The organism is Bradyrhizobium sp. AC87j1, assembly GCF_002936975.1.
Taxonomy (GTDB): domain Bacteria; phylum Pseudomonadota; class Alphaproteobacteria; order Rhizobiales; family Xanthobacteraceae; genus Bradyrhizobium; species Bradyrhizobium shewense.
In genome coordinates, this window is record NZ_PTFE01000017.1 from 54,832 (window position 1) to 103,719 (window position 48,888).

Below are 48,888 nucleotides of genomic sequence, written 5' to 3' on the forward strand. Positions count from 1 at the left end.
CACCTCCGCTGGCCCCGGAATATGGCGGGCGAGCCGGCCGCAGACATAGCCGCCATTTCCGGAATTCGGAGGACCGCAATAGCGCTTGTCGATGATGATCGGAGCCATGGCGCACTCTACCTGATCTTGAGCACAATTCGTCCCTGAACCGTGCGATTGGCCACGGCGCGCATGGCATCGCCGGCCTCCTCTAAGGGAAGGACGCGGTCGATGTGCGGACTGATCTGCCCTTCGGCCAGCAATTGCATCAAGGTGTCATTCATGCGCGCGCCCTCTGCTGCAAATTTCTCCGCCCAGGCGCCGGCAAAGACGCCGACGATGGAGAAGTTCTTCAGCAACGGCAGGTTCATCGGGATGGACGGAATCTCGCCGCCCGTGAAGCCGATCGGCATCAGCCGTCCGCCCCATTTCATCAGCCGGGCCATCTGCTCGAAAATCGTACCGCCGACATTGTCGAAGCCGACGTCGATTCCTTCTCCTGACGTGACCGACTTGATCCGGTCGCGCAGATCCTCGCCGCGATAATTGATGACCTCGCTGGCGCCGTAGCCGCGGACCAGGGCCGCCTTGTCGTCGGAGCCGACGCCGGCGACGACGCGCAGGCCGAGATGGCGGCCGAGGTCGACGGCGGCCAGTCCAACTCCGCCGGCAGCGCCGGTGACGAACAGCGTTTCGCCGCGCTCGGCTCGTGCCCGCTCGACCAGCGCATAATAGGCCGTGCCGTAATTGTGCAGGATGGTTGCCGCCGCCTCGAACGCGACGCCGTCAGGCAGGCGCACGGTCTTCGATTCCTTCGCGATCATTCGTTCGGCGTAGCCGCCGGTCCAGCTGCTGCAGGCCACGCGATCGCCTGGCGCGAACCTTGTCACCCTGTCGCCGATTGCGACGACGGTTCCGGAGGCTTCTGTGCCGGGCACGAAGGGCGTCTGCGGCCGCATCTGGTAGAGACCCGAGACCAGCAACTGGTCCATGAAGCTGACGGAGGCCGCGTGGACGTCGATGAGGATCTCATCGCCGGCAGGCTTGGGCACATCGATCTCACCGAGGCGCAAATCGCCGGGTCCGGTGAACGAGTGGCACAGAATGGCTTTCATCGGGGCGCTCCGATGCTCCGGGCCACGTCACGGTCTTTCGTCCGGGTCCGCGCGAAAAGGCGCGGCACCAGCATCGGAACGCGGCGGCGATACTGCCGATAGGTCTCCCCGAACTCCGCGATCAGATCCCGCTCTTCGAACTGCAACGCGGCCAGGATATAGGCGGTGTTCGCGAGCGCGAACAGCAGATGGCCGGCGGTCATCTCGGGCGTGGCCCAGAATGCGAGGAGGAAGCCCAGCATGATCGGATGCCGCACGATCTTGTAGAGCAGCGGCGCCTTGAAGGAGTGACCCTGCGGCTCGGTCCCGCGCAGCGCCGACAAGGCCTGGCGCAGGCCGAACAGGTCGAAATGATCGATCATGTGGGTCGAGGCGAACGCGGTCAGCCAGCCGAGCCAATGGACGCCGGTCAGCAACCACGCCACGATTCCGGTGGTCTGCCAAATCGGCATCGGGATCGGACGCCACTGCCAGAACAGCAGGAGGAGAATGAGGCTGGAGAGCAGCACATAGGTGCTGCGCTCGCAGGCCACGGGAAGAACTTTGGTCCACCAGCGTTTGAAGGCCGGGCGCGCCATGACGCTGTGCTGGATGGCAAACAGGCTCATCAGCAGCAGGTTGACGACGATGGCCTCGGTCAAATCTAAAGAGCTGCCGACGTCGATCGACTGATCGATCGACTTGGGTACGACATAATTGCCGACGAAACCGAGCGCATAGAGGAAGGACGCCGTGAAGACGGCATAGCTCACGATTGCGTAGAGCAGGATTGCGAGGCGCGAGAACATGGTTTTTCCTATTGTGCCTGATCCAGCGGTGCCGCATGCAGAGCTAGAGGCGGTCGCCGGCCAGCGGGCTCGATCTGGGCCAATGGCTACCGCGGCGCCGTCCCCTGTGCGTCCCCTGGGGACGTCCCAAGGGGTGAGAGGGTTTCCATGACAGCTTTCTCGCTGGAGACATTCGGGTTCCCGGAGGTCCATGCTGACGGCGGCCCGATCAAGTTGAACCTGCGCAAGGGTCTTGCGCTGCTCGTCTATCTCGCGGAGGCCAAGGCTGCGGTCGCGCGCGACGTCATCGCCACGCTGCTCTGGCCTGAGACCGATCGCGAGACGGGCCTTGCGCGGTTGCGGCGGCTGCTTCATCGCGTCGAGCTCGCGCTCGGCCAGCCGGTGTTCGAGACCGACCGCACCAGCGTGCGGTTGTCTCCGGCGGTCGTACTCAAGGTCGATGCGCATTCATTCGAGAGCGCCTGCGACCGCGGCGACTTTGAAGCGGCCTGCCGGGTCTATCGCGGCGACTTCCTTGCGGGCTTCGCTCTCGACGATTGCCCTGAATTCGACGATTGGGCGTTCTTTCGCCGCGAGGCGCTGAGAGGACGGCTGATGCATGCGCTGGAGCGTCTGGTGCAGGACAAGAATGCCGCCGGCGATCATTTTCCCGCGACCGCGTACGCGGCGCGCCTGGCTGAACTCGATCCGCTCAGCGAGGTCTATGGGCGGCATCTGATCCGCAGCCTGCTGCTGGCCGGCGACCGCAGCGCGGCCGAGCGTCATCACGCGGCCCTGACACAGCGGCTGCGGGATGAGCTCGGGATTGCGCCGGAGGCCGAGACCGAGGCGCTCATGAGTCCCGCAACGGAGCTGCACGCTGTTCCGATCACGAGCTACGTGAAGGGCGCCGGCGTGCATCTGGCATATCAGACCTACGGAAGTGGTCCGCTCGATATCCTGGTGATGCCCGGCTTCGTGTCACATGTGGAGCGGGTCTGGGAGAGCCCTGCAAGCCGGACGTTCCTGGCGTCGTTGATGAAGCTTGGACGGCTGATCGTTTTCGATCGTCGCGGGATCGGGTTGTCCGACCGGGTCGGATCGGCACCTGGGATCGACGTGACTGCGGAGGACATCGGCACCGTGCTGCGGGCAGTGGATTCGCGCCGCGTCGTGCTGTTCGGCGCCTCCGAATGCGGGCCGGCCTGCGTCAAATTTGCCGTCGATGAGCCGCGCCGCGTGGCCGGGCTCATCCTGTTCGGTGCGCTCGCCAAGGGATGTTGGGCGGAGGATTATCCGTACGCGTTGCGCGCCAGCCAGTATGACGCCTGGAGCAGGCAGCTCGTCGCGCAATGGGGCGGCCCGGTCGGGATCGAGACCTTTGCGCCGAGTCTGGCTGGTGATCCCCAGGCGCGCGCCTGGTGGGCCGGGCTATTGCGTGCGGCCTCCAGTCCCGGCGGCATCTCGGCCGTGCTCGAGGCCTTTCGCGATGCCGACGTGCGGCATCTCCTCTCGCAGATCGCGGTGCCGACGCTGGTGCTGCACCGACGCGGCGACCAGGCGGTGCGGATCGCGGCCGGCCGTGATATCGCGAGCCGGATCAGCGGAGCGGAGTTCGTCGAGCTCGATGGCAACGATCACTGGTTCTTTGCGGGTGATCAGCAGCCGGTACTGGGGGCGATCAAGCGGTTTATGGAGGGGATGAGGCCGTAGGGCTCGGTCTCGTAGGGTGGGCAAAGCGAAGCGTACCCACCATTTCTTTCAACATGCGCCGAGGCAGAGATGGTAGGCACGGCGCTTCGCGCCTTTGCCCACCTACGAGATCAGTGCAAGCTCACACCGCCTCCAGCTGATCCGCCGCGCGCTTCTTCTTCGCCTTGGACTGGCCGAGCAGGGGGCCTGCCGTCAGCGCTGCCGTATCTGCCACGCCGGGATCACGCGAGATCATCGCGGCGACGATCGCACCGTCGATCAGGAGGCCGAGCTGATGCGCGAGCACGGCGGGCTCGCCCGAGCCGAGCTCGCCGGCGAGCTTCTCGATATGGCCAAGCACGATCTTCTTGTGCTTCAGCGCGATGTTGCGGAACTGCTTGGAGTCCTTGTCGTGCTCGCCGACCGCGTTGATGAAGGGGCAGCCGTAGAACCGCTCTTCGGCAAACCAGCTCTTCAGAGCCGGGAAGATGCGCGTCAGCTTGGCCTGCGCGTCGCCGCCGCCGTCTTCCATGGCGCCGATGAACCATTCGCGCCATTGCTTGCCTTCGCTCTCCAGCACCGCGTTGACGAGGTTGGTCTTGGAGCCGAACAATTTGTAAAGCGTGGTCTTCGCGGTGCCGGCTTCCTCGATGATCGCATCGATGCCGGTGGCGTTGATCCCGTTCTTGCAAAACAGATGCGAGGCGGCGCTGAGCAGGCGCCCGCGCGCGGATTCGTCATCGCCAGCGCCTGAATGCGGCGCGTTCTTCTTCGACGATATCTTGTTCAGTGAGGGCTTGTTCAGTGAAGGTTTGGCCATGGATTGCAACTTAATCGCAGCCGCGCGGTATCATCAAGCCGCATCTGCTTCGCGCTAAAAAGATTCGCATCGACGATCTCAGCTGCATCGCCTTTGAGCAGAGCGCGGCTGATCAATCCGCAGGTACCCATCGCTAAGCGGCTCCAATGCCTCGCATTTCGTTTTCGGTCTCGTCTGGCACGCTCCATGCAAGGAAACAGACCGTTCGGTATCCTGCCGTTTTCCACGGCTGCCAGGGAGAAGATGATGACTGCCGTCGTTCAAAAGACAGTGCTGACGGGGTGCCTTGCGCCCATCGACAAGAATGGCCTCGAGCAACTGATCGCGAGCGGCAAGGCCAATCCAAAGGTCGTCAAGACCTTGAAATGCAAGACGGTCGCGGAAGGCAAATTCCGCCACGCCAACTACATCCGCAATCTGCCGCCCTATATCGTCGACGAGCCGCCGGGGCTGCTCGGCGACGACACCGCGCCCAATCCGTCGGAAGCCTCGCTTGCTGCGCTCGGTTCGTGCCTCGCCGTCGGCCTGCACGCCAACGCCGTGCATCGCGGCTGGATCGTCAACAAGCTCGAGCTCGAGCTCGAAGGCGATCTCAACATCACCGCGGTCTGGGGCACCGGCGATACCTCGGACAAGCCGGTCGGCTTCACCGACGTGCGGGTCAAGGTCGACATGGCCTGCGAGGGCGTCTCGCAGGACGAGATCAACGCGCTGGTCGCCCATGTGAAGAAATGGTCGCCGGTCGCCAACACCTTCACGCGCCCGGTCAATCTCGAGGTCGGCATCTAGCTGTTAGCAAAACCAGGACAAGGTGCGGGAGACGATCATGGGGTCACTGGCTTTATCGCGGGCCGAGGTTTTGGATCAGCCCGCACCGTCCATTGCAGGGGAGGTGGCGCGGATCGCGCGCGAAGATCTCGCGCCGCTTGCCGCCGGCATCGACGACGGCTCGGTCTATCCGGCCGAGGTGCTGCGCAAGTTCGGCGCGGTCGGCGCCTGGGGCAGTCACGTGCCGCACGAAGGTCCCGCAGATCTGCGCTGCGCGATCCAGGCGATGGCTGCTATCGGCGAGGTCTGCGGCGCGACGGCCTTCATGGCCTGGTGCCAGAACACGCTGGTCTGGTACGCGGCCAACTCGACCAATCTGAAGCTCGCCAAGCGCTTCGGCGATGCCTTCTCGACCGGCCGGGTGCTCGGCGGCACCGGGCTCTCCAACCCGATGAAGAGCTTTTTCGGCATCGAGAAACTGAAGCTGAAGGGGCGCAAGGTCGAGGGCGGCTACATCGTGCGCGGCGCGCTGCCCTGGGTCTCCAATCTCGGTCCCGATCATTATTTCGGCACCATCTTCGAGCGCGAAGATGATCAGGGCATCGCAGGCGGCGAACCGGGTACTGTGATGTTCCTGGCCGATTGCTCCGATCCCGCAATCACGCTGACGCCGTGCAAGCCGTTCATGGCGATGGACGGCACCGGCACCTATGGCGTGCAGTTCCGCGATGTCTTCGTGCCGGACGATGATCCTGGCCGATCCCGCCGGCCCCTTTGTCAAGAAGATCCGCGCCGGGTTCATCCTGCTGCAGGCCGGCATGGCGCTGGGCGTGATCCGCGACTGCATCAACATCATGGACGAGGTCGGTGGTCCCCTCGGCCACATCAACCGCTATCTGCCGCAGCAGCCGGTGCACTTCCGCGATCTCGCCGCGGAGCTCGAAGCCGAGACCATGGTGCTGGCGCGCGATCCCTACAACGAGGACGAGACCTACTGGCGCAAGGTGATCGCGCTGCGCCTGCGCGCCGGCGAGGCCAGCGTCGCGGCGGCGCATGCGGCGATGCTGCATTGTGGCGCGCGCGGCTATCTTAGGAGTCACCGCGCGCAGCGACGGCTGCGCGAGGCCTATTTCGTCGCGATCGTCACGCCGGCCACCAAGCAGCTGCGCAAGATGCTCGCCGATTACTGAGCTTCACGAGTCCACCCCAGAAGACCACTTAACCTCAACGGAGAGGCTGCCAATGACGGACGTTCTGATCTCTGCCAGCGAACTTGCCGATCTCTTGAAGCTCGAACCCTGTGTCGTCATCGACACCCGCAATCCCGATGCCTATGGCGCCGGGCACTTGCCGGGCGCCGTGAACGTGCACGAGATTTTCACGTTTCTTGCGACCTCGACGCCGGAAGGCATGAGCGAGCTGAAGACCAAATTCGCCGACGCTTTCGGCGCTGCCGGTCTCTCCGGCAAGGAGACCGCCGTGATCTACGAGCAGTCGATGAATTCCGGCTTCGGCCAGTCCTGCCGCGGCTACTATCTGCTCACGATGCTCGGCTATCCCAAGGTGAAGGTGCTGCATGGCGGCTTCGATGCATGGTCGGCCGCGGGTCTTCCGGTGACGAAGGATGTCCCGGCGCCGGCGAAGGCCTCGTTCGCGGTCGTGCCGGAAGCCGGCGAGATCCTGATCGATGCGAAGACCATGCTTGCCGCGGTCGGCAAGCCCGGCATCGCCATTCTCGACGTGCGCGATGTCGACGAATGGATCGGCGACAGCTCTTCGCCCTACGGCAAGGATTTCTGCCCCCGCAAGGGCCGCATCCCCGGTGCAGTGTGGCTGGAATGGTACCGCATGATGAAGCCGACCGCGGAAGGGCCACGCTTCAAGTCCAAGGACGAGATCCTGGCCGAATGCGCCACCGTCGGCATCTCGCCGACAACGCCGGTCTATCTCTACTGCTTCAAGGGCGCGCGCGCCTCGAACACCTTCCTGGCGCTGAAGAATGCCGGCGTGAAGGACGTGCGGATGTATTTCGGCTCCTGGAACGAATGGTCGCGTGACCCCTCGCTGCCGATCGAGCAGGGGTTGCCTATTGCTGCCCAGGTAACGGGCAAGGCGGCATAGAACCTGCATGTTTCTCGTGGCCCGGCTGCGCAAGCTGTAGCCGGGCCACGATGGAATTTTGACCTGACGCGGCGGACAACGGCATCCGCCGCGCAGTGTGACAAAGGGGCGCAGCAGCATGTCCACGTTCGACGATCCGTTTGATGCCGACCGCAATCTCCGGGCGGGCTGCGTTTGCGGCCAGCACCGTTCGGCTCGGGAGCATGAGCAGGCAGCGCTGCGCTGCGAGCCGGTCGAGAGCGAGGAGAAACGCTACGAGGGCGTGGTTGCCTCCGCAGTGATGCGCGCGATGTTTCCGCAGGATGTGGCGCGGCGGGCGTTTCTGAAGTCGGTCGGGGCGTCGACAGCGCTGGCCGCGCTGTCGCAGTTCTTCCCGCTGAAGACGGCGACCGAGGTTTTCGCGCAGGCCGGTACGCCCGAGAAGAAGGACCTCAAGGTCGGGTTCATCCCGATCACTTGCGCCACGCCCATCATTATGGCGGCGCCGATGGGCTTTTATGCCAAGCACGGTCTCAACGTCGAAGTGGTCAAGACTGCCGGCTGGGCCGTGATCCGCGACAAGACCATCAACAAGGAATACGACGCCGCGCACATGCTGGCGCCGATGCCGATCGCGATCTCGCTGGGCCTCGGCGCAAACGCCATCCCGTTTGCGGTGCCCGCGATCGAGAACATCAACGGGCAGGGCATCGTGCTGGCGGCCAAGCACAAGGACAAGCGCGACCCGAAGGACTGGAAGGGCCTGAAATTCGCCATCCCCTTCGACTATTCCATGCACAATTACCTGCTGCGTTACTATCTCGCCGAGCACGGTCTCGATCCCGATACCGACGTCCAGCTGCGCTCGGTGCCGCCGCCAGAGATGGTCGCCAATCTGCGTGCCGACAACATCGACGGCTTCCTCGCGCCCGACAACATCTGCCAGCGCGCGATCTATGACGGCGTCGGCTTCATGCATCTGTTGTCGAAGGAGATCTGGGACGGTCATCCCTGCTGCAGCTTCGCCGCCAGCCGCGAGTTCATCACGTCAGCGCCAAACAGCTTTGCGGCGCTGACCCGCGCCATCGTCGATGCCACCGCCTATGCCTCGAAGGCGGAGAACCGCAAGCAGATCGCGGAAGCGATCGCGCCGGCCAACTACATCAACGCGCCGGTGACCGTGCTCGAACAGGTCCTGACCGGCACCTATGCCGACGGTCTCGGCGGCGTGAAGACCGATGCGAAGCGCGTCGATTTCGATCCGTTCCCTTGGCAGTCCTTCGCGGTGTGGATGCTGACGCAGATGAAGCGCTGGGGCCAGATCAAGGGCGACGTCGACTACAAGGCGGTGGCCGAGCAGGTGTATCTGGCGACCGACACCAAGAGGCTGATGACCGAGATGGGGCTGACGCCGCCGGCGAGTAGCTACAAGTCGTTTGCGGTGATGGGCAAGACTTTCGATCCGGCCAAGCCGGAGGACTATGTCGCGAGCTTCAAGATCAGGAAGTCGTCGTGAGAAGCCGCGTTCTCTCCCCAGCGTCGTCCCGGCGAACGCCGGGACCCATAACCACAGAGAGACGCTTGGCGAAGGCTCGCTGTTCGGTACGCCCACCGAGTGCGATCGATAGATTTCGCGGTATGGGTCCCGGCGTTCGCCGGGACGACGGGTGGAGAGGCCTTGAGCGATGAGCTCCTCCCTCCGTCTCCGCGCCGGTCTCGTCTCCATCGCGCTGCTCGCCGCCTTCCTCGGCATCTGGCATCTCGCCACGCGCTCCACAGGCCCCGTCGCCACGATGAGCCCTGAATACGCCAAGCTGATGGGGCTGACCGCGACGCAGGGCAAATCGGCGATGCCCGGACCGCTCGATGTCGGCGCCAAGCTGTGGGAGCATCTGAGACGGCCGTTCTACGACAACGGGCCCAACGACAAGGGGCTCGGCATCCAACTCGGCTATTCCATCGCGCGCGTCGGCACCGGCTATCTGCTGGCGGTGCTGGTCGCGATCCCTCTCGGATTTCTGATCGGCATGTCGCCGTTGCTCAGCAAGGCGCTCGATCCCTTCATCCAGGTGCTCAAGCCGATCTCGCCGCTGGCCTGGATGCCGCTGGCGCTCTACACCATCAAGGATTCCTCGATCTCGGCGATCTTCGTCATCTTCATCTGCTCGATCTGGCCGATGCTGCTCAACACCGTGTTCGGCGTTGCCAGCGTGCGCAAGGAATGGATCAACGTCGCGCGTACGCTCGAGGTCGGCACCGTCAGGCGGGCCTTCACCGTGGTCCTCCCCGCAGCGGCGCCGACGATCCTGACCGGCATGCGCATCTCGATCGGCATCGCCTGGCTCGTGATCGTCGCCGCCGAAATGCTCGTCGGCGGCACCGGCATCGGCTATTTCGTCTGGAACGAGTGGAATAATCTGTCAATCACCAACGTGATCATCGCGATCCTGCTGATCGGGATCGTCGGCATGCTGCTCGACCAGATCCTGGCGCGCTTCACGCGCATGGTCACGTTTCCGGAGTAGGGGCGATGACCGACAAATTCATCTCCATCGAAGCCATCGCGAAGCGCTATCCGGGCGCCGGCGGCGCCACGACCACCGTGTTCGAGAACCTGTGGCTGTCGATGGCGCGCGGCGAGTTTGCCTGCGTGATCGGGCATTCCGGCTGCGGCAAGACCACGGTGCTCAACATCCTCGCTGGCCTCGATGCGCCGAGCGAGGGCGCCGTCATCGTCGACGGGCAGGCGATTTCGGGCACCAGCCTCGACCGCGCCGTGATCTTCCAGAGCCACGCGCTGTTGCCCTGGCGAACCGTGCTCGGCAACGTCACCTATGCCGTGAGTTCGAAATGGCGCAACTGGGACCGCGCCAAGGTGAAGGCGCACGCGCAGACCTTCATCGACCTCGTTGGTCTCACCGGCTCCGAGCACAAGCGGCCGTCAGAGCTGTCCGGCGGCATGAAGCAGCGCGTCGGCATCGCACGCGCGCTCTCGATCACGCCGAAGATCATGCTGATGGACGAGCCGTTCTCGGCGTTGGACGCGCTGACGCGCGGCACGTTGCAGGACGAGGTGCGGCGCATTTGCCTCGAGACCGGGCAGACCGCGTTCATGATCAGCCATGACGTCGACGAGGCGATCTACCTCGCCGACAAGATCTTCCTGATGACCAACGGGCCCGGCGCGCTGCTCGCGGAGGTCGTCGAAAATCCGCTGCCGAGGGACCGCGGCCGCACCGATCTGCACCGCCATCCGCTCTACTACGCGCTGCGCAACCACATCATCGATTTCCTGGTGACGCGCAGCAAGACGTTTACCGCCGAGACACCCGGTCACGATCCGCGTAATGTGCCGCTGGTGCATATCGGCAAGCCCGGACTGACGATCGCGTCCAGTGGTGACGAGCAACGCCAGACCTGGATTCCCGGGACCAGTCCCGGACTGACTGCGTGAAACGGAGGCCTGACATGAAACGCGAAGACCTCACCGAGAAGCTGCTCGACATCAAGCGCGAGAAGGGCTGGAGCTGGAAGCACATCTGCGACAAGATCGGGGGATATTCCGAGGTCCTCATCGTCGGCGCCATTCTCGGCCAGATGAAATTGACAAAGCCGCAGGCTGCCAATGCCGGCGAGCTGTTCGGCCTGTCGAAGGCGGAAGTTGCGATGCTCAACGAGGTGCCGATGCGCGGCACCGGCACGCCGATGCCGCCGACCGATCCCCTGATCTATCGCTTCTACGAGATGGTGATGGTGAACGGCCCGGCCTGGAAGGCGCTGATCGAAGAAGAATTCGGCGACGGCATCATGTCGGCGATCGATTTCGACATGGGAATCGAACGCGTGGCCAACCCGAAGGGCGACCGCGTCAAGATCACCATGAGCGGCAAATTCCTGCCGTACAAATATTACGGCGCCAGCGGCAACGTGCCGGAGTACGGCTTCAAGGAGGAGTGACCGACGCGGTTAACCGCTGGTGAAGCGGCGGCCCGGTGTTTGCGGTCCAGGGTTTGTCCGATGGCAACCTCTGGAGGTTAGGTAACGGGCCTTCGCTTCAACCACAGGTACCCCTAATGAAATTTCGCTCGCGTTTTGTTTTGGCAGGCGTTGGTCTGCTCGTCGTGATTGCTCCCGCCAAGGCCCAGTCCCAGCGCGTCATAGTCGAGCAAGGCGGTGGTCTGCGGCAGGAAGGATCGGTGCGCGTGCAGACTTCGATCAACTTCTTTGTCGCCGGTCCGACCGGGGACAGCGAGGAGGCCCAGAAACTGCGCGACCGCGCGCGCCGCACGGTCTATGAGATGGCGGCGCGCGAATGTGATCTCCTGCGCGAGGTTCTCGCCCGCGATTGCCGGATGGAGTCGGTCAACACCAACATCAACCGGCAGTTCGGACCGCAACAAGCGGAGGGATTCAATATCAGCGGATCGATGGGTTTTCAGATCACGCTGAAATAGAGCCAGAAGGCGGGGCTACTTCCCCGCCTTCACCTCGGCGGCCGCCACCGCGAGCAGCTCGCTCATCTTGGCGCGAATCGCCTGCTCGGTGACGGCGACGTTCTTGGCGGTGAAATCGGCCGTGATCTTGCGCAGGACGTCGGCATCGCCGGCCTCCTCGAAGTCGGCCGCGACCACCTCCTTGGCATAGGCGGTGGCGGCATCGCCGGACATGCCGAGCTTATCGGCCGCCCACAGCCCGAGCAGCCGGTTGCGGCGGGCCTCCGCCTTGAATTTCTGCTCCTCGTCGAGGGCGTATTTCTTCTCGAAACCTTCCTGGCGCTTGTCGAACTCGCTCATGCCTTGTTCCAAATCCCCTGCTGAATGGAGCGGGAGCCTTCCGTTGCGGCGACCCGACTGCATGCCTACATAGATAGCACGAATCGGCAAAACAACGGGCCGTTAAGCCGCAGGGCAAGACGGTATAAGTTGGCGCCGGACGGCCGGATCGATTGTGCTCGGTCAGCCAATCGGATAGGTTGCCTGAAGGCTTGGTTCCCGTTCTGTTTCCAAGGGTTATAGACGGGGTTCCGGGCCGTTCACGGCAGCTCCGCTGTGGGTCGTAAATCCTAGTAACCGGAGCACACCAAATACATGGATTTCAACAAAACACGGTACATCCCCATGAGCCGTCGGCGTCGCATTTATGAAGGCAAGGCAAAGGTTCTGTATGAAGGCCCGGAGCCCGGTACCCTAATCCAGCACTTCAAGGACGACGCGACCGCGTTCAATGCGAAAAAGCATCAGGTGATCGAGGGCAAGGGTGTCCTCAACAACCGGATCTCGGAGTACCTGTTTCAGCACCTCAACGACATCGGGGTGCCGACCCACTTCATCCGCCGTCTCAACATGCGCGAGCAGTTGATTCGCGAGGTCGAGATCGTACCGCTCGAGGTGGTGGTGCGGAACGTCGCCGCCGGCTCACTGTCGCAGCGCCTCGGCATCGAGGAGGGCACCCAGCTGCCCCGTTCGATCATCGAATTCTACTACAAGAACGACCAGCTCAACGACCCCATGGTGTCGGAAGAGCACATCACGGCCTTCGGCTGGGCGACGCCCCAGGAGATCGACGACATCATGGCGCTCGCCATCCGTGTCAACGACTTCCTCACCGGCCTCTTCCTCGGCATCGGCATCCGCCTCGTCGACTTCAAGATGGAGTGCGGACGCCTGTTCGAGAACGAGATGATGCGCATCATCGTCGCCGACGAGATCTCGCCGGACAGCTGCCGTCTGTGGGACATCAAGTCGAACGAGAAGCTCGACAAGGACCGTTTCCGCAGGGATCTCGGCGGCCTGCTCGAGGCCTATACTGAAGTTGCGAAACGCCTCGGCATCCTCATGGAGAACGAGCGTCCGCAGGGCTCCGGCCCGGTGCTGGTGAAGAGCTGAGGGGATTTTCGACGTGAAGGCACGTGTCACCGTTACCTTGAAGACGGGCATCCTCGATCCGCAAGGCAAGGCCATCGAAGGCGCGCTGAAGTCGCTCGGCGTCGACGGCGTCGCCAGCGTTCGCCAGGGCAAGGTGTTCGACATCGAGCTCGCCGGCGCCGACAAGACCAAGGCGGAAGCCGCGCTGAAGGAAGCCGCCGACAAGCTGCTGGCGAATACCGTGATCGAGAATTATCGGGTCGAGCTGATCGGGTGAGGATGCGTGGCCCCATCGGGCCGCGTTTCTCCTCATCTTCGCCGTGGCGCATTCGTTGAGCACGACCAGCATCCGCAACGCGCGCTGAAGTTTCAACCGACACGGCACTAGCGCATCCCGAGGTCCCCAACTATAAGTTTTGGCTTGGGCGGCCTGATAGGCCGGGTTGCGAGAATATCGATGCAATTTCGCGTTCTCTTGTTTCCGCTGCTCGCTGTGTTCGTGCTCGCGAGCGGTGCTGCTTTCGCCGAGGTCCCGAAGTCCGAGGCGGAGCGGGGCCCGCCATTCTCGGTAGGCGGATTCCGCTACGAGCTGCGCCCCAACGACGTCCACATGTTCCTTTGCCAGCAGCCCGCCTGCGGTGCGCAGTCCAGGGTGAGTTATCGGTTTTATCCGCCGGGCAACACGCTGACGCTGGAGCAATTCCGTGAAGAGCAGACGCAAATCGTCAAGGTCCTGGAGCAGCGCACGCCGGGGCAGAAGATCTCGATTCTCGGAATTGATGGCGACAGCGGCACCAAGGTGCCACGCCTGTTCAAGGCGCGGCGACTGATGGTGAAGCCTAACGGCACGAAGGAATATCAGGTCAGCGGATACCTATTCGGCGATCGAGGCACTGCCAGCCTGATCAGTTCGGCGGCCACCGAGAAGGTCAGCTCCGACAATTATGCGCAATTTGCCATTGGGGTGATGCTGGTGCTGGCGCCAGCCAAGCGCTGAGTCACAGCCAGCCCGCTCTGCGAAACCGCCAGTACAGCGCGGTGCACGCCGTCAGCATCACGCCGAGCAGCATGTAATAGCCGTAGTCCCATTCCAGCTCCGGCATGTGCTTGAAGTTCATTCCGTAGATGCCGGCAAGCGCGGTCGGGATCGCGATGATCGCAAGCCACGAGGCGAGCTTCTTGGACACCGCCGTCTCCTGCGCCTGGCCGACCAGCAGGCTGGCCTCGAAGGCGAAGGCCAGCACCTCGCGCATGGAATCGATGCGCTCCTGGATGTTGCGGACGTGGTCGGTGACGTCGCGGAATAGCGGCTGCATGGCCTGCCGCACCATCGACAGCTCGTCATGCTCGAGACGGCGGCAGACCTCCACCAGCGGCCCGATGGCGTTGCGCAGCCGCAAGAGGTCACGGCGCAGCATATAGAGCCGCTCGATCTGTGCTTTGGTGATCGCGTGCGCGAGCACGTAGTCCTCGATCTCCTCGACCTCTTCGTGAATGCTCTCGAGCACGGGCGAGTAATTGTCGACGATGAAATCGAGGATCGCGTAGAGGATGTAGTCCTCGCCGCGGGCGAGCGCCCGCGGGCAGCTTTCGCAGCGTTCGCGCACCGGCTTGTAGGACGTCGAGGCGCCGTGGCGCACCGAGACCAGATAACCTTCGCCGACGAAGATGTGGGTTTCGCCGAAGACGATGCGGCCCTCGACCAGCTGCGCCGTCCGCGCCACGATGAACAGGGCCTCGCCATATTGCTCGATCTTCGGTCGCTGATGGGCGTGGTTGGCGTCCTCGATCGCGAGCTCGTGCAGGTCGAATTGCTTCTGCACCGCGCCGAGCAGGGCCATGTCGGGCTCGTGCAGGCCGATCCAGACGACGTGGCCGGGCTTGGCCCGCCAGCTCGAAGCCTCGCTGATGGCGATATTGGCGATGCGGCGGCCATCGACATAGGCGCCGGCGGCGACGACGCCCTCGGTGGAAACGGGCTCGGAGCGGGATGTGGGCGGCGACGGGACGTTCATGGCTTCAATCCCGGGCAAGATCGTCGGGCAAAAGTGCCTCGGCTATGGCCTGTGTACAAGGCCGTCCGGCAAGGCTAGCACTGGTAAAATTCCCGTCAAATGGCTATGTCTCTTCACGAATTGGCCCTTTGGCCAGCCCGATTCCCATCACCGTCGGAACCTCTGCCATGAAAGCCGCCATCCTCGTCTTTCCCGGAATCAACCGCGAACGCGACATGGCGCGTGCGCTGAGGATGATCTCGGGCAGCGAGCCGGCGATGGTCTGGCACGCCGAGCCGACGCTGCCTGCGGGCACAGATCTCGTGGTGGTGCCGGGCGGCTTCTCCTACGGCGACTATTTGCGCTGCGGCGCCATCGCGGCACGCGCGCCGGTGATGGACGCGGTGCGCGACTATGCGGCCAAGGGCGGCCTCGTGCTGGGCGTCTGCAACGGTTTTCAGATCCTCTGCGAATCCGGCCTGTTGCCGGGCGTGTTGATGCGCAACGAGCGGCTGAAATTCATTTGCCATGACGTGCATCTGCGGGTCGAGCGGTCCGACACGCCGTTCACCCGCGGCTACAATGCCGGACAGGTCATCCGCGTGCCGGTCGCCCATGGGGAAGGCAATTACGAGGCGGACGAAGAGACCATCAAGCGGCTCGAAGGCGAGGGGCGGGTGCTCTATCGTTATTGCTCCGCCGAGGGCGTGGTGGACGAAGCCCACAACATCAACGGCGCGGCGCATTCGATCGCCGGCATCGTCAACGACAAGGGCAACGTGCTCGGCATGATGCCGCATCCGGAAAACCACGTCGAAGACATCATGGGCTGCACCGACGGCCGCGGCCTGTTTGCCGGCCTGACCGCGCATCTGGAAAAAGCCGCGTGATCTCGTTCTCGGTGAAGCGGTCACTCGCCGCAATCGCGGCGCTGGCATTCGCGTCATTTTCGCCCGCAACTGGCGCGTTCGCGCAGGATTATCCCAAGCGTCCTGTTACCATGATCGTGCCGTTCGCGGCCGGCGGCACCTCGGACGTGATCGCACGCGCCGTGGCCGAGCAGATGGGCATCGCGCTCGGCCAGACCATCGTGATCGAGAACGTCGCCGGGGCCGGCGGCTCGACCGCGCTGGCGCGCGCCTCTCGCGCCGAGCCCGACGGCTACACCATCGCGATCGGCAATGCCGGCACCAATGCGGCGACCTACACGATCTATCCAAAACTGCCGTTCACGCCTGACTCTTTCGTGCCGATCGCCATGGTGGCGAAGACGTTCGGCATCATCGCGCTGCGCAAGGATTTTCCGGCGAAGGATTTGAAAGAGTTCATTGCCTACGCCAAGGCCAATCCCGGCAAGATCAATCTCGGCCATGCCGGCGTCGGCTCGTCGAACTATCTGATCTGCAAGAGTTTCGTGACCGCCGCCGGCATCGACGCGACGCTAGTTGGCTATCGCGGCGCCGCGCCCGCGCTGACCGATGCCGTCGGCAGCCAGATCGACGGCGTCTGCGATGCCGCCGCTTCGGTCTCGCAGTCGATCAACGAGAAGCTGGTGAAGGGGCTCGTGGTCGGCTCGACCGTGCGGCTTGCCACGCTGCCCGACCTGCCGACATCGGCAGAGGCGGGCCTGCCCGAATTCGAGGCACAGGGCTGGAACGGCCTGTTCGCGCCCAAGGGCACGCCCCCGGCCGTGATTGCCAAGCTGAACGCCGCCGCGCGCACGGCCGTCGAGACCGACGCGGTGAAGAAGCGCTTCGCTGACCTCTCGACCGTTGCGCCCGATGCAGGCGAGCATACGCCGGAGCTGCTGCAGCAGCTCGTGACGCGCGACGTCGAAAAATACCGGAAGATGCTGGCGGACGACGCCAAGTAGTAGGCCGCTCCTGCCGGCTCCCGCATTGGCGGGAGACGGCTTTGCGCGACTCAAGGAATCCGCGCGACGACCTTGATCTCGAAGTCGAACCCGGCAAGCCAATTCACGCCAACAGCCGTCCAATTCGGATAGGGCGCGTCGCCGATTTCGGTGCTACGGACAGCCATCACGGTATCGATCTGTTGGGCAGGATCGGTGTGAAACGTGGTGACATCCACCACATCGTCCAGCGTGCATCCGGCAGCTGCGAGCACCGCGCGCAAATTGGCAAACGCACGCCGGACCTGGTCCTCGAACACGGGCTCGGGTGAGCCGTCCTCGCGGCTGCCGACCTGTCCCGAGACGAACAGCAAGTCGCCGGACCGGATCGCGGCCGAATACCGATGAGCTTCATAAAGTGCGTGACGGTGAGCGGGGAAGATGGCCTCGCGCTGGAGCATGTGGCTGTGCCTTTCGAAATATCAGGGGCAGGGACCGCGAATTGCCTTGCGGCGCCGGTCGTGACATTGTTCATATACGGTTCGTATGTGAGCGTATCGCTCACATACGGGGCGTATGTCAACAGAAAATGGGTCGAGCATGATCGAGGGAAAACGTGCCGCAGCCATGGCGGAAAATCGGGCCAAGCTCATCCGCGCTGCGCGCAAGGCTTTCGCCACGCAGGGTTATGCAGAAGCGTCGATGGATGAGCTGACGGCCTCGGTCGGGCTGACGCGGGGCGCGCTCTATCACAATTTCGAAGACAAGAAGGGGCTGCTCTGGGCCGTCGTCGCGCAGATCGATGGCGAAATGGCGGAGCGACTGCGCGCGATCCGGGAGCAGGCGCCAACCTTGTGGCAGGGCCTGCTCGCAGAGGGCAGTGCCTATATCGAAATGGCGCTCGATCCTGAAATTCAGCGCATCATGCTTCTGGATGGACCTGCCGTACTCGGTGATCCATCCAAATGGCCCGGCGAGAACGCCTGCCTGGATATCACCATGCGAACGATCCGGTCACTGATCGACGAGAAGGTGGTGAAGCCTTTGGATGTTGAAGCAGCCGGGCGACTGCTGAACGGCGCCGCGCTCAGTGCCGCATTATGGGTCGCCGCAGCCGACGATCCGAAAGTCGTGCTGAACAAGGCCGTGGACGCGTTTCGAGCGCTGGCAAGCGGATTGTTGCTCAAGCCGGTTTGACTGCGCATGATGCACATGTTTGTGACCCGCCATGCGCAGCTCGCGGCGCCAGACATTAGGCGCGCTGCTGCTGTCTCATGAACCTCCATTGCGTTCAAGACGACTGACTCTCGTCGCCATCAAGGCGCATGCGTTCGATATCGTGGATTTTCGCGAGAAGCAGCAACTCAAAGTTGTTTCATTGCATGAGTTGCGATATCAGGAAGCCTGTGCTGTCGTTGTGCTTCCGGATGTCACATGCCCGTTGCTCTCGTCGTTCTGTTGCTCGATATCACGTTGATGTATCACGCCTCGCGGACCGGGCGGTTGCAGCCCTGGGCCTTCATCATCCTGATGGTGCCGCTGATCGGCGCGCTCGCTTATATCGCCGTCGAGCTCGTTCCCGAATGGTTTTCCAGCCCCGGCGCGCGTCAGGCGCGGCAGCGCGTCGCCAATCGGCTCGATCCCGAGAAACGCTATCGTGAGCTGTCCGACCACCTGGCTGGCGCCGACACCATCGCCAATCGCGCAGCGCTGGCCGAAGAGTGCGCAAATGTTGGCCGGTTCGGCGAGGCCGAGCAGCATTATGATCATATCCTGAAGCTGCCCATGGGCCACGTTCCGGCCTATGCGCTTCGCAAGGCCCAAGCGGAGTTTTCCGCCAAGCGCCCCGCAGATGCGCTCGCGACACTGGACGATCTGCAGAAGCAATGGCCAGCTTTTGACTCCGCCGACGCGCATCTGCTCTACGCCCGCGCGCTCGCGGAGGTCGGCCGGCTCGACGAGGCGCTCGAGGAATATCACGCGCTCGCCGGCTACTTCCCGGGCGCCGAAGCGCAAGTGCGCTACGGCATGCTGCTGCAAACGGTCGGCCGCAGCGCCGAGGCACGCATGGTCTTCAACGAGCTCCTGATTCAGATGCGGCGGGCGCCGAAATACCTGCGCAAGGCGCAGGCCGAATGGCTGTCGATCGCGGAGAAACAGCTTTCGGCTTGAGCGGGGAGCTTACCGCAGCTTCAGCCGCTCCGCCGGCACCGTCATCGCCGCAACACCCGCCATCACCAGCAGCAGGCCGAGCGCCAGGTTCGACGGCACGCTCTCGCCGAGCAGCAACACGGAGAGGCCAACGCCGATCGGGATGCGCAGATAGCCTTGAGCGTTCGTCGTCAGCGTGCCGAGGCGGCCGAGGCAGACATAGAACAGCATCAGGCCCAGCGCGCTCGACACGATGCCCATGACGATGGTGGCGATGATCGCGGTCGGCGTCGGCTGCAGCGTCCAGGGCTGGTCGATGATCAGCGATGGCGGCAGCAGGATGAGACCGCCGAACAATAGCGAGCCGGCCGCTACCACCATGGGGTCGTATTCGGAGAGGCGAAGGCCGAAGATCGTGGCGCAGGCGAAGGAGATGGTGGCGAGCAGGATCGCGATCTCCGCCACGATCTCGCTACCAAAACCGCGCAGCGCGTCGAGGCCCACGATGAGAATCGTGCCGGCGAGTCCCAAAATTGCGCCCGCGAGCTTGAGCAGCGTTGCCGGCTCATGCCGGGTGATCAGCGAGGTGATCAGGAACGCGAAGATCGGCGTGGTCGAGGCCAGCACCACCGTGCTCGACGCCGGCACATATTGCTGCGACCAGGTGATGATCAGGAACGGGAAGGTCGAGTTGATCAATTGCTGGGTCGCGAACAGCTTCCACGCTTTCGCGTCGGTCGGGACTTTGATGCCGCGGATCCACAGGATCGCGAACAGGAAGGCGGCCGCGATCAGCGAGCGCGCCGAGATGAAGGTGATCGGCGGGATGGTGGGAAGCGCCAGCTTGGCCAGCGGATAGGTCGAGCTCCAGCAGCAGGCGAGCGCGAGCAGCAGCGCATAGTCGCGCCAGTTGCGGGCGCCGGTGGCGGCCATGGACGGCAACGGCGATGAAACGGAGGCTGCTGAGCGCCCCGCCTCCGATGTGCTCTGCGGCACCTTATTCCTGCTCCCCGGCGCGATAGCGCTTGCCGGGAAGTCTGGGCGAGGGGGCGCGAAAAGGGAAGGCGCCGAGCTATGCGTTTGGCTGAGGTAGCGCCTTCCGCTTCATCCGCTTGATCGTGCCGGAAAAGGTGAGCAGCACCCGCGTCCCGGACATCATCTTGCCGCGCAGGAAGATCAGCGAGCCGCCGGCGCGGGTGACCTCGCCGGTGCATTCGATCAGCTCGCCCTCGCGTGCCGCGTCGAGGAATTCACAGGCAAAATTGGTCGTCACAGCCCGGCTGTCCAGGACATGGGTGGCGATCGCAAACAGGGAGTAGTCGGCAAAGGCCATGTAGCAGCCGCCGTGGACGTTCCCGGACCCGTTGAGGTGCTTTTTCTCGACCCGGAAGGCGCTGCGGACGTTGCCGTCCGCCTCGATCCGGTGCCAGAAGGGGCCGACATGGGACTCAAAACTGTCGCGAATCCAGGTCCGCCAGCCCACAAATTCACCCTCGGTGGCGACGTGGAGGTCGGGGCGGCGGGGCGGGGGCGCTTTGGTCAATTCGTGCAAGGAAATGGGCCTTCAATTGCGGGTCTTTAGCCCTTAAATCCGATCTGTCCGCGCCGTGCAATTCCTGTTCCCGCCGTCCCCGCCTGCAAAACGTGGGACAGCGGGAAAATGCGCCATAAAGGGCTTTCCGGAAGCCCTCGATGTTCCTAAGAACGGCCAAACCGCCGCCGAAAGCCTGGAATCCATGAAGAACGAACCTAAGATCACCCCCGAACTGGTTGCCGCCCACGGGCTCAAGCCCGACGAATACGAGCGCATCCTGAAGCTGATCGGGCGGGAGCCGACCTTCACCGAGCTCGGCATCTTCTCGGCGATGTGGAACGAGCACTGCTCGTACAAGTCGTCACGCATCCATCTCAAGGGCCTGCCGACCAAGGCGCCCTGGGTGATCCAGGGCCCCGGCGAGAATGCCGGCGTGATCGACATCGGCGACGGCCAGGCCGTGGTCTTCAAGATGGAGAGCCACAACCACCCGAGCTACATCGAGCCCTATCAGGGTGCGACCACCGGCGTCGGCGGCATCTTGCGCGACGTCTTCACCATGGGCGCGCGCCCGATCGCCTGCCTCAATGCGCTGAGCTTCGGTGCGCCCGAGCATGCCAGGACCCGGCATCTCGTCTCCGGCGTCGTTGCCGGTGTCGGCGGCTACGGCAATTCCTTCGGCGTGCCGACCGTGGGCGGCCAGGTGCGCTTCCACACCCGCTATGACGGCAACATCCTCGTCAACGCGATGGCTGTCGGCCTCGCCGATGCCGACAAGATTTTCTATGCGGCGGCCTCCGGCGTGAACATGCCGATCGTCTATCTCGGCTCCAAGACGGGGCGCGACGGCATCCACGGCGCCTCGATGGCCTCGGCCGAGTTCGATGACAAGTCCGAGGAGAAGCGCCCGACCGTGCAGGTCGGCGATCCCTTCGCCGAGAAGCTGCTGCTGGAAGCCTGCCTCGAGATCATGGAAAAGGGCTGCGTCATCGCGATCCAGGACATGGGCGCGGCGGGCCTGACCTGCTCGGCGGTCGAGATGGGCGCCAAGGGCGACCTCGGTGTCGATCTCGATCTCGATGCGGTGCCGACCCGCGAGACCGGGATGAGCGCCTACGAGATGATGCTCTCGGAAAGCCAGGAGCGCATGCTCATGGTGCTTAAGCCCGAGAAGGAAAAGGAAGCCGAGGCGATCTTCAAGAAGTGGGGCCTCGACTTCGCCGTGGTCGGCTACACCACGCCGAGCAAGCGTTTCGTGGTCAAGCATGGCGGTGACGTCATGGCCGATCTGCCGATCAAGGAGCTCGGCGACGAGGCGCCGCTCTACGACCGTCCGCATGTCCCCTCCGCCGCGTTGCCGGTCGTGCATGCGCGCGATGTGCCTGCGCCGATGGGCCTTGGGCCTGCGCTGGAGAAGCTGATCGGCACGCCCGACATGTGCTCCAAGCGCTGGGTCTGGGAGCAGTACGACCACGTCATTCTCGGCAACACCATGCAGCGTCCCGGCGGCGATGCCGCCGTGGTGCGCGTCGAGGACGGGCCGAAGGGGCTCGCCCTGACCGTCGACGTCACGCCGCGCTATTGCGAGGCGGATCCGTTTGAGGGTGGCAAGCAGGCGGTGGCGGAAGCCTGGCGCAACATCACCGCAGTTGGCGGCAAGCCGCTCGCGATTACCGACAATCTCAACTTCGGCAATCCCGAGCGGCCCGAGATCATGGGCCAGTTCGTCGGCTGCCTGAAGGGCATCTCGGAAGCCTGCCGCACGCTCGACTTCCCGGTCGTCTCCGGCAACGTCTCGCTCTACAACGAGACCAACGGCCGCGCGATCCTCCCCACGCCCTCGATCGGCGGCGTCGGCCTGCTCGACGATTTCACCAAATCGGCCTCGCTCGCCTTCAAGGCCGAGGGCGAAGCGATCCTCCTGGTCGGCGAGACCCATGGCTGGCTCGGCCAGTCCGTTTACTTGCGCGACATCTGCGGTCGCGAGGAGGGCGCGCCGCCGCCGGTCGATCTCGCCGCCGAGAAGCGCAATGGCGATTGCGTGCGCGGCATGATCCATGGCGGTACCGCGACCGCCGTGCACGATCTCTCCGACGGTGGCCTCCTGATCGCACTCGCCGAGATGGCGATGGCGAGCGGCATCGGGGCCAAGCTGCTGGCGGCGCCGACTTCACTGATCTCGCAGGCCTATTGGTTCGGCGAGGACCAGGCGCGCTATCTCGTCACCGTGCCGGAAACCGAAGCCGGCCGCGTGCTCGCCAAGATGCGCGGCTGCGAAGTGCCGTGCGTGCGGATCGGCACCACCGGCGGCAATGCGATCGCGATCGCGGGCGAGGCGCCTGTTACGATCGATGCGCTCCGTAAGTCGTTCGAGCGCTGGCTGCCGGAATATATGGGTGGGAAGGCGGCGTAGCGACGCCATCTCTCCGTCATTGCGAGGAGCCACCGGGTCCCGCCTTTGGCGGGCCCGATGACAGGCTCCGCGACGACGCAATCCACACTGCTGCCTGCGGTGAGATGGATTGCTTCGCTGCGCTCGCAACGACGATAGGAGGCCGGTGCCGCTTCCTCAAAGCACCTTCGTCGCGCCCGGGATCTGCCGCAACGCTCGCGTCAGCGCCCAGCTCGCCATGACTGTCAGTACAAATCCGATCGTGGCCTTGACGATCGCCGGCAGGTCATAGTCGAACAGCCAATATTGCAGCCACAGTGCGATCGGATAGTGCACCAGGAACATGCCGAACGCGTCGCTCTGCATTGGATCGAGCAGCTTGGCTGAGCCTGATTGCCTGAACCTCTGGAAAAAGGCCAGGATCAGAAACATGATGGCCACGCTGAAGACAGTGAAGCAGATGGCATAGAGCGCTTCATACCAGTCCGGCAACGGCGACGGGTTGCCCAGTATTTCGCGCTTGATAAAGATCAGCACCCACAAGAGGCAATACGGAACGATCGCCAGCACCATCCAGTCCCAGCTGACCTTTGCCATCCGGCCGTCGACAGCGAGCAGCCCGCGATCCATTTGCGCAACGCCGATGCCTGCACCGAAAAAGAAGTAGGTCGCGTAGAGCATCACGCGCCCGTGCTGGACCGAGAACGGCCCGAACTCGAACCAACTGCTTGGTCCGAAGTGAACCCTCCCGGGAATGTAGAACGCCGCGGTGACGGCAAGCATGACCGCGAAGAACACGGCGGGCCGACGGCGACCGTGGAGCGAGAGGCGATTGATCGGATCGAGCAGATTGGGCGAAAGCCGGTGCAGCAGGCAGGCAACCATGTCGAAAGCGAACAAGACCCAAAGGAACCAAATCGGCCCGCTCGGCCACGGGCCCTTCGTGACCATATTCCACCAGAATTCCGAAAAGCCGATCTCGGGATGCTGCCGCAGGGAGATCGCGTAGTAGGCGAGCGGAATGACCGTAAGGGCGCAGATCGCGAAGGGTAAGCCAAGCCGAAGCAGGCGATCTGCCAAATAGCTCCGTGCTCCCTTCCGGGCGATGCCAGACCATGCGAACAGTCCCGACAGGAAGAAGAACATCGCCATGAAGAAGCTGTCGGTGGCGAGCACGATCATGTCGAAGCCGAAGAAGTACTTCGGATCGGTATGACCGAAATAAGTATAGGGGATCACCGCGTGATGCAGCAGCACCACCAGAGTCAGGAAGGTGCGGGCGCGATCAATCGCCAAATTGCGCGCCTTGCTCTTCGGCGCGGCATGCACCTCCGCGCCGATCGTCGCTGAATCTGCCATCGTCATCTTGGTCGCCCCCGCACTCCTGCCCCGGGACCGGACTGTGCCGCCGCGAGCCGGATTCAGCAAGGCTCGTTTGCGCGGTAGTTGAGCCCCACTTGAGCCCGACTTGGGTCCTGACACCCGTAGGAACCAGTTCCGCGCGGCGAAGTTAGCGTCCGCCGAAGGGAAGGGCTGACGGCCCGCGACAAGCGGCACAATTCGGAGCTGGCAATGACGATCCTGAAATGGGCGCTGATCTTCCTACTTGTCTCGATCGTAGCCGGCGTGCTCGGTTTCACCGGCATCTCGACCGCCTCCGCCGATATCGCCCGCTTCCTGTTCTACGTCTTCGTCGTGATCTTCCTGGTGCTGCTGATATTGGGGCTCACGATCTTCAGGGCGTAGCGGGGCAGTCGGTCGAGCCGGAACGGCGCGCCGGTTCCCAAGCGCCGGCCGTCAATGGCTTGCGAACGGTCTTATGCGAGCCACCAGCTCTGCCAAGAACTGATCGGGGCGATCGAACGGAATGAAATGATCCCCGCCGCGAACCCAGACGAATTCCTTATGCGGGGCCTTGATCTGGTTGAAAAATTGCTCGGCGGGTCCTCCCGGCGTCACAGCGTCTGCATCGCCCTCGATGAAGAACATGGGTATTGAAAACTCGAACCCCATTGAGGCCGTGTCGCTCTGAAACATCGGCCCGTTCCGTCCCGTCAAATACTTTGCGGAGAAGGCGGTACCTTTCCGCCAATTGTACAGATCAAGCAGCGAGACGTCCGGCATGAAGAGCGGCGGGATAGGACCGGCGAGCTGGAAGCCGTCGGCGAGCGGCAGACCCAGCACATTGCTCCATTTGTCCGCAATCAGGCGATTTTCCGGGGTGAGGACCGGCTGCGAAGCGATCGGCGTCAATTCGGCCAGCGCCTCCTTGTTGGTGGCCGCTGCCGCAAGCCGTTGCAGACGCGCGATCGTGAGTTCAAAGGCCTTCTCGAAGGTCGCCCTGCCGACCACCTGGCCCGTGCCGACATAGGCCGAGAACAGATCCGGACGTTGCTTCGCCATCCGAATTCCCAGGAATGAGCCCCAGGAATGCCCGACCAGGACGATCTTGTCCTTGTGCAAATGCGCGCGCAGGTACTCGGCCAGTTCGATGCCGTCTTGCGTCATCCGCTCCAGTGTCATCGTGGGGGCGAGCGCGTCTCCAGCTGCGCCAAAGGTGCGGCCGGTGCCGCGCTGGTCCCATTGGACAACGGTGAAATGCTCTTCCCAGGGGCGCCAGCCCGACGAGATCGGCAGGGTGGAGCCGCCGGGGCCGCCGTGGACGAACAGGAGAACCGGGTTATCCCGATCCTCACCGCGGATTTGAATCCATTGCTTGATGCCGCCGATCTCGATGAACTCTCCCTCCTGCACGCCGGCAGGAGAGCGGATCGCGAGCGTTTGGGCAGCAAGGTGCTGACGATAGGCACGAAAACCCAGCCCGGCAGCAGCGAGCACAACGAGGATGCCGGACAATCCCAGCAACGAGACCCCAATCAGTCTTGCGGCCCGGCGCGGCATCTCGTGCCTTGTGTCGACTGGAAGGAGGCGATCCAGGATCGCCCCGGCGTCACAGCGCGTGCGCCTACCCGACTTCCTCGATCTTCACCTTATCCGGATAGAAGGCGAGATGGCCGGAAATCTCGCTCATCGCGGGAAAGGGCGTCTCGTAGGTCCAGGTCGCATTATCGAGCACCTTGCCGTCGGCCTTGACGCTGTAATAACTCGCATCCCCCTTGTAGGGGCAGTGGGTGACGCGGTCGGTGCGCGCCAGCAGGGCCATGTTGGCGTCCTCCCGCGGCACATATTGCACCGCCGGATATTTGGCCTCCTTCAGCGTCAGTGCCTTGCTGGTCTCGGCGATCACGATGTCGCCCGCGGTGACACGAACGCGGCGGGGATTTGGGGTGATGGTGATGGGATGGTCGGGCCCTGGAAGCTTCATGATTTCACGCCTTTTCGATCAATCTGCCGCGCGCGGCACTTTGTCGTGCCTTTATCCTGATGGGATCATGGATATAGTGCCGGAAAGCGTGACGCAGAAGACCGTTCACGCTAAGTTTGGCGCTGCCGGAGAGGGGACCCCGGCAGCGATTCGAGACCAGAAGGAGCGAGACCCGAATGCCCATGGACGCCCACGATATCGAGGCGATGATCAAGGCAGCGATCCCCGATGCCGAGGTGACCATCCGTGACCTCGCCGGCGACGGCGACCACTATGCCGCGACCGTGATCTCGGAATCCTTCCGCGGCAAATCCCGCGTCCAGCAGCACCAGATCGTCTATCAGTCCCTGCGCGGCCAGATGGGCGGCGTGCTGCACGCGCTGGCGCTGCAAACCGGCGTGCCGGGCGCCTGACCTGATCGCGCGACGGGAGACGACGATGGCTGCGGACAATTCTCGCGGCGCGATGTTTCGTGTCATCGTGCCGAACCAGCACAGCCGCGTCACCAATGTCGAGTTGTTCTTCGACCTCGTCTTCGTCTTCGCCGTCACGCAGGTGTCGCATACGCTGCTGCACCATTTCACGCCGCTCGGCGCGGTGCACGTCACGGTGCTGTTTCTCGCGGTGTGGTGGGTGTGGGTCTACACCGCCTGGGTCACCAACTGGCTCAATCCCGAGCTGACGCCGGTCCGCATCATGCTCTTTATGATGATGCTGGGCGGGCTGGTGCTGTCGACGACGATCCCGACCGCCTTCGAAGGGCGGGGTCTGTGGTTTGCGATCGCTTACGCGGCGATGCAAATCGGGCGCACGGCCTTCTGGCTGTTCGCGACGCCGCGGCATCGAACCGCGGTCCGCCACAACGCGATCCGCATTCTAACCTGGCTCTCGATCTCCGCGGTGTTGTGGATCGCAGGCGGCCTGTCCGAAGGCGAGACGCGGCTATGGCTGTGGATTGCGGCAGTCGCCTGGGAGTACGTCTCGCCGGCGGCACGCTTCTGGGTTCCGAAGCTCGGCTTCTCGTCGGTTGAGGCCTGGGCGGTCGAGGGCGGCCACATGGCCGAGCGTTGCTCGCTCTTCGTCATCATCGCGCTCGGCGAAGCCGTCGTCGTCAACGGCGCGACCTTTGCCGAGTTGGACTGGACTGCGGACAACATCATGGCCTTCGTCTCCGCACTGGTCGGCGCCATCGCGATGTGGTGGGTCTATTTCCACAAGGGCGCCGAGGCCGGCTCCGAGCGGATCTCGAAGTCCGCCGAATCCGGCCGGTTGGCGCGGCTCGCCTATACCTACCTGCACACACCGATCATCGCCGGCATCATCCTGACCGCGGTCTCGGACGAGCTGGTGCTGAAGCACCCGACCGGTCATTCCGATATCAGGACGGTTCTGAGCACGATCGGCGGGCCGCTGGTGTTCCTGATCGGCACCATCCTGTTCAAGCACGCGATCCGCGGCTTCCTCCAGCTCTCCCACGGCATCGGCATCATCGCGCTCGCGGTGCTGTGGTGGTTCGCCGCCGACCTCCCGCCGCTCTGGCTGTCGGTCGCATCGACGGTGATCATGATCATCGTCGCGGTGTGGGAATCGGTGTCACTGGGGGCGGACAGAGAAGAGGCCAAGGAACATTGAACTGCGGAGCGGCCTGAGCAAGCGCCTCGTCCTTCGGGACGACCGCTGCGCGGTCTCCTCAGGATGAGGCTATTTGGCGTCGGCGCTCGTTGAAACTGCCTGCCACGCACTCTGTCCTCATCCTGAGGAGTCCGCCTAAGCGGGCGTCTCGAAGGATGCGCTGCGGGGAAAGCGCTCTCGCGGATAACCGCCGGAGCGTTTACTCCGCCACCTCCAGCGCGTGCACCGAAAACATCTTGGCCGCATCCGTCCAGCTCTCGCGCACCCGCCAGCCGGCACCCTGCGCCAGCGCAGCGAAACGCTCGATGCTGTATTTGTAGCTGTTCTCGGTGTGGATGCTCTCGCCGGGGCGGAACGAGAAGCTGGTGCCGAGCAGGCGCACGGTCTGGCTCTTCTTGCTGATCAGATGCATCTCGATGCGGTGCCGCTCGCGATTGTAGATCGCGCGGTGGGTGAAGGCGGAGAGGTCGAAATTGCCGCCAAGCTCGCGGTTGATCCGCACGAGAACATTGAGGTTGAAGCGCGCGGTGACGCCGGCGGCGTCGTTATAGGCGTCGTGCAGGACCCGTTCGTCCTTCTCGAGGTCGGCGCCGATGATCATCTGCGCGCCCCGGCCCAGGATCGCGCGCGCGCTCTTGAGGAAAGATTGGGCTTCATGCGGCTCGAAATTGCCGATGGTCGAGCCGGGGAAGAAGCCGACCTTGGGCATGGATGCGACCTGCTTGGGCAGCTCGAACGGCGTGGTGAAATCGGCCGCCACCGGATAGATGCCGAGCGACGGGAAGTCGCGCTTCAGGCCGTTCGCCTGCGCCTTGAGGAAGTCACCGGAGATGTCGACGGGGACATAGGCCGCAAACCTGCAATGGTTCAGCAGCAGGCGGACCTTCGTCGTCGCGCCCGCGCCGAACTCGACCAGTGCGGCATGCTCTGGAATGATCTTCGCGATCTCGCTGCCACGATCCTTCAGGATCGAGAGCTCGGTCCGCGTCGGATAATATTCCGGCAGCTTCGTGATCGCCTCGAACAACTCCGATCCGGTCGCGTCGTAGAAATATTTCGGCGACAGGGTTTTCGGCTGCTGCGAGAGGTCCTTGATGGCCTCGCGGGCGAAGGCGGTGGTCTGCTCGTCGGGAAGATGGGCTTCGGCCAAAGCGCTGGCGTGCACATTCATGATACTCTCCTGAACGCGCTGTCCGGCGCGCATTTGTCGTCGGAAATGTTAGTCGTAATCGGCGAGCCGCAGCCCCGTGAACTGCCAGCGGTGGTACGGATAGAAGAAGTTCCGATAGGTGATACGGCTGTGGCCTTCCGGAGTTGCAAGCGAGGAGCCTCGCAGCACCAGCTGGTTGACCATGAACTTGCCGTTGTACTCGCCGAGCGCGCCTTCGATGGCGCGGTAGCCGGGATAGGGCGCGTACGAGCTGCGGGTCCACTGCCAGACGATGCCGAAGGCATCGTTGAGCTGGCCGGCGCGGGCCGCGACCTCCCACTCCATCTCGGTCGGCAGATGTTTGCCGGCCCAGCGCGCGAAGGCGTCGGCTTCGTAGTAGCTGATATGACAGGCCGGCGCGGTGGGGTCGACCGGCTTCACACCGGCCAGCGTCATCACGTGCCACTGGCCATCGATCTCGCGCCAGTGACCCGGGGCCTGCCAGTCTTCCTGGCTGGCCGCGGCAAAGCCGTCCATCAACCACAGCGTCGCACGCCGATAGCCGCCGTCCTGCATGAAGGCCAGCCATTCGGCATTGGTGACCAGATTGCGCGCGACCCTGACCGGGCCGACCAAGGCGCGATGCGCCGGCTTCTCGTTGTCGAAATGAAAGCTGTCGTCGACATGGCCGACTGTGTGGATGCCCTCGTTCAGCGTCAGCCAGTCATCGGCGGCGCGCGTCGCGGCCGGGAAGCGCCAGTCCGGGTCGTAGGCCGGATAGACCGGGTTCTGCGCGAAGGCGTGCAGGATGTCGGTGAACATCAATTCCTGGTGTTGCTGTTCGTGGTTGAGCCCGACCTCGACCAGTGGTGCGATCTCGCGAAGCTTGTCCGTGCCGGTCTCGCGGAAGAATTTGACGACGGCCGCATCGACATATTTGCGATAGGCGCCGACCTCGTTTGCGCTGGGACGGGTGATATCACCGCGATGATTGCGGGCGTGACGCGGGCCGGCGCTGACGTAATAGGAATTGAACAGGAACGCGAAATCGGGGTGGAAGGGCCGGTAGCTAGCTGCGTGCTCGCCGAGCAAAAATTGCTCCCAGAACCAGGTGGTATGGGCCCGGTGCCATTTCGTCGGACTCGCATCCGGCATGGATTGGATCTGCTGGTCCTCCGGCGACAGCGGCGCGGCCCGGCGCTCGGTCTCGTTGCGGACGGCAAGAAAGGCGTCTTCCAGCCGCTGGGCGAGGTTACCGGCAGAGGACAGTGACGAAAGCGAGGGGGCGGCCGTAGCGGAGGCTTGTTTCGTCACGTTTTTCTCCAGACAGGACAAGAGAACGTTGTTGGCGTTGCCCGGTTCCAAAACCTGGGTTCGTCCTAGATAGGGGCTCCGTTACGGTATGAAAGTCCTCCCAGGCGATGATATTGATGTCATCAGCCTATGGATCCGGCTGGGGGGCAACCCGGCCAGCGGGGGCGTGTCGCCGCCATTTTACTTTGGATGCACAACGGTTTGGGCTACATATATAGGCAGGTATCGGGTTAGATCGGCTGAGCCAGCCCGAATTGATTGGTGAGGGCTCCGCCCCAGAAGGACACGGAAATGAGCATCGAGGAATTCATCGCCAACGAAGTGAAGTCGAACGACGTGGTTCTGTTCATGAAGGGCACGCCGCAATTTCCGCAGTGCGGTTTCTCCGGCCAGGTCGTCCAGATCCTCGACCATATCGGCGTCGGCTATAAGGGCCTCAACGTTCTCGAATCCGCCGAACTGCGCAACGGCATCAAGACCTTCTCCAACTGGCCGACCATCCCGCAGCTCTATGTGAAGGGCGAGTTCGTCGGTGGCTGCGACATCGTCCGCGAGATGTTCCAGGCCGGCGAATTGCAGCAGCTTTTCACCGAGAAGGGCGTCGTCGTCGCGGCCTGATCCGTGACCCGGCTGACGCGCCGGATCGGCGGCGCCGAGCTCGAGGTCATTGTCGCAGACATCACCACACTGAGCGTTGACGCCATCGTCAACGCGGCCAACACGTCGCTCCTTGGTGGGGGCGGCGTGGATGGTGCGATCCATCAGGCCGCAGGGCCCGATCTGGTCGCCGAATGCCGCATGCTCCACGGCTGCAAGACGGGTGATGCCAAGATCACCAAAGGCTACCGGCTCAGGGCTGCCCATGTGATCCACACCGTCGGACCGGTCTGGAATGGCGGTAGCCTCGGCGAAGATGACCTGCTCGCCTCCTGTTATCGCCGCTCGATGGAGCTGTGCGGGAAGCACAAGCTGACCTCGGTGGCATTCCCCGCGATTTCGACCGGCATTTTCCGCTTTCCAGCCGACCGGGCCGCCGATATCGCCGTTCGTACCACAATCGAAGGGCTCGCTACGGCGCCGTCCGTGGCCCGCGTGGTGTTCTGCTGCTTCGCCGAGCCGAGCGCCAAGCTCCATGCCGAGGCACTTGCGCGACACGCCGGCCCTTGTGCCTGATGACGCGGTCGGTACACTCCGCCGGACCATGTTCCGGGGAGGGGATATGATTTCACAGTCTGGACTGCGTGCGCTGGTCTGCGGCGCGCTGGTGTCGCTCGGCGCGATGTCGCTGGCGCGAGCGGAAGGCATCTACGAGATTCCGGCCGGTGCGCATTTCAATCAGGACAAGCTCGGCAAGATCAGCGAATTCTTCAAGAACGAGGTTGCGACCGGCAAGATCGCCGGCGTGACCGTGCTGATCCGGCAGCATGGCAAGCCGGTCTATCACGAAGCCTTCGGCGTGCAGGACGTGGTCAGAAAGGCGCCGATTACGGACAAGACGATCTTCCGCCTGTTCTCGATGTCCAAGGCGATCACGTCGGTGGTCGCGATGCAATTGGTCGAGGACGGCAAGATCAAGTTGGATGATCCCGTCTCGAAGTACATTCCGTCCTTCGCCAACGTGAAGGTCGGCGTCGAGAAGAAGGCGGAGGACGGCACCAAGTCGCTCGAGCTGGTGCCGGCGAACCGGCCGATGACGGTGCACGATCTGATGACGCACACCTCGGGCATCACCTATGGCTTTTATGGTGACAGCCTAGTCCGCAAGGCCTATCGCGAGGCCAACATCTACGCCGGCGATTTCGACCTCGCCGAGTTCGCCGAACGCATCGCAAAACTCCCGCTGCACAACCAGCCGGGCGCGCTCTGGCAATACGGCCATTCCACCGACGTGCTGGCACGCGTGATGGAGATCGCGGCCGGCAAGCCGCTGATCGACATCATGCGCGAGAAGCTGCTCGATCCGCTCGGCATGGTCGACACCGGCTTCTTCGTCACCGCTCCCGAGAAGCAGAAGCTTCTGGCGCAGCCGGTGCCGAACGACAGCGACTTCCGCGTTGGCCGGATCAACGATCCGACCGTGGTCAAGAAGATGCAGTTCGCCAGCGGTGGCATGGTGACGACCATGGCCGATTATGAGCGGTTCGCGCAGATGCTGCTCAACGGCGGCAGCCTCGACGGCAAGACCATTCTCAAGCCCGAGACGTTCAAGCTGATGACGACCGATCAGCTCGGCCCCAAATCAGGCGTCGACCGCGACTATTTCTATTTCCCCGGCGACGGTTTCGGCTTCGGCCTCGGGCTCGCGGTGCGCACCGATCCCGGCAACGCCAAGCCGCCGCCGCCCGGCAATCTCGGCGAGTTGAAATGGGACGGCGCCTCCGGCTGCTATTTCGTGATCGATCCCAAGCAGGACATGTTCTTCGTGCTGCTGGAGCAGACCCCGACCGAGCGCCAGCGCGTGCAGCGGACATTGAAGCAGCTGGTCTATGAAGCCATGGAGAAGTGACATGAACGGGCGTCGCGCGCTGATCGCGGCGCTCGCCTTTCTGTTCGGTGTCGTGAGTGCGCAGGCGAGCTCCGAGCGCGCCGCGCGCAACTTCTCGCCCGAGGGCCTTGCAAAGGTTTCCGACTACATCCGGAACGAGATCGCCACCGGCAAGATTCCCGGCGCCATTTTGCTGCTCCAGCAGCATGGCAAGCCGGTCTATTACGAGAATTTCGGCGTTCGCGATGTCGCGACCGAGAGTTCGATGAGCGCTGACACGATCTTCCGTCTCTATTCGATGTCGAAGCCGATCACATCAGTCATGGCGATGATGCTGGTCGAGGAGGGCAAGCTCGCGCTCGACGATCCGGTCTCGAAATACATTCCTGCTTTCGCCGGCATGAAGGTCGGCGTGGAGAAGAAGGCCGAGGATAGCAAGGTCGCTCTGGCGCTGGAGCCGCTGGAGCGTCCCGTCACGATCAAGGACCTCTTGCGCCACACCTCGGGGCTGCCTTACGGCTATCATGACGGCGGCGCAGTGCGCGAGCTCTATGCCGAAGCCAATCTCTTCAACAGCAATCTCAGCAATGCCGACTTCGCCGCGAAAATCGCCACGCTGCCGCTGGTCGAGCAGCCGGGCACGGTGTGGGACTACGGTTTCTCCACCGACGTGCTCGGCCGCGTCGTCGAGGTGATCTCGGGAAAGACGCTGCTCCAGTTCGAGAGGGAACGGCTGCTCGATCCGCTCGGCATGACCGAGACGGCGTTCTTCGTCGCCGATCCCGCTAAATTCCCGCGCGTTGCCGAGCCGATGCCGGAGGATCGCAACATCAATCCGACGACGCAGGTTCGCGATATCAGGCGGCCGGTGAAGTGGGAATCGGGCGGCGGGGGGATGGTCGGCACAGTCGGCGACTACGCCCGCTTCGCGCAGATGCTGCTGAATGGTGGCAGCTATGAAGGCCGGCGCTATCTCAAGCCCGAGACCATCGCGCTGATGGCGTCGGATCACATCGGGCCGGAAACGAAGATCGCGCGCGATCAGAACTATTATCCGGGCGGCAGCTCCGGCTTCGGCCTCGGTTTTGCGGTGCGCACTTCGGTGCCCCCGGGGACGTCATGGCCGCTTGGTGAATATCGCTGGGACGGCGTCGGCGGCACCTTCTTCTTCATCGATCCCGAGGACGACCTGTTCGGGATCTTCATGGTGCAAACCCCGTCGCAACGCGGCCGGATCCAGCTGGCGTTGAAGACGCTGATCTATCAGGCGATGGGGCGCTGAGCGCAGGCGTTTCTTCGTAGCCGGGAAGGAGCGCAGCGCAATCCGGGATTCGCGCCAACGGAAAACTGCCCCGGATTTCGCTTCGCTCCATCCGGGCTACAAGAGCTACGCCCCGCGCACGATCTCTCTGACGTACCCGATCGTCTCCTCGATCTGGGCCGCATTGACGTCGAGATGGGTGCAGGCGCGGATGCGGCCGTCCATCATCGCGAGCGTCACGCCGCGCTGGCGCAGCGCCGCAACCATCTTGTCGCCGGCAATGCCGGCGCCGTCGGGCTTGAAAAATACGAGATTGGTCTCGGGCTCCTGCACCTCGACGCCGGGGATCTGCGACAGCCCGCGGGCGAGCGCGCGCGCATTGGCGTGGTCGTCGGCGAGGCGGTCGACGTGATGGTCGAGCGCGTAGATGCAGGCGGCGGCGCAGATGCCGGCCTGCCGCATCGATCCGCCGAGGCGCTGCTTCCACTGCCAGACCGCATCAATGAAGGCGCGCGAGCCCGCGAGCACGCCACCGATCGGTGCGCCCAGGCCCTTGGAGAAGTCGATCCAGGCCGAGTCCCAGCCGGCGGTCATGTCGCGCGGGGAGATGCCGCTGGCGACGGTGGCGTTGAGCAGGCGCGCGCCGTCCATGTGGGTGACGAGGCCGTGCTGTTTCGCGATCGCGACGATCTCGTCGAGCGCGGCCTTCTTCCAGATCGTGCCGCCGCCGATATTGGCGGTCTGCTCGACGCTGACGACGGTCTGCGGCGGCTGGTAGCGCGTGCGTGGATGCAGGGCTTTCCGGAATGTCTCCGGCGTGAACTGGCCGTCGGGCCCCCTGAGCTGCGTCACCTGAAAACCGCCGATCGCCGCATGCGCGCCGCCTTCGCGGGCGATGATGTGCGCGGTCTCGTGCGCCAGGATCTCGTCGCCGGGACGGCAATGCACCAGCGTCGCGGTGACGTTGCACATCGTGCCCGAGGGCATGTAGACCGCGGCTTCCTTGCCCATCAGCGCGGCGACGCGCTCGCACAGCGCATTCACGGTCGGATCGTCACCGACCTGCTCGTCGCCGACCTCAGCCCGCGCCATGGCGTCGCGCATCGCGGCCGTCGGCTTGGTCTGCGTGTCCGAGAGCAGATTGATGCGCACCGGCGGCGCCTTGGGATCAACAGGGGGAGGGGTGTAGAGCATGCGACGGCTCCTAACGCATTGCGGCCACTGAATTGTGGCTCTTAAGCAAAAAGGCCCCGGCGAACCGGGGCCTTTCGATACTCAGATATTAGCGCGAATAGAATTCGACGACCAGATGCGGCTCCATCTGCACCGGGAACGGCACGTCGGAGAGGCCGGGGATGCGCACGTATTTCGCGGTCATCTTGCCGTGGTCGACTTCGAGATAGTCCGGGGTGTCGCGCTCGGGGAGCTGGCTGGCTTCGAGCACGTGGGCGAGCTGCTTGGAGGCTTCCTTGACCTCGATCACGTCGCCGACCTTGAGCTGATAGCTCGAGATGTTGACCTTGCGGCCGTTCACCTTGATGTGGCCGTGGTTGATGAACTGGCGGGCAGCGAAGATCGTCGAGACGAACTTGGCGCGGTAGACGACCGCGTCGAGACGACGCTCCAGCAGGCCGATCAGGTTCTCGCCGGTGTCACCCTTGAGGCGGCTCGCCTCGACATAGATGCCGTGGAACTGACGCTCGGAGATGTTGGCGTAGTAGCCCTTCAGCTTCTGCTTGGCGCGCAGCTGCACGCCGAAGTCCGAGAGCTTGCCCTTGCGGCGCTGGCCATGCTGGCCGGGGCCGTACTCGCGGCGATTCACGGGGCTCTTCGGGCGGCCCCAGATGTTCTGGCCCATACGGCGATCGAGTTTGTACTTCGCCTCACTGCGCTTAGTCATCGCGTCCTCTTCAGGTACATGGTTTGAGGAAACGCGCCCTCCTGTGTGACGGGCTAGCCCGGCACTGACAGGTCCGATCCCCAAAGCTTCAAGGGAGAGGACCACGGGTCGCGAAACGCTTCGCGGGCCGAAATCGGCCCGCGAGCAGGCGGCTTTTAGGGGAGTTTGGGGTTCGCTGTCAATTGTTTAGCCCGTCATTCCGGGCGATGCGCCAGCATCAACCTGGAATTTCGAGGTTCCGGGTTCGGCTCTGTGAGCCGCCCCGGAACGACGGTGCTTATGTCCCGACCACTCTTATCGGCTTCGCGCCGGCCGCCCGCAATTCGGCAGCGATTTCAGTGTTCAGGACCTGTTCCAGCCGGGTCAGGACCCGGGCGATCGGGGCCGCGTCGGTGACCCGGTGATCCCAGCGAATCACGACATGGATGGTCTGGTCGGGCTCGACCAGGCCGTAGCTGACGATGAAGGGGCCCGGTGTGATCGGGTGGAGCTCGCCGCCGCCATAGGCGGCCACCGAGCTCACCGCAAAACTGCCGAACCAATTGCCACGCTGGCGGCCGAAATTGAGGCCGATCGCCCAGGACAGGCGCCGCAGCGGCAGCGGCAGGCGGGTTGCCCGCATGATCTTCCGGAACATCGGGACGTCTGCGATCGGCGCCGTCTTGCCGCGCCGGATCTCGGCGTCGACCGCGGCCAGCGCCATGGCCTCGGGGGCCGCGATTCGCTGCGGCATCACGCATTCCTCGCCGTCCTCGACCCGGGCGATCGCCACCGACGCCACGCTGTTCGGCAATTCGTAGAACGTCGGCCAGGGCCATTTGGCGTAGACGGTGCGCAGGATCGGCTCGTCCCTGGCGACCAAGGCGAACGCCTTGACGAAGGTCGCAGCCCAGCCTGCCGGTGCGGCGGCTCCGGCGCGTGCCTCGAGCAGGGGGCGGATATTGAGCGAACGGGAGAGCGAAACGAACGGCACGTCCATCGACGCGCGCATGAGGTCGCAAATCAGGCGGCGCGGCAGCGAAATGGGCTTTGACGTCCCCCGCATCGGTCTTCGGTTCCCACAGATGAAAAAATGTGCAGTGAGCGGGCGCCCGCTCGCCGCCTGCTCTAGCATGAACCAACCCCCTTGGGGCCGGTCGGTTCGACGAATCAGGGAGCCGGCGAAGCTAGCGGCTTGGTCTTGTCGACGACGTAAACTCCCAGCACTTTCATGGCCTTATCGCCATGAGCCTTGGCGTCGTGCACGACACCTGCCGGGATCTGGTATGAATCGCCGGCCTTCAGGGTCTTCTCCGGCTGCCCCTCGACGAGGAGATTGAGCTCGCCTTCCAGCACATAACCGGTCTCAATTCCGGGATGGGTATGGCGTCCGGCCGCGCCGCCCGCCGGGACCTCCGCAATGGCGGTGATGGTATTATAGCCCTCCGGAAATTCGACTTTCTGGAGCGGGGTGCGCTTGATGCCGGGCTGCTGGGCGAAGGCCGCGAAGGCGAGGCCAGTAAAGGTCAGAGCGAGCAAAGTCTTCTTGAGCATGGTTTTTCCTCCCGATGCGGCCGACCCTAGCAGGGCCGCAGTTCCCGGCAAGGTGGCAGTCGGCCTGCTCAGCGCCTGATGCCCTCGAACGCCGCCAGGATGCCGCGCTGGAGCAGCGACCAGTCGAAGCCGAGCGCGATGGCGCGGTAGCCGCGGTCGACCAGGGCGTTGGCCTGGTCGGCGGTGCGGGCCACGCCGCCGATCGGCACCCCGCTTCTCAGGATGCCGGCCTCGGCGCGCGCGACCAGCTCCAGCAGTTCCGGATCGTCCATCTGGCCGCGCTTGTTGATGGAGGTGGCGAGATCGCCAGGGCCGATCACCGCGACGTCGATGCCCGGCGTCGCCATGATCTCGTCGATGCGGTTGACGGCATCGACATGCTCGATGGTGATCATGCAGATCATCTCGTCGTCGGCGCTTGCCATGTAGTCCGGCATCGACTGGCCCCAGCGGAACGGGGCGTGGAACGGACCCCAGAGCCGGTCGCCGCGCGGCGGGTAGCGCACGCTGCGGACCGCCTTCTCGGCATCAGTGCGGTTCGTGATCATCGGAAAGTTGATGCCGAAGGCGCCGATGTCCATCGGCGCCTTCGCAAGCCACGGCTCATTCGCCGCGATCCGCACCAGGGGCGTGCACGGCGTGCCGGTGGTCGCGGCGATCATCGCGTGCGCTTCAGTGAGGCCGATCGGTCCATGCTCGAGATCGACGATGATCCAGTCGAGCGAGCGCGCCATGATCTGCACCATCTGCACGCTCGGGATGGTCGCGATCGCGCCGAAAGCGGGGCGGCCATCGCGCCACAATTGGCGGAGGCGGTTGAGCGGCGGGGTCTGGACCGACATGGAAAGGCCTGCGGTGAGGTGACGACGGCAAAACCTAGCAGCGCGGCGCCGATGCGCAAAGTCAGGCCAGCGCGCGGCCGCCGAAGAACGGCGTCAGCGTGGCCGAAAGGCCGTGCACGCGGTTCGAGGTGAAGATCATCTCGGCGCCGGCCTGTGCGATGCCGCCGATGCGCGGGCCGAGCAGATCCGAGACGCGGCGGGCGATCGCCGGCGCGGGATCGATCCAGTCGACCGGCCAGGGCGCCAGCCGCTTCAACCGGTCGAGCAGCAGCGGATAATGTGTGCAGGCGAGCACGACGGTGTCGGTGCGCGAGGTCGCGTCTTCGCCGACGAAGCAGGGGGCGAGTTCGGCCAGGATGTCGCCGTCGCTGACGGAAGTGCCGCTGAGCTCAGCTTCGGCCAGCGAGGCAAGCTCGGGCGAGCCGACCAGCGTCACCTCGCAGCCCTGCGCGAAATCGCGGATCAGGGCCTTGGTGTATTCGCGCTTCACCGTGCCCTTGGTGCCGAGCACCGAGACGCGGCGGGTCCTCGATTGCGCGCAGGCCGGCTTGATCGCCGGCACCGTGCCGACGAAGGGCACCGAATAAGTGGCGCGCAAGTGGGACAGGACCAGGGTGGACGCCGTGTTGCAGGCGATGACGACGATATCAGGGTCATGCGTGCCGATCAGTTCCCCCATCAGCGGCACGACGCGGGCGATGATCTCGTCCTCGCTGTGGTGGCCGTAGGGAAAGAAGGCGTCGTCGGCGACGTAGGCGAAATGGGCGTCCGGACGCGCGGCCACGACCTCGCGGAGCACCGTGAGCCCGCCAAGGCCGGAATCGAACACCAGGATCGTCGGAGAATTGGTCACGTCATTACCCTAGCCCGTCATGGTTACCATTCGGTTTTTAGGGCGATTTTGCGGCGGGGCCGTTTTGGGGGGGGACGCTGGACGCGCCGCGGACAGGAAACCCGGCTGGAAAGGCCCCAGCTCTGCAGCGCACCGCCCACGAAGGCACTGCGCTGCGTCTCCAGGGCACAAGACCGAGAGCCCGCCCTGGCAATGGCTGCTATATGCGTCATCACGACGTGCCCAACTTACTGCTGCAGGAGGAGGCCTCATGCTCACCGTCCATCATCTCGGCAAGTCTCAGTCCGAGCGCATCGTCTGGCTGTGCGAGGAGCTGGAGCTTTCCTATGAGCTGAAGCGCTATGCACGCGATCCCGTCACCATGCTGGCGCCGCCGGAGTACAAGGCGCTGCACCCGAGCGGGGCAGCGCCCGTCGTGACCGACGGCGATCTTGTGCTCGCGGAGTCCGGTGCCATCGTCGACTACTTCATCGCAAAGTACGGCAACGGCCGTCTGGTGCTCGGCCCCAATGATCCCGCCTTCCCGCAGTTCCTGTATTGGCTTCACTTCGCCAATGGCACCTTGCAACCAGGCATGGGGCGGATGATGATTCTGAACCGGCTCGATCTTGCAAAGGACAACCCGACCCTGCTTGCCATGAAGCGACGGCTCGATCGCTCCTACGATCTCCTCGACGCGCGCCTTCGCGACGCCGAATATCTGGCGGGCAACGCCTTCACCACCGCCGACATCATGATGAGCTTTTCGCTGACGACGATGCGCTACTTCCAGCCCTATGATGTCCAACGCTGCCCGAACGTGGTCAAATATCTCGGCCGCGTCAGTGCCCGCCCGGCCTACCGGCGCGCGATGGAGAAGGGCGATCCCGGCATGGCGCTGCTGCTAGGCTGAGCAGCGGCGATCACGCGATCCTGTTCGTCGTGGCCGCCCGCTCCGTGGCGAGCTGCTTCTGCAAACGATCGATGTTCTGCAGCAGGCGCTGGCTGGTCAGCACCAGGAAGTAATAGCCGAACTGCGGGTCCTGGAAATAAATCTCGAGCAGACGGTCATAGGTGATCGTCAGCACCTGTCCGTCCTCGACGCATTCGATGGTTCCGGTGCGGCGGTTGTCCGGCGTCAGGAAGCCGAGCTCGCCCATAAGAGCTCCAGGCCCGATCTCGACATTGATCTCCTTGACCAGGAACTTGCCGGTGACCGTGAGCAGCATCTCCTTGGCGGGATCGCCGAGCTTGAACAGCGTGTCGCCGTGGCGATATTTCCGTTCGGTCATGAACGGCTTCAGCCATTCGATCGACATGTCGCCTTCGGCGGCATGGCGCGCTTTCTTGACCAGCTTGAGCATCTGCCGCAGGCGCAGGGCGTTGATCGGGAGCAGCAGCAGATAGAGCAGGAACGTCGCGACGTTCGCGGAGAGCGCGCCGAAAACGGCAAAAAACGCGCAGCCGATCATGTTGGCAACGCGCAGGGGCACCATGGTCCGCATCAAGAGGGTAGCGACGAAGAAACCGGCGCCGACCGCGGCGAATAGATTGGCAAACGTGATGTTGTGGACGAAGATCTCAAGCAGCCGGTTGAAGATCGCATCATAGGTGACGTTGTTCGGGTCCAGGCCCATCTGGACCAGGATCTTCGCGATCCTGAGGTTGTCCGTTGCCGCATCGAGAATGCGGTCGAGGATCGAGGAAATGTCTGCGCTGCCGGACGGCATGGTACTAACCCCGCGTAAGGCTTTCAGTCTTGGTCGGTATGCTCGACACGTATAGCCGAAATCGAATGACGGCCGCCTGAAATGAAGCCTTTGGCCGTCACGCCGCAAGAGGCAAATTTTAGCCTGATCGGGCGTTTCGGCAATTGCCCGTTGGTTGTGCGTCCGGGCGCAACGCGGCCGTGATTCGGGGCGGGCTTCGGCGTCGCGGAGCGGCCGAATGGCCCCGGGCGGGGGCGTCTGACGATCTTCGCCTTATGGCTTGGCGGCGGGTTGGATGACCTGCTGCTCGACGGGGCCAAGACGTCCGGGCAGCGAGCCGGCGCGCAGCAACATGGCGACGCTGTTGGCCTCTTCCAGGGTGAAGTTGCCGGAAATCTGGACGGAGCCGCCCGTGATGGGCTCGCGGATCACGGGGGAGGAGATCACCTTGTCGTCGAGTGCGATGGCGAAGGGCATTCCAACGTTCTCTGCGGTGATGTGAGCGAAGCGTCGCGTACCGCGGCCGTTGAAGCGGAACGAGGCGATCGGTTCCTTCGTGTCGCTCGTGAATCCCGGTCCCGCGTAGCTGATGTCGTCACCGTCGAGCGCGCTGGCCTTGACGAGATAGGGAAGCTTGTCCTTGAAGCCGAACATCACTTCCGTGCCCGCCGGAGGCGTGCCGGATTGCGCCTGCTCCGCCGACATCGTGACATCGATCAGGCGGAAGCTGACCTTGACCTTCCTGGCGAAGATCGCGGTGATGCGCTCGGGCTCCATCATGCCCGGCAGGAAGATGCGGATGCGGTCCGTTCCCTCAGGCTGGACGCTGGCCAGTGTGACGCCGGCGTCCTTGAGGCGCTGCTCGATCATGGCGATGGAATCCTCGACGAGATCGCGCAGCCGTGCGGCGGATGCGGCATCGGTCGGCGCAAGCCTGGTCAGCCCGTCTCCGGCGTCGGTCACGGCGAGCGCGTGCGTGGGCAATCCCTCTGCCGCCGAGGCGAGCTTGCGCGTGAGCAGTTCGCGGCCCTTGGCGTCCGCGACCTTGACATCGACGCCGCCGTCACGAATCGTAAGGCCGGAGAAGGCGATCCGACCCTCGCGCAGGGTCTTGTAGACGTCGTCGCGCAGATCCGTGGTGACCGCCTCCCGCAAAGCGTCCCTGTCCACCTTGTAGATGATGCGTGATCCGCCCAGCTTCTCCATCTTGTCGGTGATGAATGCCGCGATCTTGGCGCGCATCTTGTCGAGCTGGCCGTCCGCGGCGAGCGCCGCGCGGGGCAGCGCGATCGTCGACGCGATGGCGAATGCGGCGATCAGCCGTGTGATGCGGTTCCGCAGGGGCGTCGTCATGATGACCTCAAGTCTTGCGGCAGGGCGCTGGCGAGCGAATGCAGTGCCAGTTCTTGGTCCCCGGATCAGCCGCGGAGGTTCAAGCGCCGCTCAGGTCACGTTCGATCGCCGGGGCCGTTGGCAATGGACGAACGCCAAATCATCCATCATTCTGTCCGCGCCCGGCTGGTCATCGGTCGGGGCCTCGCCGATCCAAAATGTCAAAAGACAGGGGGCGGGGACATGTATCTGAGGGAGGACGGAATTCCATGGCGGGCATCCACGCGCTCGATCGGCTCATTGGCAACGACTATCCGGATCTTTTGACCGACGAGGAGGTCCGGGCGTTCGAGCGGGTCCCCTATGCGGACCGCATCGCTGCCGAGAGCACGTTTGACGCCATCAAATTGGGCGCGGCGCGCAATCCCGACGGTGCGGCGATCCAGTTTCTACAAAACGCTGATCCTGCCGACACGCCGCTGGTGGTCACCTATCGCGATTTCATTGCGCGCGTCACGCAGGCTGCCAACATGTTTCACGCGCTCGGCGCGGAGAAAGACGACGTCATCAGCTTCATGCTGCCGCTGGTGCCGGATGCCTTCGTGACGCAGTTCGGCGCGGAGGCCGCCGGCATCGCCAATCCGGTCAATCCGCTCTTGGAGCCGCACCAGATTGCGGAGATCCTGGAAGCTGCGAACACCAAAATCCTGGTGGCGCTCGGGCCGATGCCGGGCACCGACATCTGGCAGAAGGTCGAGCAGATCCGCCCGCAACTCAAGCACCTCAAGGCGATCGTGCAAGTGTTCGGCGGCGGCGATCCGGCGAATGGCATCTTTGCTTTCAGCGACCTGATCAAGCAGCAGCCGTCGGATCGGCTTGTCAGCGGGCGCAAGATTTCGGGTGCCGACATCGCCGCCTATTTCCACACCGGCGGCACCACCGGAACGCCCAAGCTGGTGCGGCACACGCATACCAACCAGGTCTATCAGGCATGGGCGCTCAACCTGCTGCTGAGAGCGAAGCCCGGCGCCAATTTGCTGTTCGGCATGCCGCTGTTTCACGTCGGGGGATCGCTGACCCAGGTGCTGACGATGCTGTCGAGCGGCGGCTCGCTGGTCGTGCTGTCGCCGAGCGGCTGGCGCAATCCGAGTGCGGTGAAGAACATCTGGCGCCTGGTCGAGCGCTTCAAGCCGGAAGCGCTGTCGAGCGTGCCGACGGTGCTCGCCGCAACGCTCGCGGTGCCATCAGGCGATGCCGACATCTCCAGCCTCAAATATGCCGCCGGTGGCGGCTCGGCGATCCCCGTCGCGGTCGGCTCGGCGATCCAGGACAAGCTGAAGCTGCCCGTGGTCGAGGTCTACGGCATGACCGAGACCTCGAGCGTGCACACGCTGGCCTATCCATCGCGGCCGATCCGGCTCGGCTCGGTCGGCCTTCCCATGCCTTATGCGCGCGTGCGCATCGTGCAACTCGATGCCGATGGCCGCCTGATCCGCGACTGCGCGCCTGATGAGATCGGCGTCGTCATCATGGCCGGGCCCGGCGTATTCGGCGGCTATCTCAACGACGAGCACAACAAGGGCGCCTTCGTCGACGAGGTCTGGGTCAATTCCGGCGACCTCGGCCGGCTCGACGCAGACGGCTATCTCTGGATCACCGGTCGCGCCAAGGACCTCGTGATCCGTGGCGGCCATAACATCGATCCCGCGCCGGTCGAGGAGATCATGTTCCGTCACCCCGCCGTCGGCTTCGCCGCCGTGGTCGGCCAACCCGACGCGTATGCCGGCGAACTTCCCGTGGGGTATGTGCAGTTGAAGCCGGGCGCCAAGGTCGAGCCGGGCGAGCTGGAAAATTGGGTGCGCGAGCGCACGCCAGAGCGCGCGGCTGTCCCGGTGCAGGTCATTCCGATCGACCCGATGCCGGTCACAGGCGTCGGCAAGGTGTTCAAGCCGCAGCTCCGCTGGGACGCGGCCCAACGCGTATTCACCAAAGTGCTGACGCCGCTGACCGAGACGGGCGTCGATTGCAAGGTGAAGGTCGGCGCCCACGGCAGCCACGGCTCGATCGCGACGGTAACGATCGCGGACGTGCCGGAGGCCAAGCGGGCGGCCGTCGCGGAAGAGGTGCACAAGCTGCTCGCGCCGTTCGTGATGCGGCACGAGGTGGTTTTCGCCTAATCGGCATTGTCGAGCGGGTAGGGCCGATGGGGCCGCGCACAGCGTGGCTCCAGCGCTCCTCGATTAGAGAACACGTCGCCGCTACCCGCGGATCGCCGCATTGGCCCTTTCGGCTGCGCCCGTCATCGCGTCCTTCGCCGATTTCGCACCGTTGACCACTTCATTGACGCCGATCATGAAGGCGTCGAGGATCGGTCTCGATTGCGGATGGAAAAGGATTGCCTTGGCCCGGTCGACATCCGCATTCTGCAAGTTGGTCAGCGCCGCTTCGGCGGCTTGCGAGCCGAACGCCTTCTTGAAGCCCTCGCTCGACCAGGCCGACACGCGTGTCGTCGCCAGCCCCGCTGCAGCAGTCTGCAGCGAGGTCGCCTTGCTCGTCGCCCAGAGCAGGAACAGGAAAGCCGCCCGCTTGTTTCGAGATTTGGAATTGATGCACGCCTGCCAGTGCGACATGAAGGGGACGGGTCTGCGACCGGCGAGATGCGGAAAGATTGCAAATCCAGCCTGCTTGGCGACACGGCTTTTCGCTGGATTGGAGATGTCGGTAGCGAAGTTGCTGCTGTCGATTGCCATGGCCGTCCGCCCCTGCAGGAAGTCGTCCAGCACGTTGTACCATTCATAGCTGCCGACGCCGGCAGGCCCGGCCTGACTGAGCAGATGTCCGTACATCTCGACGGCCGCGATCGCCTCCGGGCTCGCGAAAACGACCCTGTTGTGCTCGACCATGGCCCCACCGTAGGAGAACACGAAGCCCATGGCCGGTGGGGAGGAATTGCCGCCCGCCTGGGCCCGCATGGCGATCCCCGACATCCCGCCGGCCTTGACCGCCTTGGCGGTGACAAGCAGCTCTTCGAAGGTCTGGGGAATCGGCTGGTCCTTGGCTGCCAGCGCATCCCTGTTGATGAACAGTGTCATCGCCTCCGAGGTAATCGGGACGGCGTAGCGTTCGCCGTCCGACCACAGCGGGAAGGCTCGGGCCGTCTTGAGCAGGTCGCTCTCGTCATACCAGGCGGGGTCGGTCAGCGACCTGTTGGAATAATAGCCGTTCAGTGGCTCCAGCCATCCGTTCGAGATGCCCTGGCCATAGGTCGTGAACATGAAGACGTCAGGCGTGCTGCTACCGCGGGCGAGCCTGATCGGCAGCGCCCCGAGATATGTGGTCTCCAGCTGGAAATCGATGGTGACGTTGATGCCGGTGAGTATGGTGAACTCCGGCAACAGCGGCGTGATCGCATTCGACCACGGATGGATCGCGCCCGAAAGCGCGATCGTCTGTCCCGCAAATTGCTTCCAGTCGATCGCGGCGTTGGCGCGGATCGCGGCATCCTGGGCAAAACTCCACCGCGGTAGCACGCCAAGGGCCGGCAGCACCGCCCCCGCCGCGCCCAATCCCTTGATGAAACTGCGCCGGCTGGCGGGCATTTGACGGTTCAGTGAGTTTTCACCCTGCGCCATGCTAATGCTCCTTCACCAAGGCAGTCATTCACGACACGTGAGCGGGGTTACACCCTGCGACATCGTGGCCCTCGCCAGTCGACTTACGGGGGCCGAAGCCGATGTAACCTAGTCAGGGTTCCCGGCTCACCCTTGCGGGCCTATCCATGCTATCATTCTAGCAATGCTCTGGCCTTGGCACCAGAAGACGCGCCGTTCACGCGAGCATGACCCTAGGCAAATATCAGCCTCTGCTCCGGCTCTGTCTTTGCGATGGTTTGCTCGTCCGCTAATCCTTGCGGTCGCAGTGCTTGTGACCCTGTTTGCCGCGACCGGCTTCCTCGGCCTGCAATATTGGCAGGAGCGGCAAGCAGCTCATCACTTCGTCGAGCATAGCCGCCAGGTACTCGAAACGCTCGATCGGCTGCGGGCGATCGTCGCGGAACTGGAGACCGAAAGGCGCGGGTATCTCATGACCCTCGACCCCGCCTATCTCAAGGCCTACGGCGTCTCTGACGAAAGTGTACGCCGGGAGGCTCAGGCGCTGCAGACGCTGGTCGCGGACGATCCGTTGCAGGGCCTTCGGGCCGGACATGTGGCATTGACCATTGCAGCAACGCTGCGCGAGATCGACGAGCTGCTGAAGACGGCCGGCACGTCCGGGCTGGCCGCGCTGGCAATGATCCGCAGCATGGACGAGATCCGCTCGCAAATCGACCAGATGGTAGATCACGAGCGCTTTCGGCTCGCCGACCGGGAGTCGCGCGCCGAAGCATTTGAGCGACGCTGGACCTGGCTGATCGCCGGCGCCGTTGTCCTCGTCGTCGCGTTGGCCGGCGCGGCGCTCGCGCTCGCGCGGCTCGAAGCGAAACGGCGGAGAAAAACGACCGAGGAGAACATCCAGCTCCAGAGTGATCTTGCCGCGCGAGATACCAAGATCCGGCGCCTGTTCGATGCCAACATCATCGGCATCATCATCTGGGAAGTCGAGGGGCGCATTTTCGAGGCCAATGATGCATTCCTGCGTATCGTGGGATACGACCGGGAGGATCTGGTCTCAGGCCGCCTGCATCGGACCGACCTCACGCCGCCGGAATGGCGCGGCCGCGACTTAGAAACCGTGGCGGAGTTGAAGCGGGTCGGGACGGCCCAGGCATTCGAGAAGGAGTATGTGCGGAAGGACGGAAGCCGCGTGCCCGTGCTGATCGGCGGGACCATGTTTGGAGAAGGCACGGACCAGGGGGTCGGCTTCGTCCTTGATCTGACGGCTCTCAAGCGGGCGGAAGCCGAATCTCGCGAACACGAGCGGCGCTACCGTGAAGCCCTAATGGAGCTCGCGCACGCCAATCGCGTTACGACGATGGGACAACTCACCGCTTCGATTGCCCATGAAGTCAACCAGCCGATCGCCGCAATAGTGGCGAACGCCGAGGCCGGGTTGAACTGGCTGGGGGCTCAACCACCCAATCTGGAGCGAGTTCGACAGACGTTCGACTGGATCACCGGCGACGGCATGCGAGCCGGCGACGTTATCGGCCGGATCCGGGCGCTTATCAGGAAGGCGCCCCCGCAAAAGGAGGACATGGAGATCAACCAGGCGGTGCTTGATGTCATCGCGTTGACCCGCAGTGAAGCGTTCAAGAACGGCGTCTCGGTGCAAACGCAACTTGCCGAAGGCTTGCCGCCCATTCAGGCAGATCGGGTTCAAATTCAGCAAGTGCTGCTCAACCTGATTGTCAACGCGGTCGAGGCGATGGCCGCTGTCGGCGAGGGGGGACGCGAGTTGCTGATCAGCACCGGTCGGGATGCATCGGACGGCGTGCTCGTCACCTTGCGGGATTCCGGTCCGGGGCTGGATCCGAAGAATGTAGAGACCCTGTTCGAAGCCTTCTACACCACCAAGCCCACAGGCATGGGGATGGGCCTCGCCATCTGCCGCTCGATCATCGAGGAGCATGGCGGGCGGATGTGGGCGGGCGCAAACGAGCCTCGCGGCGCCGTCTTTCAGTTCACCCTGCCTCTCGCGTCAGACGAGACCGCTCGCCTGCCGAAGGCGAGCAAGCCAACGGGTCTACGCTCTGCAACCCCGATGACGGGCTCCGCGTAACACGCTGCTTGCGCCCTTCGTGATGCGACACCGGGTGGTGCATGCGCAGGTAGGTTGAACCGGATCGGTTCAACCTACGCTCGCGTACTGGGGCGAGGGCGACGCTTCGCCGCATTATCCATGTCGCCGTTAGAGACCTCTATGTGATGAAAATCACATAGGAAGAATTAGCAATCGGCGACGCTAGCGAATAGTCTCAGGGAATTGCATCCGGGGGGACGCAAGTGATTCCGTTTCGACTGTTTGTCTTGTTGATATTCGCGATTGGCCTTGCCTGCGGACCGGCGCATGCCGACCGGCGGGTCGCGCTCGTGATCGGCAATTCCGCTTACAAGAGCGCGCCCAAGCTCGGCAATCCCGTGAACGACGCCACGCTGGTCGGCGGCATGTTCAAGAAGGCGGGCTTTGATTCCGTCGACGTCAGGCTGGATCTCAGTGCCAGCGAGATGCGGCGCATGCTGCGCGAGTTTGCCGGCAGGTCGCGCGATGCGGACATGGCGGTGATCTATTACGCCGGCCACGGCATCGAGCTCGATGGAGCCAACTATCTCATTCCGACCGACGCGACACTGGAGACGGATGGCGACGTTCTCGACGAGACCATTCCGGTCGAACGCGCGCTGTTCGCGGTCGAGCCGGCCAAGCAGCTGCGCCTGATCATCCTGGATGCCTGCCGCGACAACCCGTTCGCCAAGTCGATGAAACGCACGCTGGCTTCACGCGCCGTCGGGCGCGGGCTCGCCAAGGTCGAGCCGACCAGCCCGAACACGATGATTGCGTTCGCGGCCAAGGCGGGATCGACGGCGTCCGATGGCGATGCGCGAAAC

50 protein-coding genes and 1 pseudogene (1 of these 51 only partly in view) are annotated in these 48,888 nt (G+C 63.9%); 28 read left to right on the forward strand and 23 right to left on the reverse strand.

Going from position 1 to position 48,888, the window contains the following annotated elements; translation table 11 throughout:
* The 3 genes in view from CV770_RS11910 to mddA are tightly spaced (at most 8 nt apart) and all read right to left on the reverse strand, a layout consistent with a single transcriptional unit that may run on beyond the window.
* Window positions 1-108, reverse strand: the 5' end (the start) of a protein-coding gene (locus tag CV770_RS11910; RefSeq protein ID WP_104462473.1) for a hotdog fold domain-containing protein. It extends 648 nt beyond the left edge of the window; 108 of the gene's 756 nt are visible here — the first part of the coding sequence; the start codon lies at window positions 106-108; the stop codon falls past the left edge of the window.
* Window positions 109-116: 8 nt separating this feature from the next.
* Window positions 117-1,094, reverse strand: coding sequence for an NADPH:quinone oxidoreductase family protein (locus tag CV770_RS11915; RefSeq protein WP_104462474.1), 978 nt, complete (start codon window positions 1,092-1,094; stop codon window positions 117-119).
* Complete coding sequence (gene mddA, locus CV770_RS11920) at window positions 1,091-1,882, reverse strand: methanethiol S-methyltransferase (protein ID WP_104462475.1); 792 nt, start codon at window positions 1,880-1,882, stop codon at window positions 1,091-1,093. Before mddA ends, CV770_RS11915 begins: the two co-directional genes overlap by 4 nt.
* 147 nt (window positions 1,883-2,029) lie before the next feature.
* On the opposite strand from mddA, the gene CV770_RS11925 reads away from it, so the two are divergent.
* Entirely contained in the window at window positions 2,030-3,574 is a 1,545-nt protein-coding gene (locus tag CV770_RS11925) for a bifunctional AfsR/SARP family transcriptional regulator/alpha/beta hydrolase (protein ID WP_104462476.1), read from the forward strand.
* A gap of 121 nt (window positions 3,575-3,695) precedes the next feature.
* Here the strand turns inward: CV770_RS11925 and CV770_RS11930 are convergent, their stop codons facing one another.
* Entirely contained in the window at window positions 3,696-4,373 is a 678-nt protein-coding gene (locus tag CV770_RS11930; protein WP_165637738.1) for a TetR/AcrR family transcriptional regulator, read from the reverse strand.
* Between the two features lie 246 nt (window positions 4,374-4,619).
* Here CV770_RS11930 and CV770_RS11935 point away from each other — a divergent pair, with 246 nt between their 5' ends.
* The 8 genes and pseudogenes from CV770_RS11935 to CV770_RS43270 all read left to right on the forward strand — a co-directional run bounded on the left by CV770_RS11935 (window position 4,620) and on the right by CV770_RS43270 (window position 11,695).
* Entirely contained in the window at window positions 4,620-5,162 is a 543-nt protein-coding gene (locus tag CV770_RS11935; protein ID WP_091965522.1) for an OsmC family protein, read from the forward strand.
* 37 nt (window positions 5,163-5,199) lie between these two features.
* Window positions 5,200-6,331, forward strand: a pseudogene (locus tag CV770_RS11940) (acyl-CoA dehydrogenase family protein).
* Window positions 6,332-6,383: 52 nt separating this feature from the next.
* On the forward strand, window positions 6,384-7,262 hold the full coding sequence (locus CV770_RS11945) for a sulfurtransferase (RefSeq protein ID WP_104462477.1): 879 nt from the start codon (window positions 6,384-6,386) through the stop codon (window positions 7,260-7,262).
* A gap of 118 nt (window positions 7,263-7,380) precedes the next feature.
* Window positions 7,381-8,757, forward strand: coding sequence for a CmpA/NrtA family ABC transporter substrate-binding protein (locus CV770_RS11950; protein WP_104462478.1), 1,377 nt, complete (start codon window positions 7,381-7,383; stop codon window positions 8,755-8,757).
* A gap of 169 nt (window positions 8,758-8,926) precedes the next feature.
* Window positions 8,927-9,766 carry a nitrate ABC transporter permease gene (ntrB, locus tag CV770_RS11955; RefSeq protein WP_104462479.1) on the forward strand — a complete coding sequence of 280 codons (840 nt, stop codon included), beginning with the start codon at window positions 8,927-8,929 and terminating at the stop codon, window positions 9,764-9,766.
* A 5-nt stretch (window positions 9,767-9,771) separates the two neighbouring features.
* Window positions 9,772-10,695 carry an ABC transporter ATP-binding protein gene (locus CV770_RS11960; RefSeq protein WP_104462480.1) on the forward strand — a complete coding sequence of 308 codons (924 nt, stop codon included), beginning with the start codon at window positions 9,772-9,774 and terminating at the stop codon, window positions 10,693-10,695.
* 14 nt (window positions 10,696-10,709) lie between these two features.
* The gene (cynS, locus tag CV770_RS11965; protein ID WP_104462481.1) at window positions 10,710-11,198 is read left to right on the forward strand and encodes a cyanase; all 489 of its coding nucleotides are present in this window, start codon (window positions 10,710-10,712) and stop codon (window positions 11,196-11,198) included.
* 116 nt (window positions 11,199-11,314) lie between these two features.
* The gene (locus tag CV770_RS43270; protein ID WP_104462482.1) at window positions 11,315-11,695 is read left to right on the forward strand and encodes a hypothetical protein; all 381 of its coding nucleotides are present in this window, start codon (window positions 11,315-11,317) and stop codon (window positions 11,693-11,695) included.
* 15 nt (window positions 11,696-11,710) lie between these two features.
* Here CV770_RS43270 and CV770_RS11975 read toward each other — a convergent pair whose 3' ends face one another.
* Window positions 11,711-12,034: a DUF1476 domain-containing protein gene (locus tag CV770_RS11975; RefSeq protein ID WP_104462483.1), complete on the reverse strand. Its 324-nt coding sequence runs from the start codon at window positions 12,032-12,034 to the stop codon at window positions 11,711-11,713.
* Window positions 12,035-12,358: 324 nt separating this feature from the next.
* Between CV770_RS11975 and purC the strand changes: the two genes are divergently transcribed.
* The 3 genes from purC to CV770_RS11990 all read left to right on the forward strand — a co-directional run bounded on the left by purC (window position 12,359) and on the right by CV770_RS11990 (window position 14,102).
* Window positions 12,359-13,126: a phosphoribosylaminoimidazolesuccinocarboxamide synthase gene (purC, locus tag CV770_RS11980; RefSeq protein WP_173015815.1), complete on the forward strand. Its 768-nt coding sequence runs from the start codon at window positions 12,359-12,361 to the stop codon at window positions 13,124-13,126.
* Between the two features lie 13 nt (window positions 13,127-13,139).
* Window positions 13,140-13,382 carry a phosphoribosylformylglycinamidine synthase subunit PurS gene (gene purS, locus CV770_RS11985; RefSeq protein WP_104462484.1) on the forward strand — a complete coding sequence of 81 codons (243 nt, stop codon included), beginning with the start codon at window positions 13,140-13,142 and terminating at the stop codon, window positions 13,380-13,382.
* Window positions 13,383-13,580: 198 nt separating this feature from the next.
* The gene (locus CV770_RS11990; RefSeq protein ID WP_349627976.1) at window positions 13,581-14,102 is read left to right on the forward strand and encodes a hypothetical protein; all 522 of its coding nucleotides are present in this window, start codon (window positions 13,581-13,583) and stop codon (window positions 14,100-14,102) included.
* Window position 14,103: 1 nt separating this feature from the next.
* Here the strand turns inward: CV770_RS11990 and CV770_RS11995 are convergent, their stop codons facing one another.
* On the reverse strand, window positions 14,104-15,120 hold the full coding sequence (locus tag CV770_RS11995; RefSeq protein WP_104462485.1) for a magnesium and cobalt transport protein CorA: 1,017 nt from the start codon (window positions 15,118-15,120) through the stop codon (window positions 14,104-14,106).
* A gap of 167 nt (window positions 15,121-15,287) precedes the next feature.
* Between CV770_RS11995 and purQ the strand changes: the two genes are divergently transcribed.
* Window positions 15,288-15,989: a phosphoribosylformylglycinamidine synthase subunit PurQ gene (gene purQ, locus CV770_RS12000; RefSeq protein WP_104462509.1), complete on the forward strand. Its 702-nt coding sequence runs from the start codon at window positions 15,288-15,290 to the stop codon at window positions 15,987-15,989.
* Entirely contained in the window at window positions 15,986-16,972 is a 987-nt protein-coding gene (locus tag CV770_RS12005; protein WP_104462486.1) for a tripartite tricarboxylate transporter substrate binding protein BugD, read from the forward strand. The genes purQ and CV770_RS12005 overlap by 4 nt, the downstream gene beginning before the upstream one ends.
* 50 nt (window positions 16,973-17,022) lie before the next feature.
* Here CV770_RS12005 and CV770_RS12010 read toward each other — a convergent pair whose 3' ends face one another.
* Window positions 17,023-17,412: a RidA family protein gene (locus CV770_RS12010; RefSeq protein WP_018316594.1), complete on the reverse strand. Its 390-nt coding sequence runs from the start codon at window positions 17,410-17,412 to the stop codon at window positions 17,023-17,025.
* Between the two features lie 139 nt (window positions 17,413-17,551).
* Between CV770_RS12010 and CV770_RS12015 the strand changes: the two genes are divergently transcribed.
* Window positions 17,552-18,148: a TetR/AcrR family transcriptional regulator gene (locus tag CV770_RS12015; protein ID WP_091965504.1), complete on the forward strand. Its 597-nt coding sequence runs from the start codon at window positions 17,552-17,554 to the stop codon at window positions 18,146-18,148.
* A 237-nt stretch (window positions 18,149-18,385) separates the two neighbouring features.
* Window positions 18,386-19,123, forward strand: a complete 738-nt coding sequence (locus CV770_RS12020; RefSeq protein WP_104462487.1) for a tetratricopeptide repeat protein — start codon at window positions 18,386-18,388, stop codon at window positions 19,121-19,123.
* A 9-nt stretch (window positions 19,124-19,132) separates the two neighbouring features.
* Here CV770_RS12020 and CV770_RS12025 read toward each other — a convergent pair whose 3' ends face one another.
* Both CV770_RS12025 and CV770_RS12030 read right to left on the reverse strand, forming a co-directional pair.
* Window positions 19,133-20,098: a DMT family transporter gene (locus CV770_RS12025; RefSeq protein WP_104462488.1), complete on the reverse strand. Its 966-nt coding sequence runs from the start codon at window positions 20,096-20,098 to the stop codon at window positions 19,133-19,135.
* Window positions 20,099-20,174: 76 nt separating this feature from the next.
* Window positions 20,175-20,654, reverse strand: coding sequence for a PaaI family thioesterase (locus CV770_RS12030; RefSeq protein ID WP_038948054.1), 480 nt, complete (start codon window positions 20,652-20,654; stop codon window positions 20,175-20,177).
* A 184-nt stretch (window positions 20,655-20,838) separates the two neighbouring features.
* Between CV770_RS12030 and purL the strand changes: the two genes are divergently transcribed.
* The gene (gene purL / locus CV770_RS12035) at window positions 20,839-23,049 is read left to right on the forward strand and encodes a phosphoribosylformylglycinamidine synthase subunit PurL (protein WP_104462489.1); all 2,211 of its coding nucleotides are present in this window, start codon (window positions 20,839-20,841) and stop codon (window positions 23,047-23,049) included.
* 156 nt (window positions 23,050-23,205) lie between these two features.
* Here purL and CV770_RS12040 read toward each other — a convergent pair whose 3' ends face one another.
* Complete coding sequence (locus CV770_RS12040) at window positions 23,206-24,393, reverse strand: acyltransferase family protein (protein ID WP_104462490.1); 1,188 nt, start codon at window positions 24,391-24,393, stop codon at window positions 23,206-23,208.
* Window positions 24,394-24,600: 207 nt separating this feature from the next.
* On the opposite strand from CV770_RS12040, the gene CV770_RS12045 reads away from it, so the two are divergent.
* Window positions 24,601-24,774: a DUF1328 domain-containing protein gene (locus CV770_RS12045; RefSeq protein WP_104462491.1), complete on the forward strand. Its 174-nt coding sequence runs from the start codon at window positions 24,601-24,603 to the stop codon at window positions 24,772-24,774.
* Between the two features lie 51 nt (window positions 24,775-24,825).
* Here CV770_RS12045 and CV770_RS12050 read toward each other — a convergent pair whose 3' ends face one another.
* Both CV770_RS12050 and CV770_RS12055 read right to left on the reverse strand, forming a co-directional pair.
* Window positions 24,826-25,929 (reverse strand): alpha/beta fold hydrolase, encoded by a 1,104-nt coding sequence (locus CV770_RS12050; protein WP_104462492.1) that lies wholly within the window; start codon window positions 25,927-25,929, stop codon window positions 24,826-24,828.
* A 64-nt stretch (window positions 25,930-25,993) separates the two neighbouring features.
* Entirely contained in the window at window positions 25,994-26,353 is a 360-nt protein-coding gene (locus CV770_RS12055; protein WP_091965510.1) for a DUF427 domain-containing protein, read from the reverse strand.
* Window positions 26,354-26,529: 176 nt separating this feature from the next.
* On the opposite strand from CV770_RS12055, the gene CV770_RS12060 reads away from it, so the two are divergent.
* Entirely contained in the window at window positions 26,530-26,766 is a 237-nt protein-coding gene (locus CV770_RS12060) for a BolA family protein (RefSeq protein WP_018316584.1), read from the forward strand.
* 25 nt (window positions 26,767-26,791) lie between these two features.
* Complete coding sequence (locus CV770_RS12065; RefSeq protein WP_104462493.1) at window positions 26,792-27,985, forward strand: low temperature requirement protein A; 1,194 nt, start codon at window positions 26,792-26,794, stop codon at window positions 27,983-27,985.
* A 199-nt stretch (window positions 27,986-28,184) separates the two neighbouring features.
* Here CV770_RS12065 and egtD read toward each other — a convergent pair whose 3' ends face one another.
* Together egtD and egtB are read right to left on the reverse strand one after the other, a co-directional pair.
* Complete coding sequence (gene egtD / locus CV770_RS12070; RefSeq protein ID WP_201759809.1) at window positions 28,185-29,156, reverse strand: L-histidine N(alpha)-methyltransferase; 972 nt, start codon at window positions 29,154-29,156, stop codon at window positions 28,185-28,187.
* Between the two features lie 48 nt (window positions 29,157-29,204).
* The gene (egtB, locus tag CV770_RS12075) at window positions 29,205-30,500 is read right to left on the reverse strand and encodes an ergothioneine biosynthesis protein EgtB (protein WP_201759810.1); all 1,296 of its coding nucleotides are present in this window, start codon (window positions 30,498-30,500) and stop codon (window positions 29,205-29,207) included.
* Between the two features lie 240 nt (window positions 30,501-30,740).
* Between egtB and grxD the strand changes: the two genes are divergently transcribed.
* Genes grxD through CV770_RS12095 form a run of 4 tightly spaced genes read left to right on the forward strand, consistent with a single transcriptional unit; the run spans window position 30,741 to window position 34,216 of the window.
* A complete protein-coding gene (gene grxD, locus CV770_RS12080; protein WP_018316580.1) occupies window positions 30,741-31,067 on the forward strand; it encodes a Grx4 family monothiol glutaredoxin in 327 nt (108 codons plus the stop codon).
* 3 nt (window positions 31,068-31,070) lie between these two features.
* Window positions 31,071-31,622 (forward strand): O-acetyl-ADP-ribose deacetylase, encoded by a 552-nt coding sequence (locus tag CV770_RS12085; protein ID WP_091965899.1) that lies wholly within the window; start codon window positions 31,071-31,073, stop codon window positions 31,620-31,622.
* Between the two features lie 46 nt (window positions 31,623-31,668).
* Window positions 31,669-32,955 (forward strand): serine hydrolase domain-containing protein, encoded by a 1,287-nt coding sequence (locus CV770_RS12090; RefSeq protein WP_201759811.1) that lies wholly within the window; start codon window positions 31,669-31,671, stop codon window positions 32,953-32,955.
* Window position 32,956: 1 nt separating this feature from the next.
* On the forward strand, window positions 32,957-34,216 hold the full coding sequence (locus CV770_RS12095; RefSeq protein ID WP_201759812.1) for a serine hydrolase domain-containing protein: 1,260 nt from the start codon (window positions 32,957-32,959) through the stop codon (window positions 34,214-34,216).
* 105 nt (window positions 34,217-34,321) lie between these two features.
* Here the strand turns inward: CV770_RS12095 and CV770_RS12100 are convergent, their stop codons facing one another.
* From CV770_RS12100 to murI, 6 genes are all read right to left on the reverse strand, one after another.
* Window positions 34,322-35,389, reverse strand: a complete 1,068-nt coding sequence (locus tag CV770_RS12100; protein WP_091965901.1) for a threonine aldolase family protein — start codon at window positions 35,387-35,389, stop codon at window positions 34,322-34,324.
* An 88-nt stretch (window positions 35,390-35,477) separates the two neighbouring features.
* Window positions 35,478-36,095 (reverse strand): 30S ribosomal protein S4, encoded by a 618-nt coding sequence (gene rpsD, locus CV770_RS12105; protein WP_018316575.1) that lies wholly within the window; start codon window positions 36,093-36,095, stop codon window positions 35,478-35,480.
* Between the two features lie 277 nt (window positions 36,096-36,372).
* On the reverse strand, window positions 36,373-37,140 hold the full coding sequence (locus CV770_RS12110; protein ID WP_104462496.1) for an acyltransferase: 768 nt from the start codon (window positions 37,138-37,140) through the stop codon (window positions 36,373-36,375).
* Between the two features lie 104 nt (window positions 37,141-37,244).
* The gene (locus CV770_RS12115; protein WP_091965903.1) at window positions 37,245-37,628 is read right to left on the reverse strand and encodes a cupin domain-containing protein; all 384 of its coding nucleotides are present in this window, start codon (window positions 37,626-37,628) and stop codon (window positions 37,245-37,247) included.
* Between the two features lie 68 nt (window positions 37,629-37,696).
* Window positions 37,697-38,470, reverse strand: a complete 774-nt coding sequence (locus CV770_RS12120; RefSeq protein ID WP_104462497.1) for an HpcH/HpaI aldolase family protein — start codon at window positions 38,468-38,470, stop codon at window positions 37,697-37,699.
* Between the two features lie 61 nt (window positions 38,471-38,531).
* Window positions 38,532-39,323 (reverse strand): glutamate racemase, encoded by a 792-nt coding sequence (murI, locus tag CV770_RS12125; RefSeq protein ID WP_104462498.1) that lies wholly within the window; start codon window positions 39,321-39,323, stop codon window positions 38,532-38,534.
* A gap of 250 nt (window positions 39,324-39,573) precedes the next feature.
* Between murI and CV770_RS12130 the strand changes: the two genes are divergently transcribed.
* Window positions 39,574-40,215, forward strand: a complete 642-nt coding sequence (locus CV770_RS12130; RefSeq protein WP_104462499.1) for a glutathione S-transferase family protein — start codon at window positions 39,574-39,576, stop codon at window positions 40,213-40,215.
* Window positions 40,216-40,225: 10 nt separating this feature from the next.
* Here CV770_RS12130 and CV770_RS12135 read toward each other — a convergent pair whose 3' ends face one another.
* Both CV770_RS12135 and CV770_RS12140 read right to left on the reverse strand, forming a co-directional pair.
* A complete protein-coding gene (locus CV770_RS12135; protein ID WP_091965907.1) occupies window positions 40,226-41,032 on the reverse strand; it encodes a Crp/Fnr family transcriptional regulator in 807 nt (268 codons plus the stop codon).
* Window positions 41,033-41,284: 252 nt separating this feature from the next.
* Window positions 41,285-42,364: a SecDF P1 head subdomain-containing protein gene (locus CV770_RS12140; protein ID WP_104462500.1), complete on the reverse strand. Its 1,080-nt coding sequence runs from the start codon at window positions 42,362-42,364 to the stop codon at window positions 41,285-41,287.
* 248 nt (window positions 42,365-42,612) lie between these two features.
* Here CV770_RS12140 and CV770_RS12145 point away from each other — a divergent pair, with 248 nt between their 5' ends.
* Window positions 42,613-44,520 (forward strand): acyl-CoA synthetase, encoded by a 1,908-nt coding sequence (locus CV770_RS12145; protein ID WP_104462501.1) that lies wholly within the window; start codon window positions 42,613-42,615, stop codon window positions 44,518-44,520.
* An 81-nt stretch (window positions 44,521-44,601) separates the two neighbouring features.
* On the opposite strand, the gene CV770_RS12150 is transcribed toward CV770_RS12145, so the two are convergent.
* The gene (locus CV770_RS12150; RefSeq protein WP_104462502.1) at window positions 44,602-45,975 is read right to left on the reverse strand and encodes an ABC transporter substrate-binding protein; all 1,374 of its coding nucleotides are present in this window, start codon (window positions 45,973-45,975) and stop codon (window positions 44,602-44,604) included.
* A gap of 163 nt (window positions 45,976-46,138) precedes the next feature.
* On the opposite strand from CV770_RS12150, the gene CV770_RS44030 reads away from it, so the two are divergent.
* On the forward strand, window positions 46,139-48,061 hold the full coding sequence (locus tag CV770_RS44030; protein WP_104462503.1) for a CHASE3 domain-containing protein: 1,923 nt from the start codon (window positions 46,139-46,141) through the stop codon (window positions 48,059-48,061).
* Between the two features lie 224 nt (window positions 48,062-48,285).
* Window positions 48,286-48,888: caspase family protein (locus CV770_RS12160; RefSeq protein ID WP_146101278.1), on the forward strand; the 603-nt coding region annotated here is incomplete at its 3' end.

What these genes read in the sequence shown, in the direction of transcription:
- CV770_RS11915 (WP_104462474.1), bottom strand. Translation starts at nt 1,094, where the DNA reads ATGAAAGCCATTCTGTGCCACTCGTTCACCGGACCCGGCGATTTGCGC.
- mddA (WP_104462475.1), bottom strand. Translation starts at nt 1,882, where the DNA reads ATGTTCTCGCGCCTCGCAATCCTGCTCTACGCAATCGTGAGCTATGCC.
- CV770_RS11925 (WP_104462476.1), top strand. Translation starts at nt 2,030, where the DNA reads ATGACAGCTTTCTCGCTGGAGACATTCGGGTTCCCGGAGGTCCATGCT.
- CV770_RS11930 (WP_165637738.1), bottom strand. Translation starts at nt 4,373, where the DNA reads ATGGCCAAACCTTCACTGAACAAGCCCTCACTGAACAAGATATCGTCG.
- CV770_RS11935 (WP_091965522.1), top strand. Translation starts at nt 4,620, where the DNA reads ATGACTGCCGTCGTTCAAAAGACAGTGCTGACGGGGTGCCTTGCGCCC.
- CV770_RS11945 (WP_104462477.1), top strand. Translation starts at nt 6,384, where the DNA reads ATGACGGACGTTCTGATCTCTGCCAGCGAACTTGCCGATCTCTTGAAG.
- CV770_RS11950 (WP_104462478.1), top strand. Translation starts at nt 7,381, where the DNA reads ATGTCCACGTTCGACGATCCGTTTGATGCCGACCGCAATCTCCGGGCG.
- ntrB (WP_104462479.1), top strand. Translation starts at nt 8,927, where the DNA reads ATGAGCTCCTCCCTCCGTCTCCGCGCCGGTCTCGTCTCCATCGCGCTG.
- CV770_RS11960 (WP_104462480.1), top strand. Translation starts at nt 9,772, where the DNA reads ATGACCGACAAATTCATCTCCATCGAAGCCATCGCGAAGCGCTATCCG.
- cynS (WP_104462481.1), top strand. Translation starts at nt 10,710, where the DNA reads ATGAAACGCGAAGACCTCACCGAGAAGCTGCTCGACATCAAGCGCGAG.
- CV770_RS43270 (WP_104462482.1), top strand. Translation starts at nt 11,315, where the DNA reads ATGAAATTTCGCTCGCGTTTTGTTTTGGCAGGCGTTGGTCTGCTCGTC.
- CV770_RS11975 (WP_104462483.1), bottom strand. Translation starts at nt 12,034, where the DNA reads ATGAGCGAGTTCGACAAGCGCCAGGAAGGTTTCGAGAAGAAATACGCC.
- purC (WP_173015815.1), top strand. Translation starts at nt 12,359, where the DNA reads ATGAGCCGTCGGCGTCGCATTTATGAAGGCAAGGCAAAGGTTCTGTAT.
- CV770_RS11995 (WP_104462485.1), bottom strand. Translation starts at nt 15,120, where the DNA reads ATGAACGTCCCGTCGCCGCCCACATCCCGCTCCGAGCCCGTTTCCACC.
- purQ (WP_104462509.1), top strand. Translation starts at nt 15,288, where the DNA reads ATGAAAGCCGCCATCCTCGTCTTTCCCGGAATCAACCGCGAACGCGAC.
- CV770_RS12010 (WP_018316594.1), bottom strand. Translation starts at nt 17,412, where the DNA reads ATGCTCCAGCGCGAGGCCATCTTCCCCGCTCACCGTCACGCACTTTAT.
- CV770_RS12015 (WP_091965504.1), top strand. Translation starts at nt 17,552, where the DNA reads ATGATCGAGGGAAAACGTGCCGCAGCCATGGCGGAAAATCGGGCCAAG.
- CV770_RS12020 (WP_104462487.1), top strand. Translation starts at nt 18,386, where the DNA reads ATGCCCGTTGCTCTCGTCGTTCTGTTGCTCGATATCACGTTGATGTAT.
- purL (WP_104462489.1), top strand. Translation starts at nt 20,839, where the DNA reads ATGAAGAACGAACCTAAGATCACCCCCGAACTGGTTGCCGCCCACGGG.
- CV770_RS12040 (WP_104462490.1), bottom strand. Translation starts at nt 24,393, where the DNA reads ATGACGATGGCAGATTCAGCGACGATCGGCGCGGAGGTGCATGCCGCG.
- CV770_RS12045 (WP_104462491.1), top strand. Translation starts at nt 24,601, where the DNA reads ATGACGATCCTGAAATGGGCGCTGATCTTCCTACTTGTCTCGATCGTA.
- CV770_RS12050 (WP_104462492.1), bottom strand. Translation starts at nt 25,929, where the DNA reads ATGCCGCGCCGGGCCGCAAGACTGATTGGGGTCTCGTTGCTGGGATTG.
- CV770_RS12055 (WP_091965510.1), bottom strand. Translation starts at nt 26,353, where the DNA reads ATGAAGCTTCCAGGGCCCGACCATCCCATCACCATCACCCCAAATCCC.
- CV770_RS12060 (WP_018316584.1), top strand. Translation starts at nt 26,530, where the DNA reads ATGCCCATGGACGCCCACGATATCGAGGCGATGATCAAGGCAGCGATC.
- CV770_RS12065 (WP_104462493.1), top strand. Translation starts at nt 26,792, where the DNA reads ATGGCTGCGGACAATTCTCGCGGCGCGATGTTTCGTGTCATCGTGCCG.
- egtD (WP_201759809.1), bottom strand. Translation starts at nt 29,156, where the DNA reads ATGAATGTGCACGCCAGCGCTTTGGCCGAAGCCCATCTTCCCGACGAG.
- grxD (WP_018316580.1), top strand. Translation starts at nt 30,741, where the DNA reads ATGAGCATCGAGGAATTCATCGCCAACGAAGTGAAGTCGAACGACGTG.
- CV770_RS12090 (WP_201759811.1), top strand. Translation starts at nt 31,669, where the DNA reads ATGATTTCACAGTCTGGACTGCGTGCGCTGGTCTGCGGCGCGCTGGTG.
- CV770_RS12095 (WP_201759812.1), top strand. Translation starts at nt 32,957, where the DNA reads ATGAACGGGCGTCGCGCGCTGATCGCGGCGCTCGCCTTTCTGTTCGGT.
- CV770_RS12100 (WP_091965901.1), bottom strand. Translation starts at nt 35,389, where the DNA reads ATGCTCTACACCCCTCCCCCTGTTGATCCCAAGGCGCCGCCGGTGCGC.
- rpsD (WP_018316575.1), bottom strand. Translation starts at nt 36,095, where the DNA reads ATGACTAAGCGCAGTGAGGCGAAGTACAAACTCGATCGCCGTATGGGC.
- CV770_RS12110 (WP_104462496.1), bottom strand. Translation starts at nt 37,140, where the DNA reads ATGCGGGGGACGTCAAAGCCCATTTCGCTGCCGCGCCGCCTGATTTGC.
- CV770_RS12115 (WP_091965903.1), bottom strand. Translation starts at nt 37,628, where the DNA reads ATGCTCAAGAAGACTTTGCTCGCTCTGACCTTTACTGGCCTCGCCTTC.
- CV770_RS12120 (WP_104462497.1), bottom strand. Translation starts at nt 38,470, where the DNA reads ATGTCGGTCCAGACCCCGCCGCTCAACCGCCTCCGCCAATTGTGGCGC.
- CV770_RS12130 (WP_104462499.1), top strand. Translation starts at nt 39,574, where the DNA reads ATGCTCACCGTCCATCATCTCGGCAAGTCTCAGTCCGAGCGCATCGTC.
- CV770_RS12135 (WP_091965907.1), bottom strand. Translation starts at nt 41,032, where the DNA reads ATGCCGTCCGGCAGCGCAGACATTTCCTCGATCCTCGACCGCATTCTC.
- CV770_RS12140 (WP_104462500.1), bottom strand. Translation starts at nt 42,364, where the DNA reads ATGACGACGCCCCTGCGGAACCGCATCACACGGCTGATCGCCGCATTC.
- CV770_RS12145 (WP_104462501.1), top strand. Translation starts at nt 42,613, where the DNA reads ATGGCGGGCATCCACGCGCTCGATCGGCTCATTGGCAACGACTATCCG.
- CV770_RS12150 (WP_104462502.1), bottom strand. Translation starts at nt 45,975, where the DNA reads ATGGCGCAGGGTGAAAACTCACTGAACCGTCAAATGCCCGCCAGCCGG.
- CV770_RS44030 (WP_104462503.1), top strand. Translation starts at nt 46,139, where the DNA reads ATGCTCTGGCCTTGGCACCAGAAGACGCGCCGTTCACGCGAGCATGAC.